Genomic DNA, 56481 nt, shown 5'->3' with positions numbered 1-56481 from the left:
TCGATACGGAGGCCGTCGGCCAGATGATCCCGCGCATTCGCGAGCATGTGAACATTCCCGTGGGCGTGGGCTTCGGCATACGCGATGCGCCCACGGCCCAGGCCGTGGGCTCGGCCGCCGATGCGGTCGTGATCGGCACCAAGATCATCCAGCTGATCGACGGACAGCCGCGCGAAAAGGTTGTGCCCGCGGTGCGCGAATTTCTCGCCGGAATCCGCGAGGCGCTCGACGCCCTGCCCGCAGCTACCCCCAAGAACGCGGCTGGCAGATAATCGCCGTTGCCCTCACCCAGCCCCTTTTCCGCAATGCGGGAAAGGGGAGCTAATCCGGAGTCCTATGAGCTGGCTTGAAAAACTGCTACCCGCCAAGATCGCACAAACCGACCCATCGGAGCGCCGCCAGGTGCCCGAGGGCCTGTGGATCAAGTGCCCCGCCTGCGAGACGGTTCTCTACAAGACCGACCTCGAACACAACCAGAATGTCTGCCCTAGCTGCAGCCATCATCACCGCATTGGCGCCCGCGCACGGCTCGACGCCTTCCTCGACGCCGAAGGCCGCTACGAAGTCGGGCAGGAAGTGCTTCCCGTCGACGCGCTGAAGTTCAAGGACAGCCGCCGGTACCCCGAGCGGCTCAAGGAAGCGCTCGAGAACACCGGCGAAACCGACGCGCTGGTCGTCATGGGCGGCTCGGTCCACAGCATCAGCGTGGTCGTGGCCTGCTTCGAATTCGAATTCATGGGCGGCAGCATGGGCAGCGTGGTCGGCGAGCGCTTCGTGCGCGGCGTCGAAACGGCCATCGAGCAGAAGGTGCCGTTCATCTGTTTCACCGCCACCGGCGGCGCGCGCATGCAGGAAGGCCTGCTGTCGCTGATGCAAATGGCCAAGACCAACGCAGCGCTCACGCGTCTTGCGAAAAAAGGCCTGCCCTACATCAGCGTGCTGACCGACCCGACCATGGGCGGCGTTTCGGCCGGCTTCGCCTTCGTGGGCGACGTGGTCATTGCGGAGCCCAAGGCGCTCATCGGCTTTGCAGGCCCGCGCGTGATCGAATCGACCGTGCGAGTAACTCTGCCTGAAGGCTTCCAGCGCGCGGAGTTCCTGCAGACCAAGGGCGCCATCGACTTCATCAGCGACCGCCGCGAGCTGCGCAAGACCATTGCGAGCACGCTGGCCATGCTGCTGCGTCAGCCGGCCGACGCGGTCATCTGACAAGAATCCTGCCGGAAGGGCCTCAGCCCAGCCGGTAGGCCCAGACCAGCAGGTTGCCCAGCACAATGGCAATCACCTGCAGCACCACGATGGCGGCCAGGGGCGACAGGTCCACGCCGCCAATCAGCGGAATGAATCGCCTGAATGGCCGCACCAGCGGCTCGGCCAATCGCGAGATCAGGTCGAGCAGCATCGGCGATGCCCCCGGTATCCACGACAGCACCGCATAGACAACCAGCAGCGCGGTAAGGCCCGACACTGCGAGCTGCATCAGCCCCACCAGCGACACCAGCGGCAAGGCGGCAATACGCCCCAGGTTGCCGATCAGCAGCCACAGCAGCAGGAACTTCACGATCACCAGCAGCCACGCGGCGATGGCGCTCGCCAGGTCCCAGCGCTTGACCGACGGCACGATGCGGCGCAGCGGCAGCACTATCCAGTCGGTAATCGCAAACACGAAGCGCCCGAGCGGATTGCCGAACGGCACCCGGTGGTACTGCATGTAAAGGCGCAGCAGGCAGGCGCCGCCGAGCAGGCCGACGATCACGTCGAGAAGAAACGAGGGGATCTGGTAGAGCATGGGGCAGGGTCGTGAGCGGAATGCGATGATAGCCATGCAAGGTTCTTCGATGACGACACAGCCCCTTCTGCATTCACTGCCATTGTTCCCGCTCGGTACGGTTCTGTTCCCGGGCGGCGTGCTTCCACTGCGTATTTTCGAAGTACGTTATCTCGACATGGTGGGCAAATGCCGCAAGGCCGATGCGCCCTTCGGCGTGGTCAGCCTCACGAGCGGCAGCGAAGTGCGCAAGGCCGGTGCCGATGCCGAAAGCTTTGCCGCTGTCGGCACGCTGGCCGTCATTCGCGAATTCGAATCACCGCAAAGCGGCCTGCTCCAGATCGAATGCGTCGGCACGCAGCGGTTTCGGGTCCGCCGGACCGAGCTGCAGAAATACGGCTTGTGGGTGGCCGAAGTCGAAGCAGTGATTGCAGACACCGCCATCGAAATTCCCGACGACCTGCAGCACACCGCCACCGCGTTGCGGCGCCTTGTCGACACGCTCGAAGAACGCCGCCGCGCGCAGGGCGCGGAGGCTGTGCGACTGCCCATCGGCGAGCCCTACCAGTTCAACGATTGCGGCTGGGTTGCCAACCGCTGGTGCGAACTGGTGCCCATGCAACTCGAACTGCGGCAACGGCTCATGGAGCTCGAGAGCCCGCTGATGCGGCTCGAGCTGGTCAGCGATCTGCTCGCGCGTGCGGGCATCACTGAATAGTTCGCTACCTTTTTAATAGCATATCGCGCAGGATTGGCGGGCACTCGGGGCCGGTTCCATTCGAACCCTATCGGCTAAAATGGCGGGTTGCGCACGCTCCCGTTGCGCCCTCCTCCGCTTTCCATGTCCGACCACCTGATCCCTTCCATTCCCACGCCCGCTGCGGCTCCGGCTTCCGCACCCGCCGTCGACGACAACCAGCTCATCGCCGAACGCCGCGAAAAGCTCAAGCTGATGCGCACCGCGCAGGCCGAGGGCAAGGGCGTCGCGTTTCCGAATGACTTCAAGCCGGGTCATCGTGCAGCGGCCCTGATCGAGGCGCATGGCGCCACCGAGGCCGAAGCGCTCGAAGCGCAGGCCATTGCCGTGAGCGTGGCCGGCCGGATGATGCTCAAGCGCGTGATGGGCAAGGCCAGCTTTGCGACGCTGCAAGATGCCACGAGCCGCATCCAGCTCTACGTGACTCGCGACGCCATCGGCGAAGAAGCGTATGCCGATTTCAAGCGCTGGGACTTGGGCGATATCGTCGGCGCCGAAGGCACGCTCATGAAGACCAAGACCGGCGAGCTCTCGGTCAAGGTGACCAAGCTGCGCCTGCTCACCAAGAGCCTGCGTCCGCTGCCCGACAAGTTCCACGGCATGGCCGACCAGGAGCAGAAGTACCGCCAGCGCTACGTCGACCTGATCACCGACGAATCGGCGCGCGTGCGCTTTACCGCGCGCAGCAAGGCCGTGAGCGCGCTGCGCGAGTTCATGGTGGCCAACGACTTCCTCGAAGTCGAAACGCCCATGCTGCACCCGATTCCGGGCGGTGCCAATGCCAAGCCGTTCAAGACGCACCACAACGCGCTCGACCAGGAGATGTTCCTGCGCATCGCGCCCGAGCTGTACCTCAAGCGCCTGATCGTCGGCGGCTTCGAGCGCGTGTTCGAAATCAACCGGAGCTACCGCAACGAGGGCATCTCGGTGCGGCACAACCCCGAGTTCACCATGATGGAGTTCTACGCGGCCTACTGGAACTACCGCGACCTGATGGACTTCACCGAAACGCTGATCCGCACCATTGCCGACAAGGCCGTGGGCACGCAACAGCTCACCTACCAGGGCAAGCCAGTCGACCTGACGCAGCCCTTCGAGCGCCTGACGATCCGCGAGGCCATCCTCAAGTACACGGACGCCGGTACCGGCATCGATGACAGCACCTGGCTCATCAACGCCTTGCGCAAGATCGGGCTGAGCGAAGAGAAGGACAAGCTCTCGCAGCGCAGCCTGGCCAGCTTGCAGGTGATGTACTTCGAAGAGGCCGTGGAAGAGAAGCTCTGGCAGCCGACCTTCATCATGGAGCACCCGACCGAGATCTCGCCGCTGGCACGCGCCAACGACGAGCGGCCCGAGGTCACCGAGCGCTTCGAGCTCTACATCACGGGCCGCGAGTTCGGTAACGGCTTCAGCGAGCTCAATGACGCCGAAGACCAGGCCGCGCGCTTCAATGCCCAGGTGGCCGCCAAGGACAGCGGCGACGACGAAGCCATGTTCTACGACCACGACTTTGTGCGCGCGCTCGAATACGGCATGCCGCCCACCGGTGGCTGCGGCATCGGCATCGACCGGCTGATGATGCTGCTGACGGATTCGCCGAGCATCCGCGACGTGATCCTGTTCCCGGCGCTGCGCAGGGAATCTTGAGCGTGAAGTTACCGTCGTCGCTGCCGACGATCGGCATCGACTTCGGCACCTCCAATTCCGCCGTGGCCTGCCGGGTCGACGGCGTGGCCCGACTGCTGCCCATCGAAGGTGCGGCCACCACGCTGCCCACCGCAATCTTCTTCAACGCCGAAGACCGCACCACGCACTTCGGCCGCGATGCGGTTGCGCTCTACCTCGCGGGTGTCGAAGGCCGCCTGATGCGTTCGCTGAAGAGCCTGCTCGGCAGCGCGCTGATGCAGGAAAAAACGGCCATCTACGACGGGCTCGTGAGCTTCGAGGACATCATCGCCCGCTTCTTGCGCGAGCTGGCCGCGCGGGCCGGCCGTGAACTGGGCGGGGTGCCCGAGCGCGTTGTCATCGGCCGCCCGGTTCATTTTGTCGACGACGATTCGAAGCGGGACGAGCGCGCGGAAGAAAGCCTGCGCCACGCGGCGCGCGCGGCAGGGTTTCGCGACATCGCTTTTCAGCTCGAACCGATTGCGGCCGCCTTCGACTACGAGCAGCGCATCACGAAAGAGTCCCTGGTGCTGATCGTCGACGTGGGCGGCGGCACTTCCGACTTCACCGTGGTGCGGGTCGGCCCCGACCGCGCCGCGCGCGAAGACCGCAGTGACGACGTGTTGGCCACCAGCGGCGTGCACATCGGCGGCACCGACTTCGACCAGCGCCTGAACCTCGACCGCGTCATGCCGGAATTCGGCTTTCGCCACACGGGGCCGCAGGGGCGCGAGGTTCCGAGCAAGGTGTTCTTCGAGCTTTCGTCCTGGCACCTGATCAACTGGCTGTATGCCGCCAAGGCGGTGCGGCAGGCGAAAGACCTGCGCACGAGCTACAGCGATGTGCGGCTGCACGACCGGTTGATGGCGGTGCTCGAAGAACGGCACGGACACCGCATTGCCAGTGAAGTGGAGCAGGCAAAAATCGACACTTCGGTCAACGATGCGCCCACCGCCATCGACCTGTCGTGCGCCGGGCCAGGCCTGGCCGCATCGCTCTCGCCTGCCGACATGACGCAGCAACTCGCGCCGCTGCTCGAAAGCGTGATTGCCTGCGCGCACGCCTGTGTCAAGCGCGCCGGGCTGCGCAGCGGCGATCTCGATGCCATCTACCTGACCGGCGGCTCTTCGGCCCTGCGGCCATTCCAGCAGGCCTTGCGCAAGAGCTTCGCCGGCGTGACGCTCGTCGAGGGCGACCTGTTCGGTGGCGTGGCCACCGGGCTCGCCTGCGCCGGCTCAGCTGCATGAAGTATCTCGCGGGGTATCCGCCCACGCTGCTGGCCCAGGTCCGGCAACTGGTCGAAACCGAAGGACTCGCGCCGTTGCTGCGCAGCCGCTACCCCGGCCCCATGCATGAAGTGCAGACGGACCGTGCGCTTTACGAATACGTGAGCGAGCTCAAGAGCGACTTCATGCGCAAGGCGCCGCCGCTCTCCAAGGTGGCATTCGACAGCAAGCTGCACGTGATCCGCAATGCGCTCGGCACGCACACCACGGTTTCACGCGTACAGGGCAGCAAGCTCAAGACCAAGCGCGAAATTCGCGTGGCGACCCTGTTCAAGGAGGTGCCGCTCGAGTGGCTGCGCATGATCGTGGTCCACGAGCTCGCGCACATGAAGGAGCGCGACCATGACAAGAGCTTCTATGCGCTCTGCGAGCACATGGAGCCCAGCTACCACCGGCTGGAATTCGATGTCCGGCTGTACCTGACGCACCTGGATTCGGGCGGCGAGCGTTTATGGACGAACTCGCTGCCGCATTCGGCTCCGGGCAAGGCGCCGTAGCGAGCCTCAGGCGCTGTGCGGCATGGCGAGGTCGGCCTTTGCCAGCACTTGCCTTGCCTGCCTGTAGCCTGTCGAATCGGTCAGCGTATTCCAGTCGACTTGCGGTGCATCGGGAAGAAGCGCCCGCCTGCGCGCTTCGCTCCTTGCATCCGGCTGCCAACGCCGTGCCTTGGCCGCGGCGCCGAAATCATCGAGCAGTTCGTCGAGCGGCCGGCCCTCGCCGATGCTCTGGTTGCACAACATCGCCAGATCGCAACCTGCATCGAGGGCTGCCAGTGCGGCATCGGCATAGCTCAGCAGTTCTCCGCCGATGTAGCGCCCGGCTTCCATGCTCAGGTCGTCGCTGAAGATAGCGCCGTCGAAGGCCAGCCGGGTGCGCAGGATGTCTTTCAGCCATTTGGACGAAAAGCCCGCGGGTCTCTTGTCGACTTTCGGATAGATCACGTGCGCCGGCATCACGGCCGTGAGCGCGCCCGACAGCCAGTCGAACGGCCGTGCGTCGTCCTCCAGGATCGCCTTCAGGCCGCGGCGGTCGACCGGAATCTCGACATGCGAATCGGCAGTGACGAAGCCATGTCCCGGAAAGTGCTTGCCGCAGTTGCGCATGCCCATCTGCAGCATGCCGTGCATCACGCTTTTGGCCAGCAGCGCCACCACGCGCGGGTCGCGGTGAAAGCTGCGGTCGCCGATCACGCTGCTGCCGCCGTGGTCGAGGTCAAGCACCGGCGCAAAGCTGAAGTCGACGCCGCAGGCGCGCAACTCGGCCGCAAGCACCTGGCCCGTTGCCGTTGCGGCCTGCGTGGCGCGCATCGCATCGCGCATCCACAGCTCGCCCAGGGCGCGCATCGAAGACAGTCGCGTGAAGCCGTCGGTGCGAAACCGCTGAACGCGGCCGCCTTCGTGGTCGACACAGATCAGTAGATCGGGGCGGATGGCCTTCAACTCTGCATTGAGCGCGGTCATTTGCGCGCGGTCCCGCCAGTTGCGGGCGAAATGGATCACGCCACCGACCAAGGGGTTTGCTACCCGGCGGCGATCCGCATCATTGAGTTCCGTGCCCGCCACATCGATGATCAGCGGCGCGTGATGGGTTGTCGTTGCCAGGGTCATGCCTCGTTCTTGTATTCGACCACCACGAAGCTCGCGGCATATTCGGTTTCGTCGGTCACCGTCACGTGCGCCGTGAGGCCTTTGGCCTCGAACCACTCCTTGAGCTCACCATGCAGCACGATGACGGGCTTGCCGCTGCGCAGGTTCGCAATCTCGCACAGGCGCCAGGTCATCGGCATGCGCATGCCCAGGCCGATGGCCTTGCTGAAGGCCTCCTTGGCGGAAAAGCGGGTAGCCAGATAGCTCAAGCCGCGCTTGGGCCAGCGCTCGCTGCGGGCCTTCCACACCGCGAACTCGGCATCGCTGAGCACCCGGTGGGCAAAGCGCTCGCCCTGGCGCTCGAAGGTCGCAGCGATGCGACGCAGATCGCAGATATCGGTACCAATGCCGTAGATCATGCCGCTGGAGCGCTCACTTGGCTTCGTCGATGCAGCGCAGGTACTCCCGCGTGGTGGCTGCGTAGCCCAATTCGAGCGCATCGGCGATGAAGGCGTGGCCGATCGAGACCTCCTGAACGCCGCGCACGGCACGCAGGAAAGCCGTCAGGTTGTCGCGGCTCAGGTCATGGCCCGCGTTGACGCCGAGACCCGCGGCCTGCGCCGCACGCGCCGATTCGACGTAGCGCGCAAGCACGGCCGCCTCGTTCGAAGTGCCGCGCGATGCGGCATAGCCTTCGGTGTACAGCTCCACGCGGTCGGCGCCCACGGCCTTCACCGCAGCCATCATCTCGGGGATCGGGTCCATGAACAGGCTCACGCGGACGCCCAGGGCCTTGGCCTCGGCAATCAAAGGGCGCAGGCGCTCGGCGTCTTCCGGGAAGCTCCAGCCGTGGTCGCTGGTCGATTGCGATTCGCTGTCGGGCACAAAAGTGGCCTGGTGCGGCTTGAGCTCGCGCACGAAGTCCATCAGGTTGTGGAACGGATTGCCTTCGATGTTGAACTCGATGCCCGGCCAGTCTTTTGCAAGCAGCGCGGAGAGGTCGCTCACGTCGTGCGCGCGGATGTGGCGCGCGTCCGGCCGCGGATGCACCGTGATGCCCTGCGCCCCGGCGGCAAGGCAGGCGCTGGCGGCCTTGAGCACGCTCGGGATGCCCAGGTGGCGCGTGTTGCGCACAAGGGCCACCTTGTTCAGGTTGACCGACAGCGACGTCGTAGCGGAATGGCCGGGAGTGCTCATAGGGCTTGCAAATCTCTCATCATCTGCCGCGTGCGCAGCGTGGACACACCGCAATGGTAGTTGAGCAAGGCGCGCAGCTGGTTTCTGAGGGCACTGTTGCTGCCGGCGTTCATGGTGGCTACTTCTCTCAACGTGGCGGTGAAGGGGGCGCGGTCGTCGAGCACGCCCTGCAGCGATTGCCAGTCGGCGCCGGCCAGCGCCGCCTCGCCGTCACCCGCCAAGCGCAAGCCGGCTTCCGGCACCAGGCTGTAGCGCGCCTCCGCCACGAGCGGCTCGAGGGTGAGGGTTTGAGCGTCGAGCGACGGCAAGAGGCCCACTTCGCGCAGCAGCAGCAGCTCGAAAGCACGCAGCGCCGCGGCCTGGGTTGCGGCCTGCGCGCCGGCGTGGTCGCCCGCCAGCACCTGCACCACGCCCGCGTAGGCGTCGAACAGCGCCTCGTGAGCGTCGTCCCGCGCGAGCAGGCGCAGCAGCAGTTCATTGACGTAGTAGCCCGAGAGCAGGGCCTCGCCCGTCGGCATGACGTGGCCGCCCATCCACTCGGCGCCCTTGAGCGTGCGGATCTCGGCGTCGCCGCCGTAGTTGAGCTGCAGCGGCTGCAGAGGCAGCAGCACGGGCCTGAAGTTGGAGCTCGGCCTCTTCGCCCCCTTGGCCACGAGCGCGATGCGTCCGTGGTGGCGGGTGAAGACCTCGAGGATCAGGCTCGACTCGCTCCAGTCGTAGCGATGGAGCACGTACGCCGGTTCATGCGAAACGCGGTGGGCAGTTGCCACTTCATTCGTAACCGAACGAGCGCACGCGGGCCTCGTCGTCGGCCCAGCCGGAGCGCACCTTCACCCACAGTTCGAGAAAAACCTTGGCATCGGCCAGCTTTTCGAGCTCGACCCGGGTTTCCATGCCGATGCGCTTGATGCGCTCGCCCTTGTCGCCGATGACCATGGCCTTGTGGCCGTCGCGCTCCACCACGATGGTGGCGGCAATGCGCAGCAGGCGCTTCTGGCCCTTTTTCTGCGGCGGCTCTTCCTCGAACTTGTCGATGATCACGGTCGAGGTGTAGGGCAGTTCGTCGCCGGTCAGGCGGAACAGCTTTTCGCGCACCAGCTCACCGGCAAGGAATTTCTCGCTGCGGTCGGTGAGCTCGTCCTCGGCGTAGAACCAGGGTTGCTCAGGCAGGTATTTTTCACAGATGCCGAACAGGCGCTCGACATCCTTCGGGTTCTTGGCCGACATCGGCACGAACTCGGCAAAGGGGTGCTTCGCCTGCATGGTCTGCAGCCAGGGTGCGATGTCGCCGCGGCGGTGCACGTTGTCGAGCTTGTTGGCCAAGAGCACGGTCGGAATGCCCTTGCCGAGCAGCTTGAGCACCCGCTCGTCGGCCGGCGTGAAGCTGCCCGCCTCGACCACGAAAAGAATCAGGTCCACGTCGCCGACCGCGCCCTGCACGGTCTTGTTGAGCGACTTGTTCAGCGCATTGGCGTGCAGGGTCTGGAAACCCGGCGTATCCACGAACACGAACTGCGTGGCACCCAAGGTGCGCATGCCCGTGATGCGGTGCCGCGTGGTCTGCGCCTTGCGCGAGGTGATGCTGATCTTCTGGCCCACCAGCGCGTTGAGCAGCGTCGACTTGCCCACGTTGGGCTTGCCGACAATGGCCACCAGGCCGCAGTGCTGGGGCCCTGTTGTGCCCGTTCCGCCCGCTGCGTCTTCGGGGTTTTCTGCTGCTGAATTTATAGCGTCGTTCATTCTGGTTTCACGCGGCCCCGCGTGCCTTGAGCCGGATCAACATGGCCGCCGCGGCAGCCTGCTCGCCGGCGCGGCGCGAGCCACCGATGCCGCGTTCGCGCAGGCCCAGCTCCGGCACCTCGCACTCGACATCGAAAGTCTGTTTGTGCGCGGCGCCGAGCGTGGCCGCTACGCGGTACACCGGCAACTTCATTTTGTGGCCCTGGAGCCATTCCTGCAATTCGGTCTTCGGGTCCTTGGCGGCTGCTTCCATGCGCGGATTGATCTCCACGGATTCATAGAGCCGGCGCACCAGCGCCTCGGCGGCCGCAAAGCCCGCGTCGAGGTAGACCGCACCGATCAGCGCTTCAAGCGCATCGGCCAGGATCGAAGGCCGGTTGGGCCCGCCGGAACGCGCTTCGCCTTCCCCGAGCCGAAGCAGCGGCGACAGCTGCAGCTCGAGTGCCAGGCGGTGCAGCGTGTCTTGCTTGACCAGGTTGGCCCGCACGCGCGACAGATCGCCTTCGGGCAAGGCCGACAGGCGGGTGTAGAGCAGGTGCGAAACGGCGAGGTTGAGCACCGAGTCGCCGAGAAACTCCAGGCGCTCGTTGTGGTCAGCCGAAAAACTGCGGTGCGTGAGCGCGAGCTGAAGCAGCCGCGTGTCGGAGAACGAATGCTTGAGGCGCTCCTGCAGCGCTACGAGGCCGCCGTCCACCTTGCGTGTCGCCGCGTTCAGCGGGTCTCGCCTTTGTACTTGAGCACCAGGTAGGCCGGGCCGAACAGCGGAATCTCCCGCTCGTAGGCATACGACACGACGACCTTGTCGCCGACCTTCTTGATGTCGAGGTCCTTGCCCGAGACGGACTTGAAGTCGTCGATGGCTTGGGCCCGGTCGAAGATGGCGCGCACTTCGGGCACGGTGGTGCCTTCCTTGGCCTTGTTGGCGGCCTTGTCGATGGCCTGGTATTCGATCAGTGTCGGAATGACCTGCGCGATGACCACGCCCAGGCACCCCAGCACCGCGGCGACAAACACAAGACCGATGAACGAGATGCCGCGCTGGTGCGCGGCCCTGCTGCGGATGGACCGATTTGTTCTCATGCCCTCTTACCCCTCGAACAATGCTGTTTACTTATTGAAATGGACCGATGCGACCCAGATCGCCGAAGTTCATCCACACAAAGAACGCCCTGCCCACGATGTTCTTGTCCGGCACGAAACCCCAGAACCGGGAGTCCGCCGAATTATCGCGGTTGTCGCCCATCATGAAGTAATTGCCGGCAGGTACCTTGCAAACCACGCCTTCGACGGAGTAGCGGCAGTTTTCGCGAAATGGGAAGTCGGTGGCGCCCTGAACGAAAGCCGGACCGGCATCGTCGTTGAGCAGCCTGTGCTGCTTGCCACCCAGGTCTTCGGTGAACTGCTTGAGCAGGCGCATCGAATCGCCATCGAGGTAGTCGGGCAGCGGATTCTTGGACACCGGCTGGCCGTTGATCGTGAGCTTCTTGTTCAGGTAGGCCACTTCGTCGCCCGGGATGCCGACCACGCGCTTGATGTAGTCCATGCTCGGCTTGGGCGGATAGCGGAAGACCACCACGTCGCCGCGCGCCAGCGGGGTGCCGTCGGTGATCTTGGTATTGATGACCGGCAGGCGAAGCCCGTAGGTGAACTTGTTGACCAGGATCAGGTCGCCGGTGAGCAGCGTCGGCATCATCGAACCCGATGGAATCTTGAAGGGCTCGTACAGGAACGAGCGCAGCAGGAACACCACGAGAATTACCGGGAACAGCCCGGCCGTCCAGTCGAGCCACCACGGCTGCATCAGCAAGCGCTCGCTCGCCTTGGCGTCGACCGTGTCCACCTGCGTGATGCCCTGGCCCGCCAGACGGGCGTTGCGCTCGCTCAGCGAAGCCTCGAGCGCGGCGGCGGCGCGTTCGCGGCGCGGCAGGAAGTAGAAGCGCTCAGCCAGCCAGTAGAGCCCGGTGACCACGGTGGCGCAGAACAGGAGCAGTGCGAAGTTGCCTTCGATGGCACCAAAGTACCAGGCACCGACGTAACCGGTAAAGGCCGCGAGGACCAGAGTAGTGATGAATGCCATTTTTGAGATCAGTCTTCGACTTGCAGAATCGCGAGGAAGGCCTCTTGCGGGACCTCGACGGAGCCGATCTGCTTCATTCTTTTCTTGCCCGCTTTCTGCTTTTCGAGCAGCTTCTTCTTGCGGGTGATGTCGCCGCCGTAGCACTTGGCAAGAACGTTCTTGCGCAGGGCCTTGATTGTCTCACGCGCAATGATGTTCACCCCGATGGCCGCCTGGATTGCAACGTCGAACATCTGGCGCGAAATGATCTCGCGCATCTTCGACACCACCGCCCGGCCGCGGTACTGCGACTGGGTGCGGTGCACGATGATGGACAGCGCGTCGACCTTCTCGCCGTTCAGCAGGATGTCGACCTTGACCACGTCGGACGCGCGATATTCCTTGAACTCGTAGTCCATCGAGGCGTAGCCCCGGCTGACCGACTTCAGCTTGTCGAAGAAGTCGAGCACGATTTCGCCGAGCGGCATTTCGTAGGTCAGCATGACCTGGCGGCCGTGGTAGGCCATGTTCATCTGCACGCCGCGCTTCTGGTTGGCCAGCGTCATCACCGCGCCCACGTATTCCTGCGGCATGTAGAGGTGCACGGTGACGATCGGCTCGCGAATCTCGCTCATCTTGCCGACGTCGGGCATCTTGGACGGGTTCTCGACCATGATGACTTCGCCGTCGTTGCGCACCACTTGGTACACCACGCTTGGCGCAGTCGTGATCAGGTCTTGGTCGAACTCGCGCTCGAGCCGCTCCTGCACGATTTCCATGTGCAGCAGACCGAGAAAGCCGCAGCGGAAACCGAAGCCCAGCGCCTGGCTCACCTCGGGCTCGTAGCGCAGCGACGAATCGTTGAGCTTGAGTTTTTCAAGCGCATCGCGCAGCGAGTCGTACTCGCTGGCTTCGGTCGGGTAGAGCCCGGCGAACACCTGCGGCTGGATTTCCTTGAAGCCCGGCAGCGCCTCGGTGGCGGTGGCGGCCGCGCCGCCCGTGCCCGGCTTGATGAGCGTCACGGTGTCGCCGACCTTGGCGGCCTGCAGCTCCTTGATGCCCGCGATGATGTAGCCCACCTCGCCCGCCTCGAGCGATGCGCGCGGCTCGTTGGCCGGCGTGAAGACGCCGATGTTGTCGGCGTTGTACATGGCGCCGGATGCCATCATCTTGATGCGCTCGCCCTTGACGAGCCGGCCGTCCACCACGCGCACCAGCATGACCACGCCCACGTAGGGATCGAACCAGCTGTCGACAATCATCGCGCGCAGCGGGCCGTCGGGGTTGCCGCGCGGCGGCGGCATCTTGTGCACGATGGCTTCGAGGATCTCTTCGATGCCGAGACCTGTCTTGGCCGAACACGGAATCGCATCGGTCGCGTCGATGCCGATCACGTCTTCGACTTCCTTGCGCGCGTTGTCGGGGTCCGCGTTCGGCAAGTCCATCTTGTTGAGCACCGGCACCACTTCGACGCCGAGGTCGAGCGCGGTGTAGCAGTTGGCGACTGTCTGCGCTTCGACCCCTTGCGATGCATCGACGACGAGCAGCGCACCTTCGCATGCCGACAACGAGCGGCTCACTTCATAAGAGAAGTCGACGTGGCCTGGCGTGTCGATCAGATTGAGGTTGTAGACCTGTCCATCGAGCGCCTTGTAGTGCAGCGCAGCGGTCTGCGCCTTGATGGTTATCCCACGCTCTTTTTCGATGTCCATCGAGTCGAGCACCTGCGCTTCCATATCGCGTTCCGCGAGACCGCCGCAACGCTGGATCAAGCGATCGGCGAGCGTCGACTTGCCGTGATCGATGTGCGCAATGATCGAAAAATTTCTGATGTGATTCATCAACGGGAACGCTTAAGTACTTGAATTGGCTCGTGCGCAGAGTGCGACAGGCAAGAAAAAAGGGCGCGTCTTCTGGAGACGCGCCCTGAACCAACAAGCAATGGCAACTGCAGTAGTTGGAACTTCATTGTAGGCAAAAAGGGAGGCACGTACATCCGGGGACAGGGTCAAAACGGGTCGTTGCGGGTCCACAACATGAAAGATATAAACAACTTATCCACAAGATCGGTGGAGCACTCGATGAACAACTTGTGGGCGATCTGTGGAGCAGCGGTGGACTGCTGTCTGACATCTCGCATCGTGAAGGAATTCACCTTCCTTATGCATGGGCCCACCGCCCGCTGGCTCCTATTCTACCGAAAACCGTCCTAAGCCCATTGGAAAGTTAGTGAACACCAACATAATAACGACTCTCCCCGGCCCAAAAAATTTTTTGAAGCGGGCTTCCGACCGTGGCAAAGACCTCAAAAAAAGGCCCCAAACCCGACTGTCGGGTGGGGCCACTTGACGGCAGCGCCAGTTCAGCGTGCGGGTCGGATCAGGGCATATTGCGCCCACTCGCCACGGCGGAACAGCACGCTGAGCGGCTTGTTCTTGTCGGCCTTGGCCAGGGCGGACTCGAATTCCTTGACGCTTGTCACTTCGATGTTGCCGACCGAGAGGATCACGTCGCCCTCGCGCAAACCGGCCCGTGCGGCGGCATCGGTCGCCGCGTCAATGCGCACGCCGCGCGCCTTGAGCTCTTTCTTCTGCGCGTCGGTCAGGTCGCTGACCACCAGGCCGATCGACTTTCCGGCCGTGGACGACGGCTTGGCTTGCGGTTCCTCGCGATCCGACTGGCGCTTGCTCGAAGGCTTGGCTTCCGGATCGCCCTCCGCAACGGTGATCGAAAGTTCACGCGAACTGCCGTTGCGGAACACGGTCAGCGTGCTCTTGACGCCCGGCTTGGTGCTGGCGACCGAGCGCGAGAGATCGCTCGGCGTTTCGATGACCTTGTCGCCGTACTTGGTGATGATGTCGCCTTCGCGCACGCCGGCCTTGTCGGCTGCCGAGCCCGGCACCACGCTGCTCACCACGGCGCCGCGCGCCTTGCCCAGGCCAAGGGACTCGGCCACGTCCTTCGACACCGAGCCGATGGTCACGCCGATCAGGCCGCGCGAAACGCGGCCCGTGGCGCGCAACTGGTCGCTGACGCGAATCGCCTCGTCGATGGGAATCGAGAACGAAATGCCCATGTAGCCACCCGAGCGCGAGTAGATCTGGCTGTTGATGCCGACCACCTCGCCGCGCAGGTTGATAAGCGGTCCTCCGGAGTTGCCGGGGTTGATGGCAACGTCCGTCTGGATGAGCGGCACCAGGTCGCCGGTGTCACGCTGCTTCGCGCTCACGATGCCGGCGGTCACGGTGTTCTCAAGGCCGAAAGGCGAGCCGATGGCCATCACCCATTCGCCGACGCGCAGCCGCGAGATGTCGCCGACCTTCACTACCGGCAGGCCGGTTGCCTCGATCTTGACCACGGCGACGTCGCTGCGCTTGTCGGCGCCGATGAGCTTGGCCTTGAACTCGCGCTTGTCGGTGAGGGTGACCAGGATCTCCGACGCATCCTCGATCACGTGGGCATTGGTCATGACATAGCCGTCCGCAGTCAGGATGAAGCCCGAGCCCACGCCGCGCGGGCGCTCTTCTTCCTGGGGCTGCTGAGGGCGGTTCGGGCGCGGGCCCGGCCGCGGGTTGCCCGGCAGCGGCTGTCCGAAGAAACGCCGGAAGAACTCCTGCATTTCCTCGTCCATTTCTCCACCACCGCTGCGGGTGGACACTTTCTCGACCGTGCGAATACCGACCACGGCAGGCCCCACCTGCTCCACGAGATCGGCGAAATCGGGCAGCCCGCGCGCTTGCGGTGTCTGGGGCGCCTGAGCGTTGGCCGACGTTGCCGGCAGGAAGCCCGCGGTGGCCGAGCAGGCCAGACCGAATGCGAAGAGATAGGAACGAAGCGTGTGTCCCTCGACTTTGAACATCATCGGTTTTCTTTCAAAAGAACAGAGCGGCCAAAAGAAGAGCTATGAGTCTGTGATGCGGACTTGGTTCAGCGCCAACTGCGCATGCGCGGCCGGTCAGCGTGTGCGCGCGAGACTTTGGGCAAACGCATTGAGCGTCTGCTGCGGCACCTCGCCCACGGCAGTCAGCCACCAGTCGCTCGCCGGCTCGGGCAACCGCCGGCGAATGGCATTGGTTGCGCCAATGGTAAGCACGCCGTCGCGCGGTGCGCGCTTTTCATCGTAGCGCTCGATGAAAAGCGACACCGAAGCCAGGCCATCGGAGAAGGTCCACTGAACGGTGCGGTCCTGCCCGTTTTTGTCACTGCCTGCCGGGCGTCGATAGAAGCTGCGCGGCTTGAAGCCGGCCACAGGCGTCTTGAGAACCCAGCCTTCGTCCTGCGCGCTGGTGCGCTCGAGTTCCAGCTTCTCGATGCGGTAGCCGCCGGTGTTGTTCATCATCTGCGCGATGGCCTGCGCCTTCACTGGCGCATCGAGCTGCAGTTCGGAGAATGCCGACTGCTCCACCACGCGGGATTCGCCGTCCACCGTCTGCAGCTTGATCACGAGGCCGGAACGGCGCTCGCTCCAGATGCGATAGCCGAAACGCAATGTATCGTGCGGCACGAGTTGCACCACATCGGCATCGAAGCCCGCTACACGGTCCTTGCCGATGGCCCGCACATCGTAGAAGTCGCCGACCGATGAATCGGGCTTGTCGGGCAGGTTGGGAAAAATGTCGAGGTTCTCGCGCTTTTCCACCTTGACGACCTTTGCCTCCGGCAGGAAGGTCATCACATGGTGATTGCGCCTGAATGTCGAGCGCGGCGGCCCCGACAGCGCTTCGATGCGCTCGATCTGCAGGTCGCCGTCGCGCACATGCCAGATGCGAGCACTCGACAAATCGCCGCCGGCCGCCGACACGACGAAAGTGCCGACGTAATTGCGCTGCCTGGCTCCGGTGTGCATGCGCTGAAGCCACTCGACAACGCCCATGGGAGGCGGCGCGTCGCCAGCCTGCGCCAGGGCCGCGCCCTTGGCATTTACCGGGCCCGAACGGGGCTGCGCGGTCGCGATCTGCGCAAGACAAAAAGCAGCGAACACCAGCGCAAACGCGCGTACGGAGATCGGCATCTGAACGGTCATTGAAGCGACGACGGGGCGCGCAATCAGCGCGTGGGCCCCTCGAAGGTCGCGTTGCGCAGAAAGCCTGAAGGCATTTGCGAAGCGCCGCCGGCTTGTTGGTGCGCCTCGAGCAGTTGGTCCAGGCGCGGATCGCGCAGCATGACCTGCGGACTGCCGCCGCCAACCACCACACGGGTCGGCGTGAGCGTTTGGGCGGCGGGCGACGAACTGTTGTTGGCAGCGGCGGCCAGCACCGAATTGGCAGCCGGTTGCTGCTGGACCGCAATCTGGGGTCCCGGGGACGAGAACCCCGCTCCGTTGCCGACCAGGGTCCAACTGATGGCGGCCACCGCCACCAGCGATGCGGCGCCGGCCACCAGCTTCCAGCGGAACACCGGCTCGTTGGCTGCGTCGGCCCTGCGCTGCAGCGTGATCACCTTGGCTGCCGTCACCGGTGCCAGCACCGGGGTAGCGGCCACAGGCTCGGCAGCAAGCCGCTGCTGGAACCGCGTCAGGAAGGCATCAGTGTCGCTGCAAGGCGTGTGCGCGCCCGAGCGCAGGATGTCACCCACCAGGTGATAGGACCGCCAGGCACCACGCGCATCGTCTTCAGCGCAGACGGCGTCAATGGCCCGCGCGAAGTCTTCGCCCTGCAAATGACCGTCCGCCAGTGCGGACACTTGTTCAAGAGCCGTCATCGTCTGATTCATTTCATTCACCTGCTTACCTACCAACGCTTGCCGGACTGGTTGTCCAGCAGCGGTTTGACCCTGGCCGAAATGGCCTCGCGCGCCCGGAAAATACGCGAGCGCACCGTGCCGATAGGGCAATCCATGACCTCGGCAATCTCTTCGTAACTCATGCCCTCGATCTCGCGCAAGGTGACCGCCTGGCGCAATTCGGAAGGCAGCGCGTCCATGGCCGCCTCGACCACGCGGGCGATTTCGTTCGCCGCCAAGACCGATTCGGGGGTTTCGTCGCTGATTGGTTCGTTTCCGGGGCGGTAAGTTTCATCGTCTTCTTCAGAAGACGGCCTCATGGCGCTTTCGGAGATGGTCGGGTCGCGCTTCATGTCGACAAGCGCCTTCTTGGCGGTGTTGACCGCGATCCGGTACAGCCAGGTGTAGAACTGGGCGTCGCCGCGAAACTGGTGAAGTGCCCTATAAGCCCGGATAAAGGTTTCCTGGGCGATGTCTTCGACCAGGTCGACATCGCGCACCATGCGCCCGATCAGGCGCTCGATCCGGCGCTGGTACTTGATAACCAGCAGTTCGAATGCTTTCTGGTCACCGGCAACCGTGCGCTGAACCAGTTGAAGGTCGACTTCGCCCGGGCGCGGCGTCTCGGCGGACACATCGGTCAAGCCGGAGTCCGGGGGCACTGGCGGCGGAGAAGTGGTCATCGAGCAGTCAGGGCGCATCGGCGGGCGCGGTCGCTCGCCAAGGCTCGCCGGCGGGCGATGCAGAAGGGGGGCGCGAATATACCGCACGGCGCAAATCGCGCCAGCGCTCCGGCATGGCGCGCTGTTCGATCCAAATCCACCGTGCGGCACGGCTTGGCTGGGTCAGCCGGACCAGGAGCAGCGATTGAAGATCGAGCGCCACGGAAGCTCGCGCCGCCCGAACGGCTCGGCCCCTGTCCGTGCCCGTCAGGGCCCAGTGGAGCCCGTCGAAATGCAAAACCCCGGCACCATCGCTTCGCAGCCCGACCGCAGCCGCAATACCCGAGAACAGCACACTCAGGACCAGCAGCAACTGGCGCCAGCCGGCACTATCGAATAAATAGCACGAAAGGCCTGCGCAGCAAGCGCCCAAGGCCCACGTGGCAATCAGAATCCGGGTGGCGCCACGCGAGCGCCCCACCGGATAGGTCACCGACGGCGCGCTGTGCATGAAAGAGCAAGGCTCAAGCGCGCTTGAACACCAGCGTGCCGTTGGTGCCGCCGAAGCCGAAGTTGTTCTTGACCGCGACATCGATCTTGAGATCGCGCGCCGTATTGGCGCAGTAGTCGAGGTCGCACTCCGGATCCTGGTTGAAGATGTTGATCGTCGGCGGGCTCTTCTGGTGATGCAGTGCGAGCACCGTGAACACCGACTCGATGCCGCCGGCGCCGCCCAGCAAGTGGCCGGTCATCGACTTGGTCGAGTTCACGACCAGCTTCTTCGCGTGATCGCCGAAGGCAAGCTTGACCGCATTGGTCTCGTTGAGGTCGCCGATCTGCGTGGAAGTGCCATGGGCATTCAGATACTGCACCTGGTCCGCATTCACGCCTGCATTGGCGAGCGCCATGGCCATCGAGCGGCGCGGGCCGTCGACGTCGGGAGCCGTCATGTGGTATGCGTCGCCGGTCAGGCCGAAGCCCGCCACTTCCGCATAGATCTTGGCGCCGCGCGCCTTGGCGTGTTCGTACTCTTCGAGCACCAGCACGCCGGCGCCCTCGCCGAGCACGAAGCCGTCGCGGTCCTTGTCCCACGGACGCGAGGCCGCGGCGGGATCGTCGTTGCGCGTGCTCAGTGCACGCGGCGCTGTAAAGCCGCCGATGCCGAGCGGAGAAATGGTCGACTCGGCGCCGCCCGCGATCATGACGTCGGCATCGCCGTATTCGATCATGCGTGCAGACGTGCCAATGGCGTGCAGGCCCGTGGTGCAGGCGGTCACGACGGCGATGTTCGGGCCCTTGAAGCCGTACTTGATCGAGACGTGGCCCGAGATCATGTTGATGATGGAAGCCGGCACGAAGAACGGCGAAATGCGGCGCGGACCGCGGCTCGCATATTCGCCGTGCGTTTCTTCGATCATCGGCAAGCCGCCGATGCCCGAGCCGATGTTGCATCCGATGCGCACGGCTTCTTCGTACGACAGCGCTTCGCCGGTCGGCAGTCCGCTGTCTTGCACCGCCTGCATGGCGGCGGCAAGCCCCAGATGAATGAAGCGGTCCATGTGGCGCGCTTCTTTCTCCGAGATGTATTGGGTGATGTCGAAACCCTTCACCTCACCTGCGAACTTGCAGGCGAAGGCGCTTGCATCGAAAGCGGTGATGTTCGCAATACCCGACTTCCCGGCCAACAGGTTGGCCCAGGATTCGGTTGCGGTGTTTCCGACAGGAGCGATGCAACCGAGTCCGGTCACGACGACGCGGCGTTTGGTCATGCCGGCAAACCTTTCTGGAAGCGCTGAACAGCTGCTGGCGGCGCGTACGGGGCTGGATAGAAGCGCCGCCGGCCGTCGCAGTTGCAGCCGGCCCGATCAGGCCTTTTGATTCTTGGTGGCGTAGTCGACGGCGTTTTGCACCGTGGTGATCTTCTCGGCGTCTTCATCCGGAATTTCAATGCCGAATTCGTCTTCGAGTGCCATCACCAGTTCGACCGTGTCGAGCGAGTCCGCGCCGAGGTCGGCCACGAAGGCCTTTTCGTTCGTTACTTGGGACTCTTCCACGCCGAGTTGCTCGGCGATGATTTTCTTGACACGTGCTTCGATATCGCTCATTTGGTTCCCTCTGAGGGTTGTAGGTAATCGGTGGATTTTAGCCGGGCGCATTGTGGCATTTGCCGTGCACCCGGGGCGGGGAAAGATTGCGCCTTGCGGCTATTACATGTGCATGCCGCCGTTGACGTGCAGTTCCTGCCCCGTCACATAGGAAGCCTGGGGCGATGCGAGATAGGCTACAGCATGCGCGATGTCCGCCGGCTTGCCCAAGTGGCCCAGCGGAATCTGCTGCAGCAGCGCCCGTTGCTGTGCTTCGGGCAGGCTGGCCGTCATGTCGGTTTCGATGAAGCCGGGGGCAACGCAGTTGACCGTGATGTTGCGGCTGCCGAGTTCACGTGCCAGCGCGCGGGTCATGCCCGCCACACCGGCCTTGGCTGCCGCGTAGTTGGCTTGGCCGGCATTGCCGGAAGCGCCGACCACGCTTGTGATGCTGATGATGCGGCCATACCGCTGCTTCATCATCGGGCGAATCACGGCGCGCGAAAGGCCGAATACCGCCTTGAGATTGGTGTCGAGCACGGCATCCCAGTCGTCGTCCTTCATGCGCATGGCGAGCGTGTCGCGCGTGATGCCGGCGTTGTTGACCAGCACGTGGATGGCGCCGTAGGCCTTCACGATTTCATCGATCAATGCCTCGACAGCCGCGCCGTCGTTCACGTCGAGTGCACGGCCGCGGCCGTCGAAGGCGCTGAGGGCCGAAGTGATCTTTGCCGCACCGTCTTCGGTGGTACCGGTGCCGACCACCTTCAGGCCGCGCTGTGCCAGCTCGAGTGCGATTGCTGCGCCAATGCCGCGCGACGCGCCGGTAACAAGGGCGACTTGCCCTTCGAATTTGGGAATGCTCATAAAAGAAGTATCCGGGCCTTTCGCCGTTCAGGCGGCGAGCAGTTGACGGGTGTCCGCGAGCGTTGCCGGGTCGTATACCGATGCGGCTTCGAGCTCGGGGGCGATGCGCTTGGCCATTCCGGCCAGCACCTTGCCGGGCCCGCACTCGATGATGGCGGCTACGCCGCGCAGTTTCAAGGCCTGCACGCTTTCAACCCAGCGAACCGGGCCGGCAGCCTGGCGCACCAGGGCTTCGCGGATGCGGGCCGGGTCGGTTTCGACAGCCACGTCGATATTGTTGAGTACTGGAATCTGAGGCGCAGCGAGGGTGATGGTGCTGAGCTTTTCGCGCAGCGCTTCGGCCGCGGGCTTCATCAGGCTCGAATGGAACGGCGCCGACACGGGCAAGAGCAGCGCACGCTTGGCGCCATTGGCCTTGAGCAGCTCGCAGGCCTTGTCGACGGCCGCCTTGCTGCCCGCGATCACGGTTTGCATCGGGTCGTTGAAATTCACCGCCTCGACGATCTCGGTGCTCCCGGCATCGAAGGACGCGGTAGCTTCCGCGCAACCCGCCACGACTTTGCCGGATTCCATGCCGAGCACGGCCGCCATCGCGCCAACCCCCACGGGCACTGCCTGCTGCATGGCCCGAGCACGAAAACGCACCAGCGGCGCGGCTTGCGCCAGCGTGAGCACGCCGGAAGCCACCAGCGCGGAGTATTCGCCCAGCGAATGCCCCGCCACCACGGAAGGGGCCGCGCCGCCTTCGGCCAGCCAGGCGCGCCAGGCGGCCACACCGGCCACCAGCATTACCGGTTGGGTGTTGGTGGTAAGCGCCAGCTCTTCCTTGGGACCGTTCTTGATCAGCGCCGCGATGTCTTCGCCGAGAGCTTCGGAGGCCTCACGCAGGGTTTCAACCACGGCCGGATGATCGCCCCAGGCGTCCAGCATGCCGACAGCCTGCGAGCCCTGACCCGGAAAGACAAAAGCGAAGGATTTCATTGTTCTATACGTCGATGTCGCACTGCGGCCCGTCCATGGGGCGTCGCAATACGCTACAGATTCAATAGCACCGCACCCCAGGTGAAGCCGCCGCCCACGCCTTCAAGCATGAGGGTCTCGCCCTTTTTCACCTTGCCGGACCGCACCGCCTCATCGAGTGCCAGCGGGATCGAGGCGGCCGAGGTATTGCCGTGCTCGTTGACCGTGACGATGAGCTTCTCGCGGGGAAGCTTCAGCTTCTTGGCCGTGCCTTCCATGATGCGGATGTTGGCCTGGTGCGGAATGAGCCAGTCGATGTCGGCGTCGGTCTTGCCTGCTTTCGCGAGCGTGGCGCGGGCGGCTTCTTCGAGCACTCGCACCGCAAGCTTGAACACGGCCTGGCCGTCCATGTGCAGCAGGGGCGTACCCAGCACGTTGCCGCCCGACACATGGCCCGGCACGCAAAGAATGCCGACATGCTTGCCGTCGGCATGCAGGTCGCTTGCCAGAATACCGGGCTCTTCGCTCGCCTCGAGCACGACGGCGCCGGCGCCGTCGCCGAATAGCACGCAAGTGGTGCGGTCGTTGAAATCGAGAATGCGCGAAAACACTTCGGCGCCGACCACCAGCGCGCAACGCGCAGTGCCGGTGCGGATCATGGCGTCGGCCACAGTCAGCGCATAGACAAAGCCGCTACAGACCGCCTGGACGTCGAACGCCGGGCAACCGGCAATGCCGAGCTTGTTCTGGAGAATGGCGGCCGACGACGGAAACACCATGTCGGGCGTCGAGGTGGCCACGATGATCAGTTCGATCTCTTCGGCCTTGCGTCCCGCCGCCTCGAGTGCGTTGCGGGCGGCTTCAAGGCCGAGATCGCTGCTCGTTACCTCGGGCGCGGCAAAGTGGCGCGCATGGATGCCGGTGCGCTCGACGATCCACTGGTCCGAAGTTTCGATGCCGCGCGTCGCCAGTTCCTTGGCAAGGTCGTCGTTGGTCACCCGGCGCGGAGGCAGATAGCTGCCGGTGCCGGTGATGCGTGAAAAAGGGCTCATCAAGCGTGAAGGGCCGTCGCGTCCGCTGGCACCGCTGGCTCCTGCCGCGCAAGTAAAGGCGCGGCGTGGGCAATGCGGGCCCGCACGCGATCGAGCAGGTTGTTGCGAGCGGCATCATAAGCGCGATCCAGCGCATGGCCGAAAGCCACTTCGTCAGCCGAGCCATGGCTCTTGAAAACCAGGCCGCGCAGGCCCAGCAAGGCCGCGCCGTTGTAACGACGGTGATCCAGGCGATTTTTAAACGCTTTTAGCACCGGATAGGCAACGATAGCCGCAGCCTTGGTAAAAATGCTTCGCGAAAATTCCACGCGAATGAATTCACCGATCATCGACGCGACGCCTTCGCTGGCCTTCAGAGCAACGTTCCCAACAAAGCCGTCACATACGACGATGTCGGTCGTTCCCTTGAAGATATCGTTGCCTTCCACGTTTCCGTAGAAGTTCAAATCTTTGGAATTAGCCGCAGTACGAAGCAGTTGACTCGCTTTTTTGATTGTTTCACTGCCCTTGATCGCCTCTTCGCCCACATTGAGCAAGCCGACCGAAGGCGACTCGTTGCCCGTGAGCGCGGAAACCAGCGCCGAGCCCAGCACGGCAAATTGCAACAAATCTTCGGCGTCGCAATCGACATTCGCGCCCAAATCGAGCACGGTGGTAGCGCCGCCCTTGATGTTCGGCAACTGCGGCGCAATGGCGGGGCGGTCGATGCCGTCGAGCGTTTTGAGGAGGTAGCGCGCAATTGCCATCAATGCGCCGGTGTTGCCGGCCGAAATGGCCGCTTGGGCGGCACCATCCTTGACCTGCTGGATCGCGATCCGCATTGAAGAGTCTTTCTTCTTGCGCAATGCGATCTCGACCGGGTCGTCCATGCCGACCACTTCGCTGGCTGCAACGATGCGCGCCCTAGGGTGCTCGCCAAAACCAGCCAATGCGGCAGGTGCGCCGACCAGCAGCAGCGACGCTTCCGCATGCCGATCAAGAAAGGCCCGGCAGGCCGCTAGCGTGACGCGCGGCCCATGGTCGCCACCCATGCAATCCACGGCAAGCGTGATCGCACCGGGTGCGGCGGCAGATTCGGAGGAGGAAGACGTAACCATCAAAACAAAGGCCCGACGCTACAGCAAAAGTAGCTTCGGGCCTCGGCCTTGGGATGCGAAATCAGGCTTCGGACTTGTTCTTGAGGACCTGACGGCCACGGTAGAAACCGTTCGGGCTGATGTGGTGACGCAGGTGCGTTTCACCGGTGGTCGGCTCCACGGCAATGCCGGGCACGACCAGCGCATTGTGGGAACGGTGCATGCCGCGCTTGGAAGGCGACTTCTTGTTTTGCTGGACGGCCATGATGGCTCCTGGACTGTTAGGTGAGTGATTGGATGCGCTCTCTTGCAGTGGCAATACAGCGGCATGTATGGAATGCCTTGGCCTGTCTTGCTGCTCACGGCGGCGCGCGCGAAGCCCATGATTATAGCCCAGCCTGCGGGAAAGGGCTACTTGCCCTCTTCCGGCTTGCGCGAACGCAACGCACCGAGCACCGCAAACGGGTTGGGCTTGGCCTCTTCGGCCGCCTTGAAGTCCTCGTCGCTGGACGAAAGCTGGATCGGCGTCGGGCAGACCTCGTGGACAGGCATGACGGGGATTTCCATCAAAAGTTCGTCCTCGATGAGCGCATGGAGGTCGAAATCGCGGCTCACGACCAGCAGGTCTTCTTCGGATTCGTCGTCTTCGGCATCTGCCGTGGCCTCATCGGCCACAAAACGGAACCAGCGGTCGGATGCAACAAGCGTATCAACCGGTGCCAGGCAGCGCTGGCACACCAGCGGCACCGTTGTTTCGGCTACCAAGTGCAGCCAGGGTTCGGCCTTGCCGTCAGCGCCGGTGCGCTGTTCGCCAGTCGCCTCCCAGTGCACCAAGGCTTCCGGCGCCGGTGCAGCCAGTTCTTGCGCCAGCCGGGAGTAATCGGGCACCGGGTCGTCAGCTGACAGCACCGCGGCTTCAGCGGCAAAGGCGGCCACGTCGAGCCGCCGGGGAACAAATTCTCTCTTCATCCGCACCAGTCTAGCGCGCCCGCCGGGGGAATTGGCGCGGTGCGGCCAAAGGCTCTTGCGGGCTCACGCACAATCGTCTCCATGCAACGCCCCTTGATCCTCGCCTCGACCTCGCGCTACCGGCGCGAACTGCTGAACCGCCTTCATTTGCCCTTCGACGTGCAGCCGCCGGAAGTCGACGAAACCGCACTTCCTGGCGAGACCCCGCGCGAACTGGCTGAGCGCCTGGCACTGGAAAAGGCCCGCGCCGTGGCGGCTCGCTTTCCCGAAGCCGTCGTCATCGGCTCGGACCAGGTGGCCGACCTGGCCGGCGAGGCGCTCGGCAAGCCCGGCGATCACGCGCGCGCCACGGCCCAGTTGCGCAAGATGCGCGGCCAAACGCTGATATTCCAGACGGCCGTGGCCGTCGTTTGCCAAGCCACCGGCTTCGTCGAACGCGACGTGGCGCTGGTTCGGGTCGTTTTCCGGGACCTCGACGATGCGGCCATCGAGCGCTACCTGCGGGCCGAACAGCCCTACGACTGCGCGGGCAGCGCCAAGAGCGAAGGACTCGGCATCGCATTGCTGAGCGCCATCGACAGCGATGACCCCACAGCCCTCGTCGGCCTGCCGCTGATCCGAACCTGCCGCATGCTGCGTTCCGCCGGAGTCGAATTGCTGTGACGACGGGCAAGCTCTATCTCGTACCCGCGCCGCTCGATTTCGGCTGCGACACCCAGGCACCGCTCCAGGACGCCCTGCCCCTCGGCACGCTTCAGGCAGCCGCCGGCATCACGCACTGGATCTGCGAAAACGCCAAGTCCGCCCGCGCCTACCTGAAGCGGATCGACGCCGTCGCTCCGCTGGCGGCGCCGCTGCAGGCGCAAGACATCCGCGAATTGCCGCGCGAAGTCCATAAAAAAGGCGACCACGCGGGCCAATTCGATGCCCGGCCCTTGCTGGCTGCGGCGCTCGAAGGCCATGACATCGGACTCCTGAGCGAGGCCGGGATGCCGGCGGTGGCCGACCCAGGCTCTTCGGTGGCACGCGCTGCGCACGACCTGGGCATTTCCGTCGTGCCGCTCACCGGCCCGGTGTCGCTGCTGCTGGCACTGGCCGCCAGCGGACTCAACGGCCAGAACTTCGCTTTCGTCGGTTACCTGCCGCAGGATTCGGGCGAACGCCAAAGCCGCATCCGCGAACTCGAGACGCTGGCGCTCAAGTCGGGCCAGACGCAGTTGTTCATCGAAACCCCTTACCGCAACGCCGCCCTGCTCCAGGCGCTGGTTCAAACGCTGCAGCACAACACCCGGCTCGCGGTGGCCCGCGGCCTGACGCTGGCGACCGCACACGTGCGCAGCGAAACGGTGAAAGCCTGGCGCGCCAAGGCGCCCGGCGCCGCTACGGACGAACGCCTGCCCGCGGTGTTCGCGATCGGGCGTTGACGATGGTGGTCACCGCCAGCACCCGCTGGGCCTCGCGCGCGCAGTTTTTTTCTTCGGGTTTCATCTTCGCGACCTGGGGCGTGCACGTTCCCACCGTCAAGGCTCACTACGGCATCGACGAGGCCCAGCTCGGCCTGGCGATGCTTGCGGCCGGTGCCGGAGCGATGTACGGCCTGACCAGCGCCGGCCGCTGGATCGGCCGCCACGGTCCGCGGCGCATGGCGGCGGCCTGCGGCTGCGTCTATGCGCTGCTGCTGGCCGGACTCATCGCCATGCCCGGCTACCCTGCCCTGCTGGCGCTGCTGGCGGCCTTCGGCCTGGTGACCAGCGTGTTCGACGTGGCCATCAATACCGAAGCGGCGCAGCTCGAACTGCATGGCGGCACGCCGCTGATGAGCGGCATGCACGGCATGTTCAGCCTGGGCGGCATGGCCGGTGCCGCGAGCGGCAGCGCCGCACTCGCCGCCGGCCTGGGCGCGCAGGCGCACCTGCTGTGGGTTGCGAGCGCCATGGCGCTCCTGGTGGCCGTGTCTTCGATGCGCATGCTGCCCAACCCGCCGGCCGCAAGCGATGCAACTGCCGCAGACCGCAAGTTCCGGCTACCCCGCGGCGCGCTCGCGGTGCTGGGCGTGCTCGCAGCGCTCGGCCTGATTGCCGAGGGCGCCATCTACGACTGGAGCGTGCTCTATATGCAGCAGGAACTCGGCAGCCCGCAAAAGCAGGCCGCGCTGGCCTACGCGAGCTTCTCGGCGGCCATGGCCGCCGCGCGCTTCGGCGGCGACGCCATGCGCGCCCGCTTTTCACCGGCTGCGCTGCTGCTTGGTAGTGGGGTGCTCGCGGCCGCCGCCATGACACTGGTGCTGCTGACCGACCTGCCCTGGCTCGCGCTGATCGGCTTTGCCGGCGTGGGCGTCGGTTTCGCGAACGTCGTGCCAATTCTGTTCGGCGCCTCGGCGCGCGTGCCGGGCGTGGAACCCGCCACCGGCATTGCCGCCGTCTCGGCCGTGGCCTATCTGGGGTTCATGGCCGGTCCGGCGGTCATCGGCCTGCTGGCGCGGGCCAGTTCGCTGACGGCCGCGCTCTACGTGGTGGTGGTGTTTGCCGTGGCGCTTGCGGCCTCGGCCCGATACACGAACAGCGGCGACCAGCCCGCCTGAGCCGGCCGCCGGGGGAAAGTCTTAGCGCAGCGCCGGCGCGGCGGACTGCAGCGAGCGCACCGTGGCGTCGCCCATGGCGGCGCCGAATTTCTTGGCGAGCTTTTCGGCCACGTTGTCGCGTCGCGTGTAGTCGGTCACCTCTTCGGCCTTGATGACTTCGCGTGCCACGTAGTCCACGTTGCCCAGCTGATCCGCCAAGCCGAACTCGACAGCTTGTTCGCCGCTCCAGAACAGCCCGCTGAAAAGGCCGGGGGTATCGAGCTTGAGCCGGTCGCCGCGCCCCGCCTTCACCACGTTGATGAACTGCTGGTGAATCTGGTTCAGCATGGTCTGGGCATGCGCGCGTTGCGCATCGCTCATCGGGCTGAACGGGTCGAGGAAGCCCTTGTTCTCTCCGGCCGTCAGCAGCCGGCGCTCGACGCCAACCTTGTCCATCACGCCGGTAAAGCCGAAACCGTCCATCAGCACGCCGATGCTGCCGACGATGCTCGCCTTGTCGACAAAGATCTTGTCGGTGGCGGCCGCAATGTAATAAGCGGCCGAGGCGCAGGTTTCTTCGACCACCGCGTACACCGGCTTCTTGTGCTTGGCTTTGAGGCGCTTGATCTCATCGCTGATGATGCCGGCCTGCACGGGGCTTCCGCCAGGCGAATTGATGAGTAGCACGATGCCCTTGGCGCCCTCGTCCTCGAAGGCTGTTTTCATTGCAGCCACGACGAATTCAGCACTCGCATCGCCGCCATTGGCAATTTCGCCCTTGATCTCGACGACGGCCGTGTGGGCCGTGGTCTTGGCGGTGCTCGGCGTGCTGCGCGACATTGCGAGCCAGACCAGGAAGATGAAGAAGGCGAGCCACGAAAGACGCGTGAAGGTCTTCCAGCGGCGCGCGGCCTTCTGTTCGTTCAGGGAAGCGAAGGCGAGCTTCTCCAGCGTTGCACGTTCCCATCCGGGACGCTGCGTGGGATCTTTGGCCATGTTCTTCGGCGCGCCCTGCGAGGACGCAATGGGAGTGGCCGGCTCAAAAGGATCAAAACCTTCAGGTTCCGTGCGGTTCGGGTCGGTCATTGTCAAAAAGTCAGGGGATGGAGGTTCCAGGCAGTATGCCAGTGCACCACGCCGTCACGTTCGCTGAGGGCGATCTTCACGAGGCCGCCGCGGCACGGGCCGCCGGCGCACTCGCCCGTGTCCGGCTTGTAGACCGCGCCGTGCGTGGCGCAGAGCAGCCACTGGCCGCTGTCGTCGAAGAAGCGGTCGGGCTGGAAATCCATTTCCATGGCCACGTGGCTGCATCGGTTCAGGTAGGCGTGCGGCTGCCCTTCGAAGCGCACTGCAAAAGCACGGCAGGTTTCGCCGCCGTAGACCACGTCGAAAGGTACGGCGAGGCTGCCTTCGACCAGGTCCGAGGCGTTGCAAAGGGGAATGGGCTCTTCTTCGCTCATCGCAAGATCTTCGCTCAGGCGTTGTCCAGGAGCCAGGCCTCGAGGCTGGCCACCGAATGGGCAACGAACAACGGCTTCAGCTCGTCGAAGCTTTCGGGTTCGTGTGCGCCGTAGCTCACGCCCACGCTCGCGCAACCGGCGTTGAGCGCCAGCTGCAGGTCATGCGTGGTGTCGCCGATCATCAGGGTGCGTTCGGCCGGCACCTCGAGTTCTTCCATCAGTTCCAGCAGCATGCGCGGATGCGGTTTGCCGAATGTCTCGTCGGCCGTGCGCGAAGCGTCGAAGCGGTCGCGCAGCGCGACTGTCTTGAGCGCTTCGTTCAATCCGCGGCGCGATTTGCCGGTAGCCACGGCAAGCTTGTGGCCGCGCGCGCGCAGGGCGTCGATCATCTGGAGCACTCCGTCGAAAAGCACCAGGTCGTCCTGGTGCTGCAGGTAGTGATAGCGGTAGCGCGCGCCGAGTTCGGCGTATTTTTCCTTCGGCACATCGGGCGCCGCACGCGCCAGGGCCTCGGCCAAGCCCAGGCCGATGACCCAGGCGGCGTCGTTTTCGCTCGGCTTGGCGCCGCCGACGTCGATCACCGCCGCCTGGATGCAGCGCACGATGAGCCGGGTGGAGTCGTAAAGCGTGCCGTCCCAATCGAAGGCGATCAGGTCGAAGCGCAGGGGGCGGGAAGAATCAGTCATTGGCCGTGGGAGTGGGATGTTGGGCAAGCGCCTCGAGCGCCTGCGGCGGCATCAAGCCGTGCAGTTCAGGCGGCAAGCCGGCCTGCAGCGCCACGCGCTCGCCGGTCGAGGGATGGCTGAACTGCAAACGCCAGGCATGCAGGAACATGCGCTTGAGGCCGAGTTTTTGCAACGCGCGCTGGCGTTCGAAGTCGCCGTACTTGTCGTCACCGGCAATCGGGTGGCCGGCCGAAGCAAGGTGCACGCGAATCTGGTGCGTGCGGCCGGTCTTGATGGTGACCGCCAGCAATGACAAAGGCGTGGCATCGCCGGCCAGCGTGAGCCGCGCCAGCACCCGCACCAGCGTGACGGCGCGCATCGCGTCCGGATGGTCCTTGGCGACCACGCGCACACGACGCTCGCCGGCGCCTGCGCCATCACCCGGCAGCAGGTATTTGGCAAGCGGCGCATCGAGCACCTTCTTGTTGGCGGGCCAGGCGCCCTCGACCAGCGCAAGATAGGTCTTGCCCGTTTCGCGGTCGCGGAACTGGTCTTGCAGCGCCACCAGTGCGCTGCGCTTCTTGGCCACCAGCAAAATGCCCGAGGTCTCGCGATCGAGCCGATGCACCAGCTCCAGGAACTTGGCGGCCGGCCGCGCGGTACGCAGCTGCTCGATCACGCCAAAGCTCACGCCGCTGCCGCCATGCACCGCCACCCCGGCCGGCTTGTCGATGGCCAGCACCGCGTCGTCCTCCAGCAGCACCGGAAATTCGCGCGGCGGCGCGGGCGGCGTGGCGCCTTCTTCGGCGCGGGCAGATATGCGCACCGGCGGCAGCCGCAGCACGTCGCCCACCTCGATGCGGGTTTCGGCCTGCGCCCGCCCCTTGTTGATGCGCACCTCGCCCGACCGGATGATCCGGTAGACGTGCGTCTTGGGCACGCCTTTCAGGTGGCGGAACAGGAAGTTGTCGAGCCGCTGGCCCGCGGATTCCGCATCCACGGTAATGAATTTGATGGAGGCGTGCGGCGCCCCCGCACCCTCCGCGGCTTTTTGAGCCGCGGGATCCGGAACTGCGGGATTTGGAGCGGCCGCGGGGCTTCGCTTCGCACCTATAATGTTTTTCACCAGCGCGGTCGTGTAAGTGCTTGATTAGACAGAAGTTTAGATCACTGCAGTCAAACGCCCAGGACAACGCTGCGAGGTCGATGCCGCTTTGGCGCCGAGACTGCAAACCCCGCGCAATTGCGCAAAGTGGCAGACCCTGCACCCAAGTCAAGCCGACACCCACGAAACACCGATACGGAATACCCAGCCTGCAGCTTCCAAGCTGCCGGCGGATCGAAGCGAGTCCCTTGTGTTGATGCTGCTGATTCAACTGTGCCTGCGTTGGCCCACCTGGCTTTTGCCAGCGGCCTCAGGCATTGAGTCATCCGCACCGCGCGCCACCATTGCGCAACCAGCTATCAATAAGATAGCTGCTCAACACCGAATCTGGCTCGCGCCCATCCACGCGCCCCCACCCCGGCTGTCTTCTTGAACTGACGTTCAAGAGGCCTGTTCGCGCTTGCCGCGGCAGTGACAGCATCCGGGGCCAAGCGGCAATTCCCCTCGTTTCGCGGGCGTCGTCCGTGCATCGTTGGCCCGTCATGGGCCTGTAGAACGATACATATAAGGACAACGCATCATGAAGCGGATGCTGATCAATGCCACGCAGGCCGAAGAACGCCGCCTGGCCATCGTCGACGGGCAAAAGCTCCTCGACTACGAAATCGAGATCGAAGGGCGCGAACAGCGCAAAGGCAACATCTACAAGGCCGTCGTCACGCGCGTCGAGCCCTCGCTGGAAGCCTGTTTCGTCGACTACGGTGAAGACCGCCACGGGTTCCTGCCGTTCAAGGAAATCTCGAAGCAATACTTTGCCGAAGGCGTTTCCGCCAACCAGGCACGCATCCAGGACGTCATCAAGGAAGGCCAGGAACTGACCGTCCAGGTCGAGAAGGAAGAACGCGGCAACAAGGGCGCGGCCCTCACCACCTTCATTTCGCTGGCCGGCCGCTATGTCGTGCTGATGCCCAACAACCCGCGCGGCGGCGGCGTGAGCCGGCGCATCGAGGGCGACGACCGCGCCGAGCTCAAGGAGGCGATGGACCAGCTCGAGTACCCCAAGGGCATGAGCATCATCGCGCGCACCGCCGGCATCGGCCGCTCGGCGCCCGAACTCCAGTGGGACCTGAACTACCTGCTCAAGCTCTGGAGCGCCATCGACGGCGCGGCCAAGGGCGGCAAGGGCGCCTTCCTGATCTATCAGGAATCCTCGCTCGTCATTCGCGCCATTCGTGACTATTTCAATCACGACATCGGCGACATCCTGATCGACACCGACGACATCTACGACCAGGCGCAGCAGTTCATGGCGCACGTCATGCCCGAGCATGCCGCCCGCGTGAAGCGCTACCGCGACGATGCCGCGCTGTTCAGCCGCTTCCAGATCGAGCACCAGATCGAATCGGCCTACGCCCGCACCGTGCAGCTGCCCTCGGGCGGCGCCATCGTGATCGACCACACCGAGGCGCTGGTCTCGGTCGACGTGAACTCGGCCCGCGCCATCAAGGGCGGCGACATCGAAGAAACCGCCACCCGCACCAACCTCGAAGCCGCCGACGAAGTGGCCCGCCAGATGCGCCTGCGCGACCTGGGCGGCCTGATCGTCATCGACTTCATCGACATGGACGAGTCGAAGAACCGCCGCGAAGTCGAAAGCCGGCTGCGCGACGCGCTTCGGCAAGACCGCGCCCGCGTGCAGTTCGGCTCGATCAGCAAGTTCGGCCTGATGGAAATGAGCCGCCAGCGCCTGAAGCCGGCGCTCAGCGAAGGCTCGTCGATCCCCTGCCCCCGCTGCGGCGGCTCGGGCCACATCCGCGACACGGAATCGAGTGCGCTGCAAATCCTGCGCGTCATCCAGGAAGAGTGCCTGAAGGACAACACGGCCGCGGTGCATGTGCAAGTGCCGGTCGAAGTGGCGTCGTTCCTGCTGAACGAAAAACGCCCCGAAATCGCCAAGATCGAGCTCAAGCAGCGCGTCACCGTGCTGATGGTGCCCAACAAGACGCTCGAAACGCCGAACTACAAGCTCGAACGCCTGAAGCACGACGATCCGCGCCTCGACCACATCGAAGCCAGCTACAAGATGGCCGACGAGATCGAAGACCCGACGGCCGTTACGCGCCGTTCGCAGGAACCCACCAACAAGCAGACGCCGGTCATCAAGGGCGTGCTGCCCGACGCACCGGCGCCGGTGGTGCCGCCCAAGCCCGAAGCCGTGCGCGCGCCCGCCGTTGCGCCGGCACCGGTCGCGCCGCCCGTGGCAAGCGCACCCGCGCCGGCCGAAATGGGCTTCTTCGCCCGCATCAAGAGCTGGTTCGGCGGCACGCCGGCACCGGCGCCCGCACCGGCCGTGATTCCCGTGGAAGCGCCGAAGCCCGCGCGCCGTGATGGCGGCCGGGGCGGCCGTGACGGCGAAGCACGCGGAACCCGCGATGGCGAACAGCGCCGCGGTGGCCGCGGCGGCGAAGGCCGCAGCGAAAACGGTGCCCGCTCCGGCGGCCGCGACGGCGACCGCCGCGGCGGTCGTGGTGGCGAGCGCCGCGGCGAGGGACGTGAAGGCCGCGAAGGCCGCAGCAGCGAACTGCGCAATGACGCCGCACAGCAGCCGCGTGAACAGCGCGAGCCCCGCGAACAACGCGAACCCCGTGAAGCACGCGGCCCGCGCGAAGGCGAACAGCGCCGTGGTGGCCGCGGCGAGCGCCGCGAAGGCGAAGGCCGCGAAGCACGCCCCGTTTCGGCCGACCTGATCGACGGCAACCTCGACGCGCAGCAGCTCGCACCCGGCGCCACTGTCGGCAATGACGAAGGCGCATCGGCAGAACGCGCACCGCGTGCCCGCGGCGAACGCCGTGAACGTGGCGAGCGCGGCGACCGTGCTGATCGCGGCGAACGCAGCGAACAGCGCAATGGCAGCGATGCACCGCGTGAGGCCTCGGGCAACGACAACGCCGCCGCACAAGACGATTCGCAAGCCGAACGCGCACCGCGCAACAGCCGTGAAGAACGTGGCCAGCGCGGCGAGCGCAACGACGGCCGCCGCGAACGCCGTGGCGAAGGCCAGCCGCGTTTCGCAAACGGCGAAGCGCAGGGCGAAGCACGGGCACCTGCCGACGAGGCAACAACTGCCATCGCTTCAGGCGCTGAAGGCGAAGGCAATGCCAACGAGCAGGCACCGCGACGTGACGGCGAAGAGCGCCGCGGCCGTTCGCGTGACCGTTACGGCCGTGATCGCCGTGAACGCGGCCCGCGCGACGAAAGCGAAGCCAACGTGGCTGGCGCATCGGCCGACAACGCATTCGCGGCCGAGCCGAACGAAGCCCGCGCTGCAATGCCCGAAGAAGAAACGCGCGCACCCGCACCGCGGAGCTACTTCGACCGCCCTGCAGCGGCGCCTGCACCCGTTGCTGCTCCGGTGGCACCTGCGCAAGCCGTTGCACCTGTGGAAGTTGTTGCACCGGCGGCAACCTTCGCTCCCGCACCCGTCGTGGCGCCCATCGCCGTCGAGAAGAGCACCGGCAGCAAGCCCGCCGCCAACGGCCGTGCCCTGCTGCCGAAGGTGCAGCCCTTCGAACTGCCGCTGAACGAACTCGCGCAAATCGCCGAGAGCTCGGGTCTGCAGTGGGTCAACTCGGATGCCGAGCGCATTGCGCAGGCCCGCGCCGCCATTGCGGCCGAGCCGAAGCCGGTGCACGTGCCGCGCGAACGCCCGCCTGCCATCACGCTGGACGAAGGTCCGCTGGTGCTGGTTGAAACCCGCCGCGAACTCAGCGCGATGACGCTGCCTTTCGAGAAGGCATCGACCGACGCTCAAGGCGTGAACTGAAGACGCTCAGGCCCTCGGGCCTGACAGCAATAAAAACGGCGCCAATTGGCGCCGTTTTTTTATGGGGAACGAAGGGAGCCTGCCTTCAGCAACGACCCGCAGCAGCCGCTACGCCGCAAGCAAATGCTCAGGCCTTCTCGACCTGCGCCGCCCTCTTCCACGCTGCTGCAGCCTGCTCCGCGTCTCCACGGGCCTCGGCCAGTTCGGCCAGCGCAAGCCATGCACGGCGATAAAGCTCCGTGTCCTGCAAACCCAGGCCCGCTTGCATGAGCAACTGCTGGGCCTTGCCCCACAGCTGCCGCTTCATGCAGGCCATGCCGGCAAGGTATTGCAGGTTGGGATCGCTCGGGTTGTTGCGTTGCGCCGTTTCAATGCGGGCGAGCCAATCGGCATCGACCGAATCGAGCCCCGCCTCGAGCGCGCGTGCCAGCCTTACGCGCAATGCGTCGCCCAGGCCGCGCGGCTGCGAGACCATGCGTTCCCATGCCGGCAGCAGCCACCCGCGCGCCAAGGCAAGATCGCCGCGCAAGGCCACCATGCGCTGGGCGGCGTGAATGGCCACCTCCGGCATTTCACGCTCGGCCGCATCAAGCTCCCCCCATGCACGGAGCAATTGCGCCGGGTCATGCGCACTGCCCAATAGTTCGGTGGCCAGTCCACGCACGATGCTTTGCGCTGCGGCATCGGAAAAGGCGCGATGTTTGGCGAGCAGGCGTGCGGTTTCCAGCGCTTCAAGCGTACGCCGGTCCTGGCGGGCTGCTTTCAGGCGAATGCGCAATGCGAGCGTTCGCCGCTGCACGCCTTGCGGCAGTTCTTCGAGTCGGGCCAGTGCGCCTGCGGGATCGTGGTCTTCGAGCGCCCAGCGTGCAGCACGCAGCTGCACGCCCTCGCGCGTCTCGGGGCTTGCCAGCACAGTCCGGTCGACGCTTTCATTGAGGGCCTGCTGCAGATGGGCATCGCGCGCCGGCCGGTCTTGCAATGCCTGCGCACTTTCGGCGGCCAGCAAATGCGAGATCACGCGGACCTGCTGCGCTTGCGGCAAGCCGGCACCCAGGGCCGCAAGCGTTTTCTCTTGCACCAGCGCGGCTTGCGCGGCCTTGCGCGCACGCGAGAAACGGCCTGACAGCAACTGCACCATGGCGTCGAGCAAAGCCGAATGCAGCGTGCGTTCCTTTTGCTGCAGCCGCCATTGGCGCGCCTGGGTCGGAAGAGAGAACAGCGCCGCCAGGCCGCGCAGCGCCAGATGCAGCAACGCGAACGCGCCCAAGAGGATCACCAGCACCAGGTTCAGGGAAAGATCCACGCGCCACGGGGGCCAGAACACGGTGATCGTGCCCTGGTTGTTGCCTGCGAACAGCGCCACCGCCGCGGCGATGGCGAAAAGCGCCAGAAGCCAGAGTGCCGCCCGCATGATCAGCGCCCCGCCGCTGCGGTTGCCAGCGCGGCCAGCGTGTCGTCGATGCGCGGAGGTTCGGAGGTCTTCACCTGTGCCTGGAGCTGCTGCAGCAGCGTGGCGGCCGCTTGCGTGCGCCGCGACGCGGGATCGAAATAGCGGTTCAGCGATGCAGAAACCGTGGCGAGGTCGGTGCGCGCGGCATCCACCTGCCGCGACAGCAGGGAAAGCCGTGCGTTGAGCAGCTTGAGCTTGAGGTTCTCGCGCAGAAAGTAGGTCTGGTCGGGCGCCAGCAGCACCGCCTCCGGCCTTTCGATGCGGCCAACGCGCACCAGCGATCGCAGTTCGGCGCGCACTGTCAACAGCGCCCGCTCCCACCAGGCCGCGTCGGCTGGAATGGGCTCCGGCTGCCAGGCATTGGCGCCGGATCCACGCATGGCCACGGCGTTGAGCGGCGGCAGGTCATCCACGCTGCGCATCAGTTCGTCGAGTTTCTGCAGCGCCTCGCCGCTGTCGGCACTGGCGCTGCTGCGCAGGCGGTCGGCGTCGCGCTGCATGGCGCGCTGCAGCGGTGCGAGTCTGGGCTGCGCGGCGCGCGCGATGCGCAGATCGCCGGACTTGAGTGCCGCCAGCAAAGGCTCCACGCTGCCAGTAACCTGGGCTTGCTGCAGCGCCAGCCGCACGGCCGATTCGATGTCGACCACCAGGTTCTCGTCGCGCGAACGCGAGAGGCTTTGCATGAGTTCTTCGAGCTGTGAACGCTGCAGCGCAACCTCGGCGACACGGGTTTCGGTGAGGGCAGCGCGCGCGGCGGTGTCGCGCACGGTGTCCATGGCCTGCCGCGCGAGCGTGCGCGCCTCGAGCGATTGCGCCTGCGCTTCCGCGCTCTGGCGTGCCAACTGCTCCTGCATGCCGCTGACCTTCTGCCAAAGCGCAATCGCAATGGCCAGTGCTGCGAGCGACACGACGGCCAGCAGGCCCAAGCCGATACGAGAGAGCGTTCTTGCGGCGGCCGCCAGCGCTTCCGGCGACTGCGGCGCCGCGAGCGTTGCGGGCACCGGCGCGGCGGCAGTTGGGGGGGACAAGTCGTCGGACGGAGACGCGGCACTCATGAGAAGGATTCTATCGACGCGATCAACGCCTCACGCTGGGGACTGCACACGCGCACCGCTCCGAATCCCGCGGCGCGCGCGGCCTCGCCGATGCGTGCGTGCGTTGCCACCGCGCTGGCTGCCTGCCAGCCGGTCGTGGGCATTGCCAGCCGCAAATTGGAGATCGCCTCCGAGCTGCTGAACAGCCAGACCGCACGCCCTTCTGCACCATCGAGTGCGAGCGCGCGCTCCTCGTCGCCAAAGGAGGGCGGCAGGCGGCGGTAGGCGACCACCGTGTCGCGCAATCCATGCGCCGCATCGATTTCGTTGGCGAGCCAGTCGCGCCCCTTGGGGTTGCCGGCCGCGTCGCCGCCGCGCACGATCAGCACGCGCACACCCGCCGAAACCTGCTCTTTCACCCGTTCCCACAAGGCTTCGGAGTCGAAGCTCGCGGCATCGGGCGGCGGTGCGTCGATGGCTTCGTCGGGCACGCCGGCGCGCCGAAGGGCACGCGCCGTGCCGGGGCCGGTGGCCCAGAAGCGCGGGCGCGCCGCAACAGCATTCTTCTCGGCATGGAAAAAGAAGTGCTCCACCGCAGCCGCGCTCACGAACATCAGTGCGGCATAGTCTGAAAGTCGCCGCCAGGCGGCCCGCAGGGGCTCAGCGTCAGCGGCCGGTTCGATGACGATCAACGGCAACGCCGCCGCAACCAGCCCCGCAGCGCGAAAGTCGTCCACCCACTGCGCGGCCTCGCGCGCCGGCCGCGTGACGATGACGGGCTTGGAAGCCATCTGTGTGCGGCCGCGCTCAGTGCGCGCCAGCGTCGCGCAGCAGGTCCGCGGCCCGTTCGCCGAGCGCGCCCGCCTGCGCGAAATCGGCCGCTTCGGCCTGGGCGTGAATCCGCACCAGCGGCGCGTTTCCTTCGGGGTCGCCCCAGGCGGCGTCGATGCGCAACATGCCGTCCCCCTGCCAACGCGCATGCGCCGCCAGAGGCATCGAGCAGCTGCCACCCATCGAGCGGCTCACCGCGCGCTCGGCGGCGGTGGCCAGCCAGTCGCTGCGGTACGACAGCGGTGCGAGCAATGCAATCAGGTCGGCGCGGTCGGCCCGCACCTCGATGCCGAGTGCGCCCTGCCCTGCGGCCGGCAGCATGGTGTCGGGATCGAACGCAACCCGGATGCGCGATTCCAGGCCAAGCCGCTTGAGCCCAGCGGCCGCGAGCACGATGGCGTCGTACTGGCCTTCGTCGAGCTTGCGCAGTCGGGTGTCCAGGTTGCCTCGCAGCGGCTCTATGCGCAGGTCGGGCCGCATAGCGCGCAGCAGCACCACGCGCCGCAGGCTGGAGGTGCCGACGACTGCGCCCTGCGGCAGTTCGTCCAGCGAGGCATAGCGGGGCGACACCAGCGCGTCGCGCGGGTCTTCGCGCTCCAGCACGCAGGCCAGCACAAAGCCCTCGGGCAAATCCATCGGCACGTCCTTGAGCGAATGAACCGCGATGTCGGCGCGGCCTTCTTCCAAGGCGAGTTCGAGTTCTTTCACGAAGAGGCCCTTGCCGCCCACCTTGCTGAGCGACTTGTCCAGGATCTGGTCGCCCCGCGTGGTCATTCCCAGCAGGCTGACCGTGTGGCCTCTTTCTTGCAGCAGCGCTTGCACGTGTTCGGCTTGCCACAGGGCCAGCCGGCTTTCGCGCGTGGCGATCACGATGTTGCTCAAGATCGCTCCCAAAAAGTACATGTTTCAGACCGCCGGAATGCTAGCATGTTGCGCCGCAGCAACGCAGGCGACGTCTCCTTTCTAGTCCAGGAAAAACATCGAATGAAAGCCAGCAAGACTCCTGCGCCCGCCAAGCGCCGGCAAGCCGAAGACCAGCCACTGATCGACGATATCCGGCTGTTGGGCCGCATCCTCGGCGACGTCATCCGCGAGCAGGAGGGCGAAGAAAGCTACGCGCTGGTCGAGAAGATCCGCACGCTCTCGGTGGCTTTCAGGCGTGATGCGGACCATGCGGCCGACCGTGCACTCAAGAACCTGCTCAAGGGCCTGAGCGCGGCCGAAACAGTGCGCGTGATTCGCGCCTTCACCTACTTCAGCCACCTGGCCAACCTGGCGGAAGACCGGCACCTGATTCGCCGCCGCACCGAGGCCGAGCGTGCCGGCGAGAGCGCCGACGGCGACCTGCAGACCGCCCTTGCGCGCATCCGCAAGGCCGGCGTCAAGCCCGACGAGGTGGTAGCCTCCCTTGCGCACAGCTATGTGTCGCCGGTACTCACCGCGCACCCCACCGAAGTGCAGCGCAAGAGCATCCTCGATGCGGAGCGCGCCATTGCGCAGCTGCTCACCACGCGCGACGAAATCAAGCTTCGCCAGAGCGCCTACGCGGGCGGCAAGGACGCCCTCACGCCGCTCGAGTTTGCGGAGAACGAAACGCAGATGCGCATCCGCGTCACGCAGATCTGGCAGACGCGGCTGTTGCGCTTCTCCAAGCTCACGGTGGCCGACGAAATCGAGAACGCGCTGAGCTACTACGAAGCCACCTTCCTGCGAGAAATTCCGCGCGTCTATGCCGACCTGGAAAAGACACTGGGCCAGAACGGCGTCGTGCCTTCGGTCGCCCCCTTCCTGCGCATGGGCCAGTGGATCGGCGGCGACCGCGACGGCAACCCGAACGTCACGGCCGAAACGCTCGAGTACGCATTGCGCCGTCAGGCCGAGCTGGCGCTGCGCCACTACCTGACCGAAGTGCACTACCTCGGCGGAGAGCTCTCGCTCTCGGCCACGCTCGTGGATGTATCGGTCGAGATGCAGGGGCTGGCCGAGCGCTCGCCCGACACCAGCGAGCACCGCAAGGACGAGCCCTACCGGCGCGCACTCACCGGCGTGTACGCGCGCCTGGCGGCCACGCTGCGCGACCTCACCGGCGGCGAGGCTGCGCGCCACGCGGTGCCGCCGCAAAACCCCTACACCGCAGCCGAAGAATTCCTGGCCGACCTTCGCACCGTGGAAGAGTCGCTCAATGAAAAGCACGGCAGCGTGCTCGCCGCGCCACGCCTGCGGCCCTTGATCCGGGCGGTGGAGGTGTTCGGTTTTCACCTGGCCACGGTCGACCTGCGCCAGAGTTCCGACAAGCACGAAGCCGTGATTGCCGAACTGCTGGCCACCGCGCGCATCGAGCCCTCGTATGCGTCGCTGGCCGAAGAAGCCAAGCAGCAATTGCTGCTCAAGCTGCTCGACGACGCACGTCCGTTGCGCGTGCCCGATGCCGAATATTCGCCGCTTGCGAAGAGTGAACTCGCGATCTTCGCGGCCGCACGCACGGCGCGTGCACGCTACGGCGCGGCGGCCATCCGCCACTACATCATCAGCCACACCGAAACGGTGAGCGACCTGCTCGAAGCCTTGCTGCTGCAAAAGGAAGTGGGCCTGCTGCGCGGTGCAATGAACAGCAATGCAACCTGCGACCTGATCGTCGTGCCGCTGTTCGAAACCATCGAAGACCTGCGCAATGCCGCCCCCATCGTTCGCGCCTTCTACGCCCTGCCCGGCATTGCAGAGCTGATCGAACGCTCCGGCGCTGAGCAGGACGTGATGCTCGGCTACAGCGACAGCAACAAGGACGGCGGCATCTTCACGAGCAACTGGGAGCTCTACCGCGCCGGCATTGCACTGGTATCGCTGTTCGACGAACTCAACAAGAAAAAGAAAACCAATCCCATTCGCCTGCGCATGTTCCATGGCCGCGGCGGCACGGTGGGACGCGGCGGCGGCCCGAGCTACCAGGCCATCCTTGCGCAGCCGCCGGGCACGGTGCGCGGCCAGATCCGCCTGACCGAACAGGGCGAGGTGATCGGCTCGAAGTACGCCAACCGCGAGATCGGCCGGCGCAACCTCGAGACGCTGGTGGCCGCCACGCTCGAAGCCACGCTGCTGCCGCAAGGCAAGTCGGCGCCCGCCACTTTTCTTTCGGCGGCTTCCGAGCTGTCGACGGCAAGCATGGCGGCGTACCGCAAGCTGGTCTACGAAACCCCGGGCTTCGGCGACTATTTCTTCGGCTCTACGCCCATCCGCGAGATTGCCGAACTCAACATCGGCTCGCGCCCCGCATCCCGCAACCCGAGCCACAAGATCGACGACCTGCGCGCCGTGCCGTGGAGCTTCAGCTGGGGCCAGTGCCGGCTCACCATACCGGGCTGGTTCGGTTTTGGCTCGGGCGTCGACGAGTTCCTGGCATCCGCCGGAACACCGGCTGCGCGCAAGGAACGCGTGGCGTTGCTGCGCCGCATGTATGCGCAGTGGCCGTTCTTTCGCACACTGCTCTCCAACATGGACATGGTGCTTGCCAAGAGCGATCTTGCCCTGGCTTCGCGCTACGCCGACCTGGTAGGCGACCGCAAGCTGCGCCAGAAGGTGTTCTCGATGATCGACACCGAATGGCATCGCACTTCCGATGCGCTCACGCTCATTACCGGCGCAAAGCAGCGGCTCGAAGGCAATGCCGAAATGCAGCGCTCGGTGCGCCATCGCTTTCCGTACATCGATCCGCTGCATCATTTGCAGGTCGAACTGATGCGGCGCTACCGCGCAGGCGAAGGCGGCGAGCGGCTGCAGCGGGGCATTCACATTTCCATCAACGGGGTAGCTGCGGGCTTGCGCAATACCGGTTGACAAGCGGCTCGGGATCGATAGGTCAAAAGACCAATAGAGGGCGCACAAGGCGCCCTCTCCTACGCAAACAGGCGCGCAACATCAATCTGTAAGGTCAATTAAAAGAGTAGGGTCGGGGCACGTTCAAAGTTTTCTCGCTATCTCTCGCAATCGCGCGGCAGCTCGAGTCGTATTAGGAGCCCGTTGCAATGTCTACCCCGCAGTCCGTCACACGTACAACCATCGATTTCGTCAATAGCGATTTCGAAGCACTGGCCTCCCACATGCGCCACTGCGCACGCGCCCATGTCGCGCTGCAAGACCTGACGACGATCCTCACCTACACCACGCCGCGCGTGATGAAAGACCGCGGGCTCATCGACCTGCGGCAACTGTGGCGCTTCGGCATTTCGGGCGACAAACCCATAGTGCTGGTCGCCATCCACTCGATGAACGGCATGGGGCTCATCAACGCACTGCTGCGCGCGCAGCCGTGGTGGGGCTTCGGCGGCGTGGCATGCGACCTGGTGGTGCTCAACAGCGAGCCGAACTCCTATCTCATGCCGCTGCAGCGCGAGATCGAGGCCTTGCGCCTGCGCGTTGCGCACCAGACCCAGAACAGTTTTCCGCGCAACGACTCGGCGGGCTTCTACCTGCTGCGCGAACACGAGGTGGCACCTTCGGAGAGGGCCGCGCTCTCCAAGCTGGCACGCGTGGTGTTTACCGCCGACGGCCGTTCGCTCGAAATGCAGGTCGCGGCATTGCACGAAGCGCGCCTTGTTGCAGCAGCCGACGGCTCGGAGGCGCCGGCGGCGTTGCCCGCTGTCGCGCTGCTGGCGCAACCCGGGCCGGCCCTTCCCGCTCAAACGCCGGTTGGAAGCTTCGATGCAGAAAGCGGTGAGTTCCGCTTCGAGGTCGACGCCGGCCACCGGACGCCACGCCCATGGATCAACGTGATTGCCAATGCCAACTTCGGCTTCCAAGTGTCCGAATGGGGCACCGGCTTTACCTGGGCCGGCAACAGCCGCATGCACCAGGTCACGCCGTGGTCGAACGACCCCGTACAAGACCCTCCCTTCGAGCACTACCTGCTGCAAGACCGCGCCACCCGCAACCTGCTGCCGCTTACGCCGTCCGGCCAGGGCGCCACGCATGAAGGCCAAGTGAGCCACAGAGTGCGCCATGGCCAGGGCTATACCGTCTTCGAATGCCGCCAAGACAACCTGGCCCTCGAGACCACCTTCTTCGCAGCCCGCGACGACGCCGTCAAGCTGGTGCACGTGCGGGTGCGCAACGAAGGCCCTGGCCAGCGCCGCCTGCGCGCACTTAGCATGGTCGAATGGCAGCTTGGCGCCGCGCGCGGCGAACGGCGGACGGTTCACTGCTGGAAGCCCGACGACGAGCCCGCGGTGTTCGGCCAGCAGCGTGAATCGAGCGCAGGCTTCGGCGGCAGCACGGCTTTCCTGCTGTTGGCTGGGGCGTCCAGCGCCACTCAGTGGACCTGCGACCGGAACGAGTTCTTCGCTGGCCGCGGCATCGTCGAAGTGCCCGACACCCTGGCGCAGCGCGCAGGCGGCGGGCTCGATGCCTGCGCTGCCATCGCGGGCGACTTCGTCATCGGTGCAGGCGAGACGGCGGAGTTCAGCTTCGTGGTCGGCCATGCCGCCAGCGCCGATGCGGCGATGGAGCTCGCACGCCGCTGGTGCGAGCGCGACGTACCCGACGCCCTGGCACAGGCGCGCGGCTTCTGGAACGAGTTGCTGGGCCGCCTGCAAGTGCGCACGCCCGATCCGCTGTTCAACGCCATGGTCAACCGCTGGCTCGTCTATCAGACGCTGGTCTGCCGGCTCTGGTCCAAAGCCGGCTTCTACCAGGCCGGTGGCGCCTTCGGTTTTCGCGATCAGCTGCAAGACGCGATGGCCTTTGCACTCACCGATCCGCCGCGGCTGCGTGAGCAGATCCTGATCAATGCGGCGCGCCAGTTTCCTGAAGGCGACGTGCAGCACTGGTGGCACATGCCCGGCGGCGCCGGCGTGCGCACGCATTTTTCGGATGACCTGCTGTGGCTTCCCTTCGCGATTGCGCATTATGTCGAGGTGAGCGGCGATACAGCGCTACTCGATCGCATGGCCGGTTTCATCGAAGGCCCCGCCATCCCCGACGGTGCCGAAGACGCCTACTACGCACCGCAGCAGAACGCCCGAATGGCCACTGTGTTCGAGCACGGCGCACTTGCCATCGACCGCAGCCTGGCGACGGGCGTGCACGGCCTGCCGCTGATGGGCACCGGCGACTGGAACGACGGCATGAACCGCGTCGGACATGAAGGCCGCGGCGAATCGGTGTGGCTTGCATGGTTCCTGTGCAGGGTGGTCGAGCAGTTCGCGCCGCTTGCAGAGGCACGCGGCGAACACGAACGCACCGCCCGGTGGAACGAGGCCCGGCGCGGCTGGATCGCCGCGCTGCACGACGCGGGATGGGACGGCGCCTGGTTCCGCCGCGCCTTCTTCGACAACGGCGCACCGCTCGGTTCGTCGGCCAACGGCGAGTGCGGCATCGACCTGATCGCGCAGGCCTGGGCGGTGCTGTCGGGTGCCTCGGACGACGCGCACACCGAACCGGCAATGGCCGCCGTCATGGAGCGCCTGCACGACAAGCCGGCCGGCCTGCTGCGCCTGTTGACGCCACCCTTCGCCCGCTCGACCAACAACCCGGGCTACATCCAGGCTTACCCGCCGGGCGTGCGCGAGAACGGCGGGCAGTATTCGCATGGGGCCGTGTGGGCGCTGATGGCGCAGGCACTACAGGGCGACAACGAAGCAGCCTGGCAGAGCTTCGAAGGCTTGAGCCCGGCGCACCGCACTGCGCATCCTGAGCGCGGGCCCGCCTACGAACTGGAGCCCTACGTGATGGCCGGCGACATCTACAGCGCGGCGCCCTACGTGGGGCGCGGCGGCTGGAGCTGGTACACCGGCTCGGCCGCATGGCTGCACCGCGCCTCGGTTGAAACACTGCTGGGCCTGTGCGTGAAGGGCCGCATGCTCTCGCTCACGCCGCGCATTCCCGCGCACTGGCCCGGCTTTGAGATTTCGTTGCGGATCGGCGAGAGAAGCCTTGTGCTGCAATGGGGAGCAACCGAAGCGGCCGATTCGCCCACGTACCACATGGCGGTGGGCGAATGGATCGACTGGCAGGCGCTGCGAGCCGATGCGGTGCTGCGGGTGAGTTAACGTCGGCGCATCGCCCGCCGCGCACTCGCAGCCCACCGCTCCCTTTCTTCATGACTACCATCCAGTCCCGCCGCAAGCTCATCGTCGCCATCCTGCTTTGCGTGGCGGTCGGCGGCGCCGTCGTGCGGCACTACGCAACACCGGGCTCCACCACACGCGATATCGGCACCCTGCTGATGGTGTTGTGGGTGCCGATCATCGGCAACGTCATCGCCTGGCTCATCGGAAAATTGCCCCGGCGCGCACCGCCTGCCGAGCCCGCCACGTTCGGCGCGGCAAGCGCGTTCACGCCGCACCTGCGGGTGGAGCTCACGCTGCGCCCGCCTGCAATTCCTTCGCACGACGTGCCGCTGGCCCCTGGTGAATACCGCTGCGCGCTGGTGGTAGACAACGAAGGCTTTTCCGCGCGCTGGCTCGTGCCCCACGGCAAGCAGCTCGAACGCGGAAAGGCGCACGCGCTCGATGTCGAACTGCTGTCCCCCGGCATGGCAAGCGCGCGATTCCCCGAGGGCGGGGCCTTTCGTGTTCTGGTCGGCGACTCCTTCATTGCCGACGGCCGTGTGCTGCAGCAGCACACGCCAGCCATCTGACCCGCGCTGAAACGGGCGATTGTTCGCCGACGGGAAACTGACTACTGCTGGCAAGGCCCTTTGTGAAAGAGCTGTCCGCTTCGACACTGGACGGCCTTTCGCAACAAACGCACCGGCGCGCGCTTTTTTTGGCCGATGCGACTCCAGGACCTTTCTCATGATGAATTCACCCAGCAGCAACCCCTGCGTGGACGATCTGGCGCGCGAACCCGCCAGGACCAGCCGCTCCGCCTGGCTTGCCGTCGGCTCGATTGCGGTCGGCACTTTTGCAATGGTCTCGACCGAGTTCATGCCCATCGGCCTCTTGACCGACATTGCCCGCGGGCTCAACGTGTCGGACGGCACAGCGGGGCTGATGATCACCATGCCCGGCGTCCTCGCGGCCTTCGCAGGGCCCGCCTTGATCGTTGCTTCAGGCCGGCTCGACCGGCGCACCGTGCTGATCGCGCTCACCACACTGCTGATCGCATCGAACCTGCTGGCGGCCTTTGCGCCCAACTTCGCCACCATGCTGGTCGCGCGGCTCATGCTGGGCCTCTGCGTGGGCGGTTTCTGGACCTTCGCACCCGCGGCCGCCACCCAGCTGGTGCCGCAAGCCTCGAAGGCGCGGGCCATGTCGCTGGTGCTGGCGGGCGTGTCCGCGGCCACGGTGCTCGGCGTGCCCGCGGGCTCCTTACTTGGAACGCTGTTTGGCTGGCGCGCCTCGTTCGCGGTGACCGGCGCGCTTGCCGCGGTCGTGCTGCTGGTGCAGCTGTGGCTGCTGCCCGCGATACCGCCGGTGCGCGCCATCGGCGCCCGCGACCTGCTCACACCGTTGACGCGCCGCATGGCGCAGGTCGGCCTGCTTGCCGTGCTGTTCTTCATTGCCGGCCATTTCGCCGCCTACACCTACCTGAAGCCGCTGTTGCAGCAGGTGTTCGGCCTGGCGCCGCACTCCGTCTCCTCGCTGCTGCTGGTGTACGGCGCCGTGGGCTTCATCGGCACATTCCTGGGCGGTAGCCTGGTGGCACGCAGTGTGCGCGGCACCACCCTGCTCGCGGCGCTGATGCTGGCAACCGCGCTGCTGCTCTCGACGGTGATCGGCAGCGGTTTCGTGGCGGGGGCGGTGGTGGTCTTTATCTGGGGCGTGGCCTTCGGTCTGATTCCGGTGGCGCTCACGGGCTGGATGATGGAAGCGGTGCCCGATGCACCCGAAGCCGGACAGGCCCTGCTGGTGAGCGGCTTCCAGGTGGCCATTGCCTCGGGCGCGCTGATCGGCGGCGTGACCGTCGACAACTACGGCATCTCGAGCGCCATGGTGCTCAGCGGCGCGCTGGTGCTGGTTGCCGCGCTGATCGTCGGCACGCTGGGGCGCGCGCGCAGCGGCGCGGCACGAGCTACGTCTTCGACCTTTTCGCCGGAATAGCGGCCGAACTCCCCTTCTTGCCCGCTGCAAGAATTGCATCGAGCACCACGCGCAACGCCTTGCTGACCGGCTTGTCACGCCGGATCACGATGGCCAGCGTGCGGTGCATGCCGGGCTCCAGGCGGCTCGTCTTCAAGCCGGGGTGGGCGCCGCGGCCCGCCATGGACATGCGCGGCACGATGCCGTAGCCCAGCCCCGCCGCCACCATCTCCTTCATGGCCTCGACGCTGCCCAGCTCCATGACGGGCTGCGGCTGCAGGCCTTCAGCGGCAAACCACCGGTCGACCAGCTTGCGCGTGTTGGCCGCGGGTTCGAACAGCACCAGCGGCAGTGCGGCAAGGTCGCCGGGCTCCACGCGGGCCTTCAGCGGCGCAAGATCGCTGCGGCCGATGGCAACGAACTCGTCGTCGAGCACCGGCATCACGCTCAGCGAACGCCCTGCTGCGGGCAGCGTGACCAATGCAAGGTCGATGCTGTTTTCTTCGACCTTGCGCACATGGTCGTCGGTGTTGCCGGTGCTGACAACGATGCTGAGCGCCGGAAACTGCTCGCGCAGGCTGCGCAGCAGTGCCGGCAAGAAATACAGGCACGCCGTTGCGCCGGTGCCCAGGCGCACCCGTCCCGTCACGCCGCTGGTGTGGTCCGCCAAGGCGTCGATGGCGTTTTCCACCGCGGCTTCGATGTGCTGCGCGTGCCGCAGCAAAGCAGCGCCCGCGGGCGTGGCCTTGGCCTGCCTGCCCACACGCTCCACCAGGCGCACGGCCAGCTTGCGCTCCAGCTGGCGGATCTGCAGGCTCACCGCCGGCTGGGTGAGGCCGAGCCTGTCGGCCGCGGCGGAGAAGCTGCCCGTTTCGATCACCAGCCCAAAAGACTTCAGCTGGTCGAGGTTCAATGTCTTTTCCAAAGTATTCCTTATGCTTTGCATAGGGCGGCCAAGCTTCACTTATTCATGAAGGAGCGTCAAGATTCGGCACATGCCCCCACAGACCCTCGCCTCCACCTCCTTGGAGATCCTCGACGCCGAACCGCACCACATGCCCGCCGTGCAGGCCATCTACAGCCACTACGTGCTGCACGACCTGTGCTCCTTCGAAGAAGAGGTTCCCACCGTCCAGCAGATGCAGACGCGGCGCGCCGACGTGCTGGCGCGCGGCCTGCCCTACCTCGTGGCAATGAAGGACGGCGAGGTGGCCGGTTATGCCTATGCGAGCCCCTACCGCAGCCGGTCCGCGTACCGCCACACGGTGGAGGATTCGGTCTACATCGCGCAAGGCATGCAGGGCCGCGGCATCGGCAAGGCGCTGCTTCAGGCGGTGATCGGGCGCTGCACCGATGGCGGCTTCACGCAGATGGTCGCGGTGGTCGGCAACAGCGCCAATGCCGGATCGCAGCGCCTGCATGAAAGCCTCGGCTTCGAGAAGGTGGGCGTGCTGCGCAACGTCGGCTTCAAGTTCGGGCAGTGGGTCGACACCGTGCTCATGCAACGTGCGCTGCGCTGAGGCAGCGGACCCACGGACAGCTGGCGCTGCTGTGCGCGAGCCGGCTACTCTCCCAGGAGTTCGCCGATGGGCTGCAGGTCTTCCACCCGGTCGCAGATCGACTTGATCACCATGGTGATGGGAATGCCCAACAGCAGCCCCCACACGCCCCAGAGCCAGCCCCAGAAGATCACGCCGACGAACACGGCCACCGGGTTCATGCGGCTGGTGCGGCTGGTGAGCCACGGCAGCAGCAGGTTGCCCACCAGGGTGTGGATGAGCAGCGAGGTGCCGGCCACCAGCAATCCCATTTGAAGGGTGTTGAACTGCAGGAACGCCACCAGCCCCGCGGCGCCCATGACGATGACGGAGCCGATGTACGGAATGAGGTTGGTCACCGCCGCAACAATGCCCCACACCGCCGCGTTCTCAAGCCCGATGGCCCAGAACGCAAGGCCCGTGGCAACACCGACCAGCACGCTGGTGAGTATCTGCATCAGCAGGTAGCGCTCGATGTTGCGCGTGATGTCGTCCAGCACGTGCACCGTGATCTTTTTCTTCTCGAGGCTGGGGCCGGTGATCTTGATCAGCTTGCGGCGGAACGTGTTTCCCGAGCACAGCGCAAAAAAGGTAAGAAAGGCCACCAGCGTGAACTGCCCCGCGGCGGCCAGCAACCCGACGGTGCCGCTCCACAGGTACTCGCGCACATTGAAGGCCGGCCGCTCGATGACCACGCGCGCGACGCCCTTGCGCGCCGCAACGCGGGCGGAGTTTTCTTCGGCCGCGCGTTCGAGCTGGGCGGCGGCCTGCTGCACGCTGTCCAGCGGCGTGGCGGTGGCGCTCTTGTTGCTGCGCGTTGCCTGCCGAAGCTTTTGCGCCGCAACCGGCAATGCATCGAGAAGCTCCGAAGCGCTGCCCGAGAGCGAATAGCCCGTCCAGCCCAGGCCGCCCGTCAAGCCCAGCAGGATCACCGTCGCGCCGATCCAGCGAGGCACGTTCCAGCGTTCCAGCCGGTCGACCAGCGGCGACAGCGCGTAGCTCAGCAGCAAGCTCACCATCAGCGGAATGAACACCGCCGCAGCCCATCTCAAGGCAAAGATACCGGCCAGTATGGCAAGCACCACCAGCGAAGCACTGCGCACATCGACCGGCATGTGCAGCATCATGCGCGGAGGTTCGGGCTCTGGTTCCGGCTTGGATTCGGGCTCGCCGGCCGGCGCTTGCGCTGCGGGAGCCGGTGCAGGCTCGGGCGGCAGTTCGGGCGGGGGCTCGACGGGTTCGGCTGTCCCCGGGGCAGGCTGCCCTGCCGTTGTCTCGGCGGCGGTTTTCTTGTCGTCGGTCATCGGGCTTCCTTCAGCACTTCGCGCACTGCAGCCAGTTGCCGCCGCGAAACCGCGACGGGTTCGGGAACCGCGTCCAGCCGCAAGGCCCAGCCTTCGGCGTCTTCCCCGTCATCGTATTTTTCGAGCGCGCGAATGGCCGCGCGCGCCACCAGCGCATTGCGGTGCACGCGCAGAAAGCGCCCCGGGTAACGCTCTTCGAATTCATTGAGCGAGCCGTCCAGGATGTGGCTTCGGGTGGCGGTGCGCACCGTGAGGTACTTGTACTCCGACTTCAGGTAGAGCACCTCGGAAAGCGGCACCCGCTCGGCGCGGCCCCTGTCTTGAATGAGCACGCTGTCTTGAACGGCGCTCGCCTGCAGCGCCCGCCGTTCCTTCAAGAAGCGCTCGGCCTTCTGCAGCGCCTGCTGCAGGCGCTCGGCCCGCACCGGCTTGGTGAGGTAGTCGACCGCATCGAGATCGAAAGCCGTCACTGCATGGGCCGCATGGGCGGTAACGAACACAACGGCCGGCGCGTCAGCGCGTTCGCGCAGCGTGCGCGCCACCTCGATACCGTCCACGCCCGGCATATGGACGTCGAGCAGCACCAGGTCGAGCGCCATGCTTGCCAGGTATTGCTGCGCCTCGGCACCCTGGGCAGCCTCGGCCACAACCTCGGCATCCGGCGAGCGGCAGTCACGCAGCAAGGTGCGCAGGCGTGAACGCGCAAGGGTTTCGTCGTCGACGATCAAAGTCTTGAGGGTCATGATTCGGCGGGAATGGCAATGCGCACGCGGTAGTTCTTCTGGTCCATGCCGGCGCTGAACTGCATCTGCATGTCGTGCAGCAGCCGCAGCCGGTCGCGCACGTTGGCCAATGCAATGCCGTGGCCGCGCGGCAAAGGCTCGTCGGCCCAGCGCAGGGGCGGCAGGCTGTTGACCACCTCGATCACCACCACGTCGCCCCGGCGTTCGGTGCGGATGCGCAGCCTGGCGCCTTCGGGGCTGGGCTCCACGCCGTGCTTGATGGCGTTCTCGACCAGCGGCTGCAGCAGCAGCGGCGGCAGCCGCGCGCTGCTGGCCGCGGCATCGAGGTCCCAGCGGATGCGCAGGCGGTCGCCGAAACGCACCTGCTCGATGGCCAGGTAGCGCTCGGCCAGCGCGATTTCGTCGGCCAGCGTGCCGGATTCGCCGGGGTCGGCCAGCGCCTGGCGGAACAGCTCGGCCAGGTCTTCCAGCATGGTCTCGGCCTTGGCGGGCTCCTCGCGCACCAGTGCAATGGCGCTGTTGAGGGTGTTGAACAGAAAGTGCGGCCGGATGCGCGACTGCAGCTCCTCGAGCCGCGCGGTCATGGCGGCGGGCGTCTGGCCGCGCGCGCGCAGCACCATCGCGGCCATGACCATGCCGGCGATGAAGGCACCCGCCACGGCGCTGGCCAGCCACGGCGCGGTGCCCAGAACGCCGGTCAGCCGCAAGAGCCCGCAGCCGTAGAGCGCCGAAACGGCTCCCAGAACTGCGCCCGCCGTGTACTGCGCCTGGCGCGGCAGGCGCCCGAGCGGCTTCTTGAGCGCGCAGGCCGCCACCAGCCAAAGAAGGGTAGCGGGCAAGGCGCCCCCAGTGACGGTGGCGGTCTGCACCAGCCATTCGCCCGGGGAGGACGACACGAAAAGCGTGGCGGTTGCCACCAGCGCCTCCACGAAGAGAACCGCGCGCAGGACCACGCCGATCTGGCAGGCGTCGAACAGCCCGGAACCGCCGCGCGCAGGCAAACGCCCTCTTTCCGGCGAGGACGGAGGCGTGGGGTTGGAGGTGGCCGATAAAATCGCCGGGTTGCGCATCACAGATACATTGGGTAACCAACCCATTATTGCCTCTCGAACGGCTCCCATGACCCAAAACCAACTCGACAAGAAATCCGAAGCCTGGTCGGCCCTGTTCTCCGAACCCATGAGCGACCTCGTGAAGCGCTACACCGCCAGCGTGTTCTTCGACAAGCGTCTGTGGCAGGCCGATATCGAGGGTTCGCTGGCGCATGCCGGCATGCTGGCCGCCCAAGGCATCATCGCCAAGCAGGACCACGCCGAAATCGAACGTGGGATGGCGCAGATCCGCGCTGAAATCGAATCGGGCGCCTTCGAGTGGAAACTCGACCTCGAAGACGTGCACCTGAACATCGAGGCCCGGCTGACCCAGCTCGTGGGCGATGCCGGCAAGCGCCTGCACACCGGCCGCAGCCGCAACGACCAGGTCGCGACCGACGTGCGCCTGTGGCTGCGTGGCGAAATCGACCTGATCGCCGACCTGCTCGTCGCGCTGCAGGTCTCGCTGGTGGACATCGCCGAAAAGAACGTCGACGTCATCCTGCCCGGCTTCACGCACCTGCAGGTGGCGCAGCCGGTGAGCTTTGGCCACCACATGCTGGCCTACGTGGAAATGTTCAGCCGCGACGCCGAGCGCCTGCAAGATGTTCGCAAGCGCGTGAACCGCCTGCCGCTGGGTGCCGCCGCACTGGCCGGCACCAGCTACCCGCTCGACCGCGAGCTGGTCGCCAAGACCCTGAAGATGGACGGCGTGTGCCAGAACAGCCTGGACGCCGTGAGCGACCGCGACTTTGCCATCGAGTTCACCGCCGCCGCCAGCCTGTGCATGGTGCACATCAGCCGCATGAGCGAGGAGCTCATTCTCTGGATGAGCCAGAACTTCGGCTTCATCCAGATTGCCGACCGCTTCACGACCGGCTCTTCGATCATGCCGCAGAAAAAGAACCCCGACGTGCCCGAGCTGGCGCGCGGCAAGACCGGCCGCGTGGTCGGCCACCTGATGGCGCTCATCACCTTGATGAAGGGCCAGCCGCTCGCCTACAACAAGGACAACCAGGAAGACAAGGAGCCGCTGTTCGACACCGTCGACACGCTCAAGGACACCCTGCGCATCTTTGCCGAGATGATCGGCGGCATTACCGTGAAGCCCGAGGCCATGGAAGCCGCCGCGCTGCGCGGCTACGCCACCGCCACCGACCTGGCCGACTACCTCGTGAAGAAGGGCCTGCCGTTCCGCGACGCGCACGAAACCGTCGCCCACGCCGTGAAGGCGGCCACCTCGCACAAGGTCGATCTTGCTGAACTGCCGCTGGCGGTGCTGCAGCAGTTCAACCCGAAGATCGAGAAGGACGTGTACGACGTGCTGAGCCTGCGCGGCTCGCTCAATGCGCGCAACATCCTGGGCGGCACCGCGCCGGCGCAGGTCAAGGCGCAAATCGCGCGCCATCGCGCACGGCTTGCCTGACCTTCAGGACGCCACTTGTTCTACGCCATCCCGCTCGAGAACAAACCGAGCTGGCGCAATCCACCGTGGATGACGGTGCTGCTGATCCTCGTGAACATGGCCGTGTTCTGGGGGCCGCAGCGCAGCGAAGAAAAGGCCGACGAGCGCGCGGCCCACTACTACGCGCACAGCGTGCTGCCCGAGCTCGAGCTGCCGCCCTTCGTCGCCTGGCTCGAAGAAACGCGCTCGCCCCGTGCCAAGGCCGCCCAGCGGCTGCTGGCCCGCAAGGAAACGGGGCTGCTGCTCGACGGCATGCAGCGCGAAAAGACCTTCCTGCAGAAGCTGCGCGCAGATGGCGTGATCACGCCCGCCAACCCACGGTACCCCGAATGGAAGCGCGACCGGCAGCAATACGAATCGATGAAGCCCGCTTCGTTTACCGAGCGCTGGGCGCAGGACTACACGAAAGACGCGGAATTCAAGCCCTGGACATGGATTACCGCGGCCTTCCTGCACGGCAGCACCGGGCACCTGCTGGGCAACATGCTGTTCCTCTTCCTGTTCGGCTTTTCAGTCGAGCTGGCACTGGGTCGCGGCACCTACCTGAGCTTCTACATCCTGGGTGCGGTGGGTGCCTCGATGCTGGCCGACTGGGCCTATGCCGGCAAGGGCAGCTACGGGCTCGGCGCCTCGGGCGCGGTGTCGGCGCTGATGGGCATGTACGCGGTGATGTACCGGCTGCGGCGCATACGGTTCTTCTACCAGCTGTTCTTCTATTTCAACTACGTCACGGCACCGGCGCTTCTGCTGTTGCCGGCGTGGATTGCCAACGAATTGCTCCAGCACGCAGTAGGCGGCCAGGGCATCGCCTACATGGCGCACCTGGGCGGCCTTTTGACCGGCGCGGCGCTGATGGCCTCTGCCATGGCGCTGAAGCGGGTGAAAACCCCGGAGACGGTAGCATCGGAGCAATCGAACGGCGATGAGGAATTCAACGGCCACGTGGCCGCGGCACGCCGCCTGGGCGCCGCCATGAAATTCGAGGCGGCCGCGGCCGAATGGCGCGCCGCCGCCGCATTGGAGCCCGGCGATACCGACACGCTGCGCGCGTGGTTCAACACCGCGCGGCTGCAGCCCGCGAGCGAAGACTTCCACCAGGCCGCGCGCCGCATCTTCCGCCTGCCGGCCACCGACCCCGACACGCTGGCGCTGCAGCACGCCAGCTACACCGCCTACCTCGACCAGGCCAAGCCCGGGGCTCGCCTGAAACCCGACGACATGGCCCGGCTTGCGCGGCGTTTCACGCGCGTGCGCCAGTTCCAGGACGCCGACAAGCTGTGCCGCGTGCTGCTGAAGACCGCGCCGGACCATCCGGAGCTGGCCGACACGCTGTCAGCCTGTGCCAACGGATTGCTGCATGCAGGCGAGCGCGACATGGCCAAAGGCTGGCTGCCGCATCTGCTGCGGCTTGCGCCCAACGACATGGTGACGCGCGCCCTTGAGCGCGCCTGAGAGCAGGCCAGCGGCCGCCTAGGCTGCCGGACGGAGCAGCCAGCGCACTTCCTGCGTCTGCTCGCTGTCCGGATAACGCGATTCGAGCGTCTTCAGAATCGGCTGCGCCATGTCGGCGCGGCCGAGCCCCTGCACCAGCACCCTGGCTGCCAGCTCGTAGGCTTGCGGAATGGCCGCATGCCCGCGAAAGCGCCGGTCGAAACCCGACAGCAGTGCCAGCGCGGCATGCGCATCGCCATTGCGCCATTCGGCTTTTGCCAGCGTCATGACCGTGGGCGCGTCGTCCAGCGCAAAGGCCTTGTCTTTCTCGCGGCAGGCCTTGAAGACCTTGAGCGCCTCCGAGGCCAGGTCGCGCCGCAGCAGCAGCGGAATGTAGCGGCGCGCATGGTCCAGCAAGGTGGCCGCCTTGTCGGGCATGAGCAGCAGCACGCGGTGGTAGCGGCGCTGCGCCGCCAGGTCGTCGGCCGCCGCCACGCGCTGCGCTTCGTAGGCCACGCCCAGCGCGCCGGCCACGTCACCGTCGGTCACCAGCTGCGCCACTTCGGCATCGGTGCGCTGCGCGGCAATCTGCTCGGGCGTGCGACGGTCTACCGGCGCGCCGTCGTCCACTCCGCCGCCGGGCAGCAGGTCGATGCCGAAGGCATCATGGTGCTGGTACATCACATAGCCCAGCAGGCTGGCCATGACCCAGCCGAAGTAGATGAACGCGAAATTGGCGATCGGCAGCACGATCAGGCCGTCGATCATCGGCAGCACCATGCCGATGGCAATCTGCGCACCCGCGCTCAACAGAAACAGGAAGAAGCACAGCAGCGCATAGGGCCAGCCGATGATGCGCATTGCATCCATCACGTGTCCGGGGTTCATGGCCTGGAAGAAGCTGCCCGACTGCACCAGCACGATCACTGCGGCCGGAAAGGTGAACGACACCACGAACACCCCGACGGTGCCCAGCACCGGCTCGTACCAGGCCAGCCAGCCGATCAGCGCACCCTGCACCACCGAAATGGCAAACAGCTTCCACGGCAGGTTGACCCAATCCTCATTGAGCTCGCGCGGAAAATCTTCCGAACGCCAGATGCCCCGCGAGCCGAGCGCGGTCACCTTGAAGCCGTAGCGGCTGGCCGCCAGCACAATGCCCAGCTCGATCACCAGCAGCAGCAGCCCCGGGTGCAGAAACGGAATGGCCTGGAACAGCAGGCTGCTGAACGCAAGCAGCAGGCCGTACATGAACGGCCGCAGTTGGAGCGGAAAGGCGAAGAAGCTGTTGAGCCGATGCCAGAACGGCGGCGGGGACGGCTGCGAGTCGTTGATGGCCATGATGGCTGCGCCCCGTGCTTACTTGAAGAAGTCGCTCTGGCTCATGGCGCCGCGCCCACCGAGGCGCACCACAGTGACGTCGTCGCTGCGCACCAGCCGCATCTGCCCCAGCTCGCGCTCCAGGCGCTGGGTGAAGCTGCTCTTGAACTGCATGGCCGCCTCGCCCATCTTCAGCACGCT

At 65.7% G+C, this 56481-nt stretch carries 53 protein-coding genes (2 of these 53 only partly in view); 17 read left to right on the top strand and 36 right to left on the bottom strand.

Going from position 1 to position 56481, the window contains the following annotated elements; all coding sequences use genetic code 11:
* Positions 1–272, top strand: partial view of a tryptophan synthase subunit alpha gene (gene trpA, locus QHG62_RS04240; RefSeq protein WP_281149596.1) — the final stretch only. Its footprint begins 574 nt before the window's first position; the window shows 272 of its 846 coding nt (coding positions 575–846); the start codon falls outside the window, past its left edge; it ends in the stop codon at positions 270–272.
* A gap of 64 nt (positions 273–336) precedes the next feature.
* Positions 337–1209 (top strand): acetyl-CoA carboxylase, carboxyltransferase subunit beta, encoded by an 873-nt coding sequence (accD, locus tag QHG62_RS04235; protein WP_281149595.1) that lies wholly within the window; start codon positions 337–339, stop codon positions 1207–1209.
* 22 nt (positions 1210–1231) lie between these two features.
* Here the strand turns inward: accD and QHG62_RS04230 are convergent, their stop codons facing one another.
* Positions 1232–1789, bottom strand: coding sequence for a YggT family protein (locus tag QHG62_RS04230; protein ID WP_126745766.1), 558 nt, complete (start codon positions 1787–1789; stop codon positions 1232–1234).
* Between the two features lie 49 nt (positions 1790–1838).
* Between QHG62_RS04230 and QHG62_RS04225 the strand changes: the two genes are divergently transcribed.
* The 4 genes from QHG62_RS04225 (at position 1839) to QHG62_RS04210 (ending at position 5973) form a co-directional block, all read left to right on the top strand.
* Positions 1839–2486 carry an LON peptidase substrate-binding domain-containing protein gene (locus QHG62_RS04225; RefSeq protein WP_260590420.1) on the top strand — a complete coding sequence of 216 codons (648 nt, stop codon included), beginning with the start codon at positions 1839–1841 and terminating at the stop codon, positions 2484–2486.
* Between the two features lie 123 nt (positions 2487–2609).
* Positions 2610–4172 (top strand): lysine--tRNA ligase, encoded by a 1563-nt coding sequence (gene lysS / locus QHG62_RS04220; RefSeq protein ID WP_281149594.1) that lies wholly within the window; start codon positions 2610–2612, stop codon positions 4170–4172.
* Positions 4173–4174: 2 nt separating this feature from the next.
* Positions 4175–5437 (top strand): Hsp70 family protein, encoded by a 1263-nt coding sequence (locus tag QHG62_RS04215; protein ID WP_281151497.1) that lies wholly within the window; start codon positions 4175–4177, stop codon positions 5435–5437.
* Complete coding sequence (locus QHG62_RS04210) at positions 5434–5973, top strand: YgjP-like metallopeptidase domain-containing protein (RefSeq protein WP_281149593.1); 540 nt, start codon at positions 5434–5436, stop codon at positions 5971–5973. The genes QHG62_RS04215 and QHG62_RS04210 overlap by 4 nt, the downstream gene beginning before the upstream one ends.
* A 6-nt stretch (positions 5974–5979) precedes the next feature.
* Here QHG62_RS04210 and nagZ read toward each other — a convergent pair whose 3' ends face one another.
* From nagZ to QHG62_RS04105, 21 genes are all read right to left on the bottom strand, one after another.
* Complete coding sequence (nagZ, locus tag QHG62_RS04205) at positions 5980–7083, bottom strand: beta-N-acetylhexosaminidase (RefSeq protein WP_281149592.1); 1104 nt, start codon at positions 7081–7083, stop codon at positions 5980–5982.
* A complete protein-coding gene (gene acpS, locus QHG62_RS04200) occupies positions 7080–7481 on the bottom strand; it encodes a holo-ACP synthase (protein ID WP_126745761.1) in 402 nt (133 codons plus the stop codon). The genes nagZ and acpS overlap by 4 nt, the downstream gene beginning before the upstream one ends.
* A 13-nt stretch (positions 7482–7494) precedes the next feature.
* Complete coding sequence (locus tag QHG62_RS04195; protein ID WP_281149591.1) at positions 7495–8259, bottom strand: pyridoxine 5'-phosphate synthase; 765 nt, start codon at positions 8257–8259, stop codon at positions 7495–7497.
* Positions 8256–9029: a DNA repair protein RecO gene (gene recO / locus QHG62_RS04190; protein ID WP_281149590.1), complete on the bottom strand. Its 774-nt coding sequence runs from the start codon at positions 9027–9029 to the stop codon at positions 8256–8258. Before recO ends, QHG62_RS04195 begins: the two co-directional genes overlap by 4 nt.
* 1 nt (position 9030) lies before the next feature.
* Positions 9031–9999, bottom strand: coding sequence for a GTPase Era (gene era, locus QHG62_RS04185; RefSeq protein WP_281149589.1), 969 nt, complete (start codon positions 9997–9999; stop codon positions 9031–9033).
* A gap of 7 nt (positions 10000–10006) precedes the next feature.
* Positions 10007–10693, bottom strand: coding sequence for a ribonuclease III (gene rnc, locus QHG62_RS04180; protein WP_126745757.1), 687 nt, complete (start codon positions 10691–10693; stop codon positions 10007–10009).
* Positions 10694–10710: 17 nt separating this feature from the next.
* Positions 10711–11079 (bottom strand): DUF4845 domain-containing protein, encoded by a 369-nt coding sequence (locus tag QHG62_RS04175; RefSeq protein ID WP_281149588.1) that lies wholly within the window; start codon positions 11077–11079, stop codon positions 10711–10713.
* Positions 11080–11110: 31 nt separating this feature from the next.
* A complete protein-coding gene (gene lepB / locus QHG62_RS04170; protein WP_281149586.1) occupies positions 11111–12076 on the bottom strand; it encodes a signal peptidase I in 966 nt (321 codons plus the stop codon).
* A gap of 8 nt (positions 12077–12084) precedes the next feature.
* Positions 12085–13896 (bottom strand): translation elongation factor 4, encoded by a 1812-nt coding sequence (gene lepA / locus QHG62_RS04165; RefSeq protein WP_258504750.1) that lies wholly within the window; start codon positions 13894–13896, stop codon positions 12085–12087.
* Between the two features lie 521 nt (positions 13897–14417).
* Complete coding sequence (locus QHG62_RS04160) at positions 14418–15917, bottom strand: DegQ family serine endoprotease (protein WP_281149585.1); 1500 nt, start codon at positions 15915–15917, stop codon at positions 14418–14420.
* A gap of 93 nt (positions 15918–16010) precedes the next feature.
* A complete protein-coding gene (locus tag QHG62_RS04155) occupies positions 16011–17078 on the bottom strand; it encodes a MucB/RseB C-terminal domain-containing protein (protein ID WP_432445582.1) in 1068 nt (355 codons plus the stop codon).
* Between the two features lie 23 nt (positions 17079–17101).
* Positions 17102–17755 carry a sigma-E factor negative regulatory protein gene (locus QHG62_RS04150; protein ID WP_432445581.1) on the bottom strand — a complete coding sequence of 218 codons (654 nt, stop codon included), beginning with the start codon at positions 17753–17755 and terminating at the stop codon, positions 17102–17104.
* Between the two features lie 29 nt (positions 17756–17784).
* The gene (gene rpoE, locus QHG62_RS04145) at positions 17785–18459 is read right to left on the bottom strand and encodes an RNA polymerase sigma factor RpoE (RefSeq protein ID WP_281149582.1); all 675 of its coding nucleotides are present in this window, start codon (positions 18457–18459) and stop codon (positions 17785–17787) included.
* A gap of 503 nt (positions 18460–18962) precedes the next feature.
* Positions 18963–20207: a beta-ketoacyl-ACP synthase II gene (gene fabF / locus QHG62_RS04140; protein ID WP_281149581.1), complete on the bottom strand. Its 1245-nt coding sequence runs from the start codon at positions 20205–20207 to the stop codon at positions 18963–18965.
* 96 nt (positions 20208–20303) lie between these two features.
* Positions 20304–20543, bottom strand: a complete 240-nt coding sequence (acpP, locus tag QHG62_RS04135; RefSeq protein ID WP_007830471.1) for an acyl carrier protein — start codon at positions 20541–20543, stop codon at positions 20304–20306.
* Between the two features lie 102 nt (positions 20544–20645).
* Positions 20646–21389 (bottom strand): 3-oxoacyl-ACP reductase FabG, encoded by a 744-nt coding sequence (gene fabG / locus QHG62_RS04130; RefSeq protein WP_281149579.1) that lies wholly within the window; start codon positions 21387–21389, stop codon positions 20646–20648.
* A 27-nt stretch (positions 21390–21416) separates the two neighbouring features.
* Positions 21417–22370: an ACP S-malonyltransferase gene (fabD, locus tag QHG62_RS04125; RefSeq protein WP_281149578.1), complete on the bottom strand. Its 954-nt coding sequence runs from the start codon at positions 22368–22370 to the stop codon at positions 21417–21419.
* A 53-nt stretch (positions 22371–22423) separates the two neighbouring features.
* Positions 22424–23401 (bottom strand): beta-ketoacyl-ACP synthase III, encoded by a 978-nt coding sequence (locus QHG62_RS04120; protein WP_281149577.1) that lies wholly within the window; start codon positions 23399–23401, stop codon positions 22424–22426.
* On the bottom strand, positions 23401–24498 hold the full coding sequence (gene plsX / locus QHG62_RS04115; RefSeq protein ID WP_281149576.1) for a phosphate acyltransferase PlsX: 1098 nt from the start codon (positions 24496–24498) through the stop codon (positions 23401–23403). Before plsX ends, QHG62_RS04120 begins: the two co-directional genes overlap by 1 nt.
* Positions 24499–24559: 61 nt before the next feature.
* On the bottom strand, positions 24560–24742 hold the full coding sequence (rpmF, locus tag QHG62_RS04110; RefSeq protein WP_007830466.1) for a 50S ribosomal protein L32: 183 nt from the start codon (positions 24740–24742) through the stop codon (positions 24560–24562).
* Positions 24743–24888: 146 nt separating this feature from the next.
* Positions 24889–25446 (bottom strand): YceD family protein, encoded by a 558-nt coding sequence (locus tag QHG62_RS04105; protein WP_281149573.1) that lies wholly within the window; start codon positions 25444–25446, stop codon positions 24889–24891.
* Between the two features lie 81 nt (positions 25447–25527).
* Between QHG62_RS04105 and QHG62_RS04100 the strand changes: the two genes are divergently transcribed.
* Genes QHG62_RS04100 through QHG62_RS04090 form a run of 3 tightly spaced genes read left to right on the top strand, consistent with a single transcriptional unit; the run spans position 25528 to position 28027 of the window.
* Entirely contained in the window at positions 25528–26109 is a 582-nt protein-coding gene (locus QHG62_RS04100; RefSeq protein ID WP_281149572.1) for a Maf family protein, read from the top strand.
* Positions 26106–26870: an SAM-dependent methyltransferase gene (locus QHG62_RS04095; protein ID WP_281149571.1), complete on the top strand. Its 765-nt coding sequence runs from the start codon at positions 26106–26108 to the stop codon at positions 26868–26870. Before QHG62_RS04100 ends, QHG62_RS04095 begins: the two co-directional genes overlap by 4 nt.
* Positions 26871–26872: 2 nt before the next feature.
* Positions 26873–28027 carry an MFS transporter gene (locus tag QHG62_RS04090; protein WP_281149570.1) on the top strand — a complete coding sequence of 385 codons (1155 nt, stop codon included), beginning with the start codon at positions 26873–26875 and terminating at the stop codon, positions 28025–28027.
* 21 nt (positions 28028–28048) lie between these two features.
* On the opposite strand, the gene QHG62_RS04085 is transcribed toward QHG62_RS04090, so the two are convergent.
* From QHG62_RS04085 to QHG62_RS04070, 4 genes are read right to left on the bottom strand one after another with little or no spacing between them, the layout of a single operon-like run.
* Positions 28049–29092, bottom strand: a complete 1044-nt coding sequence (locus QHG62_RS04085; RefSeq protein WP_281149568.1) for a S49 family peptidase — start codon at positions 29090–29092, stop codon at positions 28049–28051.
* Between the two features lie 2 nt (positions 29093–29094).
* Positions 29095–29466: a Rieske (2Fe-2S) protein gene (locus QHG62_RS04080; protein ID WP_258504727.1), complete on the bottom strand. Its 372-nt coding sequence runs from the start codon at positions 29464–29466 to the stop codon at positions 29095–29097.
* Between the two features lie 14 nt (positions 29467–29480).
* Positions 29481–30152: an HAD family hydrolase gene (locus tag QHG62_RS04075; protein WP_281149566.1), complete on the bottom strand. Its 672-nt coding sequence runs from the start codon at positions 30150–30152 to the stop codon at positions 29481–29483.
* The gene (locus QHG62_RS04070; protein ID WP_281149565.1) at positions 30145–31257 is read right to left on the bottom strand and encodes an RluA family pseudouridine synthase; all 1113 of its coding nucleotides are present in this window, start codon (positions 31255–31257) and stop codon (positions 30145–30147) included. Before QHG62_RS04070 ends, QHG62_RS04075 begins: the two co-directional genes overlap by 8 nt.
* A gap of 559 nt (positions 31258–31816) precedes the next feature.
* On the opposite strand from QHG62_RS04070, the gene QHG62_RS04065 reads away from it, so the two are divergent.
* Positions 31817–35059: an Rne/Rng family ribonuclease gene (locus QHG62_RS04065; RefSeq protein WP_281149564.1), complete on the top strand. Its 3243-nt coding sequence runs from the start codon at positions 31817–31819 to the stop codon at positions 35057–35059.
* Positions 35060–35186: 127 nt separating this feature from the next.
* Here the strand turns inward: QHG62_RS04065 and QHG62_RS04060 are convergent, their stop codons facing one another.
* The 4 genes from QHG62_RS04060 to hemC are packed head-to-tail and all read right to left on the bottom strand — an operon-like array spanning position 35187 to position 39277.
* Positions 35187–36470: a heme biosynthesis HemY N-terminal domain-containing protein gene (locus QHG62_RS04060; protein WP_281149563.1), complete on the bottom strand. Its 1284-nt coding sequence runs from the start codon at positions 36468–36470 to the stop codon at positions 35187–35189.
* A 2-nt stretch (positions 36471–36472) separates the two neighbouring features.
* Positions 36473–37564: a uroporphyrinogen-III C-methyltransferase gene (locus tag QHG62_RS04055; RefSeq protein ID WP_281149562.1), complete on the bottom strand. Its 1092-nt coding sequence runs from the start codon at positions 37562–37564 to the stop codon at positions 36473–36475.
* On the bottom strand, positions 37561–38334 hold the full coding sequence (locus tag QHG62_RS04050; protein WP_281149561.1) for a uroporphyrinogen-III synthase: 774 nt from the start codon (positions 38332–38334) through the stop codon (positions 37561–37563). The genes QHG62_RS04055 and QHG62_RS04050 overlap by 4 nt, the downstream gene beginning before the upstream one ends.
* Positions 38335–38350: 16 nt before the next feature.
* Positions 38351–39277 carry a hydroxymethylbilane synthase gene (hemC, locus tag QHG62_RS04045; RefSeq protein WP_281149560.1) on the bottom strand — a complete coding sequence of 309 codons (927 nt, stop codon included), beginning with the start codon at positions 39275–39277 and terminating at the stop codon, positions 38351–38353.
* A gap of 81 nt (positions 39278–39358) precedes the next feature.
* On the opposite strand from hemC, the gene ppc reads away from it, so the two are divergent.
* The 4 genes from ppc (at position 39359) to QHG62_RS04025 (ending at position 47409) form a co-directional block, all read left to right on the top strand.
* Complete coding sequence (ppc, locus tag QHG62_RS04040) at positions 39359–42205, top strand: phosphoenolpyruvate carboxylase (RefSeq protein WP_281149559.1); 2847 nt, start codon at positions 39359–39361, stop codon at positions 42203–42205.
* Between the two features lie 188 nt (positions 42206–42393).
* Positions 42394–45414: a GH36-type glycosyl hydrolase domain-containing protein gene (locus tag QHG62_RS04035; protein WP_281149558.1), complete on the top strand. Its 3021-nt coding sequence runs from the start codon at positions 42394–42396 to the stop codon at positions 45412–45414.
* A gap of 50 nt (positions 45415–45464) precedes the next feature.
* Positions 45465–46004: a hypothetical protein gene (locus QHG62_RS04030; RefSeq protein ID WP_281149556.1), complete on the top strand. Its 540-nt coding sequence runs from the start codon at positions 45465–45467 to the stop codon at positions 46002–46004.
* A 157-nt stretch (positions 46005–46161) separates the two neighbouring features.
* Positions 46162–47409 carry an MFS transporter gene (locus QHG62_RS04025; RefSeq protein WP_281149555.1) on the top strand — a complete coding sequence of 416 codons (1248 nt, stop codon included), beginning with the start codon at positions 46162–46164 and terminating at the stop codon, positions 47407–47409.
* On the opposite strand, the gene QHG62_RS04020 is transcribed toward QHG62_RS04025, so the two are convergent.
* Entirely contained in the window at positions 47381–48334 is a 954-nt protein-coding gene (locus QHG62_RS04020) for a LysR family transcriptional regulator (protein ID WP_281149554.1), read from the bottom strand. The two genes, QHG62_RS04025 and QHG62_RS04020, sit on opposite strands and share 29 nt — an antisense overlap.
* Positions 48335–48383: 49 nt before the next feature.
* Here QHG62_RS04020 and QHG62_RS04015 point away from each other — a divergent pair, with 49 nt between their 5' ends.
* A complete protein-coding gene (locus QHG62_RS04015; protein WP_281149553.1) occupies positions 48384–48908 on the top strand; it encodes a GNAT family N-acetyltransferase in 525 nt (174 codons plus the stop codon).
* Positions 48909–48952: 44 nt separating this feature from the next.
* On the opposite strand, the gene QHG62_RS04010 is transcribed toward QHG62_RS04015, so the two are convergent.
* Genes QHG62_RS04010 through QHG62_RS04000 form a run of 3 tightly spaced genes read right to left on the bottom strand, consistent with a single transcriptional unit; the run spans position 48953 to position 52043 of the window.
* The gene (locus QHG62_RS04010; protein WP_281149552.1) at positions 48953–50230 is read right to left on the bottom strand and encodes an AI-2E family transporter; all 1278 of its coding nucleotides are present in this window, start codon (positions 50228–50230) and stop codon (positions 48953–48955) included.
* Positions 50227–50973: a LytR/AlgR family response regulator transcription factor gene (locus tag QHG62_RS04005; RefSeq protein ID WP_281149551.1), complete on the bottom strand. Its 747-nt coding sequence runs from the start codon at positions 50971–50973 to the stop codon at positions 50227–50229. Before QHG62_RS04005 ends, QHG62_RS04010 begins: the two co-directional genes overlap by 4 nt.
* Complete coding sequence (locus QHG62_RS04000; RefSeq protein WP_432445580.1) at positions 50970–52043, bottom strand: histidine kinase; 1074 nt, start codon at positions 52041–52043, stop codon at positions 50970–50972. Before QHG62_RS04000 ends, QHG62_RS04005 begins: the two co-directional genes overlap by 4 nt.
* A 49-nt stretch (positions 52044–52092) precedes the next feature.
* Here QHG62_RS04000 and argH point away from each other — a divergent pair, with 49 nt between their 5' ends.
* Positions 52093–53490 carry an argininosuccinate lyase gene (argH, locus tag QHG62_RS03995; RefSeq protein WP_281149549.1) on the top strand — a complete coding sequence of 466 codons (1398 nt, stop codon included), beginning with the start codon at positions 52093–52095 and terminating at the stop codon, positions 53488–53490.
* Between the two features lie 15 nt (positions 53491–53505).
* Positions 53506–54981 (top strand): rhomboid family intramembrane serine protease, encoded by a 1476-nt coding sequence (locus tag QHG62_RS03990; RefSeq protein ID WP_281149548.1) that lies wholly within the window; start codon positions 53506–53508, stop codon positions 54979–54981.
* An 18-nt stretch (positions 54982–54999) separates the two neighbouring features.
* On the opposite strand, the gene QHG62_RS03985 is transcribed toward QHG62_RS03990, so the two are convergent.
* Entirely contained in the window at positions 55000–56301 is a 1302-nt protein-coding gene (locus QHG62_RS03985; RefSeq protein ID WP_281149547.1) for a tetratricopeptide repeat protein, read from the bottom strand.
* An 18-nt stretch (positions 56302–56319) separates the two neighbouring features.
* A protein-coding gene (locus QHG62_RS03980; protein ID WP_281149546.1) for a hypothetical protein crosses the window boundary here: on the bottom strand, positions 56320–56481 show its end. Its footprint extends 375 nt past the window's final position; only the last 162 of its 537 coding nucleotides appear in the window; its start codon lies beyond the right edge, outside the window; its stop codon occupies positions 56320–56322.

It is taken from the genome of Variovorax paradoxus (assembly GCF_029919115.1).
GTDB classification, from domain to species: Bacteria; Pseudomonadota; Gammaproteobacteria; order Burkholderiales; family Burkholderiaceae_C; genus Variovorax; species Variovorax paradoxus_O.
The sequence above is the reverse complement of the archived record's forward strand: the minus strand, read 5'-3'. Positions and strand labels throughout refer to the sequence as shown.

Bases quoted from the DNA above. Each gene is read 5' to 3' on its own strand.
- accD (WP_281149595.1), top strand. From the start codon at position 337: ATGAGCTGGCTTGAAAAACTGCTACCCGCCAAGATCGCACAAACCGAC.
- QHG62_RS04230 (WP_126745766.1), bottom strand. From the start codon at position 1,789: ATGCTCTACCAGATCCCCTCGTTTCTTCTCGACGTGATCGTCGGCCTG.
- QHG62_RS04225 (WP_260590420.1), top strand. From the start codon at position 1,839: ATGACGACACAGCCCCTTCTGCATTCACTGCCATTGTTCCCGCTCGGT.
- lysS (WP_281149594.1), top strand. From the start codon at position 2,610: ATGTCCGACCACCTGATCCCTTCCATTCCCACGCCCGCTGCGGCTCCG.
- QHG62_RS04210 (WP_281149593.1), top strand. From the start codon at position 5,434: ATGAAGTATCTCGCGGGGTATCCGCCCACGCTGCTGGCCCAGGTCCGG.
- nagZ (WP_281149592.1), bottom strand. From the start codon at position 7,083: ATGACCCTGGCAACGACAACCCATCACGCGCCGCTGATCATCGATGTG.
- acpS (WP_126745761.1), bottom strand. From the start codon at position 7,481: ATGATCTACGGCATTGGTACCGATATCTGCGATCTGCGTCGCATCGCT.
- QHG62_RS04195 (WP_281149591.1), bottom strand. From the start codon at position 8,259: ATGAGCACTCCCGGCCATTCCGCTACGACGTCGCTGTCGGTCAACCTG.
- era (WP_281149589.1), bottom strand. From the start codon at position 9,999: ATGAACGACGCTATAAATTCAGCAGCAGAAAACCCCGAAGACGCAGCG.
- QHG62_RS04175 (WP_281149588.1), bottom strand. From the start codon at position 11,079: ATGAGAACAAATCGGTCCATCCGCAGCAGGGCCGCGCACCAGCGCGGC.
- lepB (WP_281149586.1), bottom strand. From the start codon at position 12,076: ATGGCATTCATCACTACTCTGGTCCTCGCGGCCTTTACCGGTTACGTC.
- lepA (WP_258504750.1), bottom strand. From the start codon at position 13,896: ATGAATCACATCAGAAATTTTTCGATCATTGCGCACATCGATCACGGC.
- QHG62_RS04160 (WP_281149585.1), bottom strand. From the start codon at position 15,917: ATGATGTTCAAAGTCGAGGGACACACGCTTCGTTCCTATCTCTTCGCA.
- QHG62_RS04155 (WP_432445582.1), bottom strand. From the start codon at position 17,078: ATGACCGTTCAGATGCCGATCTCCGTACGCGCGTTTGCGCTGGTGTTC.
- QHG62_RS04150 (WP_432445581.1), bottom strand. From the start codon at position 17,755: ATGACGGCTCTTGAACAAGTGTCCGCACTGGCGGACGGTCATTTGCAG.
- rpoE (WP_281149582.1), bottom strand. From the start codon at position 18,459: ATGACCACTTCTCCGCCGCCAGTGCCCCCGGACTCCGGCTTGACCGAT.
- fabF (WP_281149581.1), bottom strand. From the start codon at position 20,207: ATGACCAAACGCCGCGTCGTCGTGACCGGACTCGGTTGCATCGCTCCT.
- acpP (WP_007830471.1), bottom strand. From the start codon at position 20,543: ATGAGCGATATCGAAGCACGTGTCAAGAAAATCATCGCCGAGCAACTC.
- fabG (WP_281149579.1), bottom strand. From the start codon at position 21,389: ATGAGCATTCCCAAATTCGAAGGGCAAGTCGCCCTTGTTACCGGCGCG.
- fabD (WP_281149578.1), bottom strand. From the start codon at position 22,370: ATGAAATCCTTCGCTTTTGTCTTTCCGGGTCAGGGCTCGCAGGCTGTC.
- QHG62_RS04120 (WP_281149577.1), bottom strand. From the start codon at position 23,401: ATGAGCCCTTTTTCACGCATCACCGGCACCGGCAGCTATCTGCCTCCG.
- plsX (WP_281149576.1), bottom strand. From the start codon at position 24,498: ATGGTTACGTCTTCCTCCTCCGAATCTGCCGCCGCACCCGGTGCGATC.
- rpmF (WP_007830466.1), bottom strand. From the start codon at position 24,742: ATGGCCGTCCAGCAAAACAAGAAGTCGCCTTCCAAGCGCGGCATGCAC.
- QHG62_RS04105 (WP_281149573.1), bottom strand. From the start codon at position 25,446: ATGAAGAGAGAATTTGTTCCCCGGCGGCTCGACGTGGCCGCCTTTGCC.
- QHG62_RS04100 (WP_281149572.1), top strand. From the start codon at position 25,528: ATGCAACGCCCCTTGATCCTCGCCTCGACCTCGCGCTACCGGCGCGAA.
- QHG62_RS04090 (WP_281149570.1), top strand. From the start codon at position 26,873: ATGGTGGTCACCGCCAGCACCCGCTGGGCCTCGCGCGCGCAGTTTTTT.
- QHG62_RS04085 (WP_281149568.1), bottom strand. From the start codon at position 29,092: ATGACCGACCCGAACCGCACGGAACCTGAAGGTTTTGATCCTTTTGAG.
- QHG62_RS04080 (WP_258504727.1), bottom strand. From the start codon at position 29,466: ATGAGCGAAGAAGAGCCCATTCCCCTTTGCAACGCCTCGGACCTGGTC.
- QHG62_RS04075 (WP_281149566.1), bottom strand. From the start codon at position 30,152: ATGACTGATTCTTCCCGCCCCCTGCGCTTCGACCTGATCGCCTTCGAT.
- QHG62_RS04065 (WP_281149564.1), top strand. From the start codon at position 31,817: ATGAAGCGGATGCTGATCAATGCCACGCAGGCCGAAGAACGCCGCCTG.
- QHG62_RS04060 (WP_281149563.1), bottom strand. From the start codon at position 36,470: ATGCGGGCGGCACTCTGGCTTCTGGCGCTTTTCGCCATCGCCGCGGCG.
- QHG62_RS04055 (WP_281149562.1), bottom strand. From the start codon at position 37,564: ATGAGTGCCGCGTCTCCGTCCGACGACTTGTCCCCCCCAACTGCCGCC.
- QHG62_RS04050 (WP_281149561.1), bottom strand. From the start codon at position 38,334: ATGGCTTCCAAGCCCGTCATCGTCACGCGGCCGGCGCGCGAGGCCGCG.
- hemC (WP_281149560.1), bottom strand. From the start codon at position 39,277: ATGTACTTTTTGGGAGCGATCTTGAGCAACATCGTGATCGCCACGCGC.
- ppc (WP_281149559.1), top strand. From the start codon at position 39,359: ATGAAAGCCAGCAAGACTCCTGCGCCCGCCAAGCGCCGGCAAGCCGAA.
- QHG62_RS04035 (WP_281149558.1), top strand. From the start codon at position 42,394: ATGTCTACCCCGCAGTCCGTCACACGTACAACCATCGATTTCGTCAAT.
- QHG62_RS04030 (WP_281149556.1), top strand. From the start codon at position 45,465: ATGACTACCATCCAGTCCCGCCGCAAGCTCATCGTCGCCATCCTGCTT.
- QHG62_RS04025 (WP_281149555.1), top strand. From the start codon at position 46,162: ATGATGAATTCACCCAGCAGCAACCCCTGCGTGGACGATCTGGCGCGC.
- QHG62_RS04020 (WP_281149554.1), bottom strand. From the start codon at position 48,334: ATGCAAAGCATAAGGAATACTTTGGAAAAGACATTGAACCTCGACCAG.
- QHG62_RS04015 (WP_281149553.1), top strand. From the start codon at position 48,384: ATGCCCCCACAGACCCTCGCCTCCACCTCCTTGGAGATCCTCGACGCC.
- QHG62_RS04010 (WP_281149552.1), bottom strand. From the start codon at position 50,230: ATGACCGACGACAAGAAAACCGCCGCCGAGACAACGGCAGGGCAGCCT.
- QHG62_RS04005 (WP_281149551.1), bottom strand. From the start codon at position 50,973: ATGACCCTCAAGACTTTGATCGTCGACGACGAAACCCTTGCGCGTTCA.
- QHG62_RS04000 (WP_432445580.1), bottom strand. From the start codon at position 52,043: ATGCGCAACCCGGCGATTTTATCGGCCACCTCCAACCCCACGCCTCCG.
- argH (WP_281149549.1), top strand. From the start codon at position 52,093: ATGACCCAAAACCAACTCGACAAGAAATCCGAAGCCTGGTCGGCCCTG.
- QHG62_RS03985 (WP_281149547.1), bottom strand. From the start codon at position 56,301: ATGGCCATCAACGACTCGCAGCCGTCCCCGCCGCCGTTCTGGCATCGG.